Source organism: Chelativorans alearensis (genome assembly GCF_010993735.1).
GTDB classification, from domain to species: domain Bacteria; phylum Pseudomonadota; class Alphaproteobacteria; order Rhizobiales; family Rhizobiaceae; genus Chelativorans; species Chelativorans alearense.
In genome coordinates, this window is the sequence record NZ_WQNI01000002.1 from 1 (window position 1) to 55323 (window position 55323).

Consider the following 55323-nt stretch of genomic DNA (forward strand, 5'->3'; position numbering starts at 1 on the left):
CAAAGGCATCAGCGTCTCGGCGACAAAGCGGCCGCCGAAGATCCCGAACATCCCACCTTCGTCTGGACCCGTCCGGAACGAGTTGGGTTCAACCGGCTTGTTCATGCCGTCTCCTCTGGTCGCGCTTCCCCTGCCGCTTGCACGGCGTGGAAGAAGGCGCGTATCAAATCCGGGTCTTTCTCGCCCGGCGCACGCTCAACGCCGGAAGAAATATCGATGCCGCGCGGTCGGCAGAGCCCGAGGGCCGCGCCGATATTGGCAGCGTTCAGGCCTCCGGAAAGCATGTAATCCACATCGCCGTCAAGAAAAGTCAGAAGACGCCAGTCGAACGGCATGCCGTTGCCGCCGGGAAGCTCCGCGCCCGGTGGAGGCTTGGCGTCGAGCAGGAAGCGGTCGGAGATGCCACGATAGGCGTTGAGACCTTCCAGATCCGCCGCCTCGCGCACGGACACAGCCTTCATGACCGGAAGGCCATAGCGCGCCTTGAGCGCGGCCACGCGTTCCGGGCTTTCCTTGCCATGAAGCTGCAGCATGTCCGGCTCCATGCCCTCGACAACCCGCGCCAGTGTCTCGTCGTCGGTATCCACCGAGACAGCCACAGCCTTCGCCCGGCCGCGCGCCGCCTGCCGCAGGCGTGCGGCCGTCTCCACCGCCACGTTGCGCGGGCTCTTTTCGAAGAAGATGAACCCCAGATGGCTCGCCCCGCCGTCGAGCGCGGCAGCCACCGCTTCCTCCGTCTTCAGGCCGCAGATCTTGATGTCGAGTTCCATAGGGGTGGGAGTGGCATGAAATGGTGGCGGAGTCGAGGGAAGAGCGAATAGGGAGTAGTGAGTGGTCAGTAGTGGTTTTATGGGATGCCGCCCCCTCGGCTATCTCCCGCTACTCTCTACTCACTACTTCACTACTCGCTAAACTGTATCGCCTGCAGCGCTGTCCCGTTCCTTTTCAGCCATGCCTTGCAGCGCTCCGTATCCGGGCAAAGCTCCTCGCACAGCTTCCAGAAGCGGGGGCCGTGGTTCATCTCTTTCAGATGCGCCACCTCGTGCGCCACCAGGTAGTCGATGACCGATGGCGGGGCCATCATGATGCGCCAGGAGAAGGAAAGCGTGCCGTCCGACGTGCACGAGCCCCAGCGGCTTGTCGTGTCGCGGTAGCGGATGGCCTTGGCGCGTCGGCCGACCGTTTCGGTGTGCCTGACTACCAGCATCCCGATGTCGCGCCGCGCCTCCCGTTTAAGGAAGTCGGCCAGCCGGCGCGGCAAGTGCCTGCGGTCGCCCGTCACCACCAGCGCCGGCTGGCCGTCGTGCATGGTCGTCTCAACCGTTCCACGCCGGCTTGGCTCGTGCATGATGAGATGCGGCACACCGCGCAGCGGGATTTTGATGCCCGGCCGCACCAGGGGCTGGTGGGGCAGCTTCTTCAGCCGCTCCTCCAGCCAGCCCTGGTGGCGCGCCAGGAAGCGCTCTACTTCACGAAGCGAAAGACCCGGCGGGATGGTGACACGCAGGCCCGTGCCGCCCGGCGCGATGCGCAGGGTCAGGCGCCGCGCGCGGGCGTTCTCGACGATCCTCAAAGGTACTTCCCGGCCAGCCACCCGGTGGGACCGTTCCACGGGCTGGGTCGAGACCTTCAGAGGAGCTCTCTTGAAAGGGCGGGGCAGCATTCGGGCAGGATAGATGATTCGGGCCGGCAGAAGAGCCGCAAAATCGACGGCTATTCAGGGAACAGAAAACGGCGCCCGGAGGGCGCCGCCTATGGGGCAGGGAAGGTATTTCGAAGGCTGGTCAGCCTTTGCCCTTGGTCTTCCGGTCCTTGGTCTCGGGCTGGCTCGAATCGCGGCTTGCCTTGCGCTCGTTCATGAAACGGTCGAACTCTTCCTGGTCCTTGGCGCGACGCAGCTCGCGCACATATTCGTCGAACTCCTCGCGCATGGCATCGAGCTTGCGGCGTTCTTCGGCCAAACGCTCCAGTTCCTTCTCGCGCCAATCGTCGAAGGCGATGTTGCCCGTGCGGGCGTGGGCGCGGGAGGCGCGGCGGCAGTTGGCGAACATGCCATCGGTAGCGCGATTCACGTCGCGCTTAAACTCGCCCAGCCTGTCGCCCCACAAAATGTAGGCGAGCATGGCGAGACCGAGCGGCCAGAACACCATGAAACCGATCACCATCAGGGCGATCGTCGCCGGCGTCCAGGCCGGGCGTATCAGTGCAGAGTTGGTCATGTCAGCGGTTCCTCATCGGTTGCGAACAAGGGCTGCGGCCGCATGAATCGAGATGGGAAGCGCTTTTCGTCGATTCAAGACATGAAATACCGAAAGGGCCTGCCTATATGAAAAGGCTTGCTATCCGGCCCGCTCCACCAGCGACGCCGCGACGCGCAGCATCAGGCCGATATCCTGCGGCCGGGACAGGCGGTGGTCGCCGTCGCGAACGAGCGACAGGGTTACGTCGTCGGCCGGCAGGTGCTCGACCAGCCGCATGGCGTGGCCGTAGGGCACGTCGGGGTCGGCCATGCCCTGCAGGATGTGCACCGGGCAGTGGGTATTGATGATGCCTTCGAGTACCCGGTTCCTGCGCCCGTCCTCGAACAGCGCCTTGGTGTAGATGTTGGGCTCCGGCGAATACTCCGAAGGCTCCTCGATATAGCCCTGGGTCTCAAGTGCCTGCCGCTGCCGGGCGTTCAGCACCGGCTCCATCAGCTCGATCGTGAAGTCCGGCGCCGGCGCCAGGAGCAGGAGCCCGCCGATGCGCCGGCCTTCGCCGGCCTTCTGCATCTCCTGCACCATCCTGAGCGCGATCCAGGCGCCCATGGAGGAGCCAACGAGGATTTGCGGACCTTCCGTGAACCGGCGGAAGACGGCGAGGCTCTCGGCAAGCCAGCGGGAGATGGTACCATCGGTAAAAGCGCCGCCTGATTCGCCGTGGCCGGAATAATCGTGCCTAGTGGCGGCAAGGCTGTTTTCGCCCGCCCAGGCGTCCAGGGCTTCGGCCTTGGTGCCCATCATGTCGGAGCGGTAGCCGCCGAGCCAGACGAGGCCGGGCGCGCGGCCTTGCCGGTGGCGCACGGCGATCTCGGTACCGTCGACTTCGATGTGGGTCGGTTCGCTCTGGTTCATCCGTGTCCTCCTGTGCAAGGTGTTCTGGCGCGGGCACCGGTTCGGCAAGAGAGAGCATAGAGCAATCAGCCTTCCCGTCGCGCGCTTCCGCGTGATTCTTTTGCTTGGTTATGCTATTGACACACGGCTCGCCAAGCGCACATAGCCATCGGCTCGACGCTACGGGCCGGACCGTTCCGTCAACGACTTGAGGAGAAGAAGACCATTCGCAGACCGTTCAAAGCGCCGCCTACGGTGAAGGAGGGGCCCCGCGCCAATCGTGAAATCCGGGCTCCCCGGGTTCAGCTTATCGATGACGAAGGCAACAACCGGGGCATTATCGCGACCGAGGAAGCCTTGCTGGCGGCCGAAGAGGCCGGGCTCGACCTTGTCGAGGTATCGCCCAATGCCGATCCGCCCGTGTGCAAGATCACCGATCTCGGCAAGCTGAAATACCAGAGCCAGAAAAAGGCCGCGGAAGCCCGCAAGAAACAGAAGACCATCGAGATCAAAGAGATCAAGATGCGGCCCAACATCGACACTCATGATTATGAGACGAAGATGAAGGCCGTGCGCCGGTTCTTCGAGGAGGGCGACAAGGTGAAGCTGACCTTGCGCTTTCGCGGACGTGAGATGGCTCACTTGGAGCTTGGCATGAAGCTCTTGAATCGCGTGCGCGACGAGGTGGAGCCGATCGCCAAGGTTGAGGCCGAGCCGAAGCTCGAAGGCCGTCAGATGATGATGGTGCTCGCCCCGAAATAGCCTAGATGCCGAGTATGCCTTGCGCGGGTTGAAGCATGTTGCTGCCGCGCAAGGCGAAGGGGCGAACCTCAGAATGAGTGGTGAACCGGCAAAGGCGATCGCCGCCTATCAGGCCATGCGGCGCTACGTTCTGGCGTTCCTCATCGGTGTGGTCTGTTTCCTGCTCGTGTTCAGCAGCTCGCTGCAAAGCGAGATGTCGCACGAGCTTCTGGAAGCGTATGGCCTTGCCCTGATACTGGTCGGCATCGGCGGCCGGTTGTGGTCCATCCTCTATATCGGCGGGCGCAAATCCGCGGAGGTCGTCTCCACCGGCCCGTACTCGGTTACGCGCAATCCGCTCTACTTCTTCTCGACGCTTGCTGCGGCCGGGGTTGGGGCGCAGACCGGCAGTTTTGTCGTGACGGCGCTTGCGGCCGGCTTCTGCATGATGGCCTTCCACATCGTCGCCCTGCGTGAGGAGCGTCACTTGAAGGCCGTGCTCGGCGAGCCCTATCGAGCCTATCTGGAAAGCGTGCCCCGCTTCCTTCCCGCCCCCAGGCTTTTCAGGGACCGGGAAGAGGTGACTTTTCGGCCGCGCATCCTCAATCGAACGCTGGTCGACGGCCTTGCCTTTTTTGCCGCGCTTCCCTTCTTCGAGCTGATCGAGCGTGGGCAGGAAATGGGGCTGATCCCGATTCTTTTCCGGCTGTATTGACGGAATCCTTGCGGCTATTGCGTGGGCAGAAACTTGCTGATATGAGGCACGCCTCGTACGAGCCGGCCGGCAGGGCATGCCGTGGCGGCTTTTAATGCTTCCGGACCTTTTGGCCCGGTCAGAACTAGAATGGCGCGTCTGCGCCGATAATCGGAGAAGCAAAATGCCCAAGATGAAGACCAAGTCTTCTGCCAAGAAGCGGTTCAAGGTGACCGCCACCGGCAAGGTGAAGGTGCAGGCCGCGGGCAAGCGCCACGGCATGATCAAGCGTTCCAACAAGTTCATCCGCGATGCGCGGGGCACGATGGTTCTTTCCGATCCCGATACGAAGATCGTGAAGAAGTTCATGCCCTACAGCTTCTGAGTGAACCGGTTTTAAGGAGATCATGTCATGGCCCGCGTGAAGAGGGGCGTTACCGCCCACGCCAAGCACAAGAAGGTCCTGAAGTCCGCCAAGGGCTTCTACGGCCGCCGCAAGAACACCATCCGCACCGCCAAGCAGGCGGTCGAGAAGTCGCTGCAGTACGCCTATCGCGACCGCAAGAACCGCAAGCGCAATTTCCGCGCCTTGTGGGTTCAGCGCATCAACGCCGCCGCCCGCGAGCACGGCCTGACCTACGGCCGCTTCATCGACGGCCTCAACAAGGCTGGCATTGAGATCGACCGCAAGGTGCTGGCCGACATGGCCGTGCACGAGCCGCAGGCCTTCGCCGCGCTCGTTGCCAAGGCCAAGACGGCGCTTGAGTATCTCAAGAACACCACGCCCAATGCTTTTGAAAGCGCTGTCGCCTAAGGTCAGCGCTTCCCGAAGCAGGAACGGAATTTTCGGGAAACCCGCGCTGGCAGTGCTGGCGCGGGTTTTTTCATGATGGCAACGACGAACGAAGATAGTGTCATGGACAATCGCAATCCGCTTCCTACGCCCGGCAAGGGCACGGCCGTCCGGGACGGCGCGCCGGCAACGGCCAAGGCAGGAGTTGAAGGAAGGACGATGAACGATCTGGACCAGCTGGAAAGGACGATTCTCGACGAGATCGCCGGCGCCGGCGACGAGCAGGCGGTGGAGGCCGTGCGTGTCGCGGCCCTCGGCAAGAAAGGGTCGATCTCGGAGAAACTGAAGACGCTGGGCGCCATGCCGCCGGAAGAACGCCAGGTAATGGGCCCGGCCATCAACGGGTTGAAGAACCGCGTCACCGAGGCATTGACCGCCCGCCGCACCGAGTTGCGAGAGGCGGCGATCGCAGAGCGGCTGGAACGTGAGACGGTGGACGTGACGCTGCCCCTCGCCCGCCCGCCGGCAGAGCGCGGCCGCATCCACCCCATCACCCAGGTGGTCGACGAGATCACCGCCATCTTCGGCGATCTCGGCTTCGCCATCGCCGAGGGACCGGACATCGAGACCGACTACTATAACTTCACCGCGCTCAATTTCCCGGAAGGCCATCCGGCGCGCGAGATGCACGACACCTTCTTCCTCGAACCGGACGAGAACGGCGAGCGCAAGCTCCTGCGCACGCACACCTCGCCCGTGCAGATCCGCACTATGGAGGCGCAGAAGCCGCCGATCCGAATCGTCATACCCGGCAAGACCTACCGGGCGGATTCCGATGCCACGCATACGCCGATGTTCCACCAGCTCGAAGGGCTGGTGATCGACAAGACGGCGAACGTCGCCAACATGAAATGGGTGCTGACGGAGTTCTGCAAGGCGTATTTCGAGGTGCCGCAGCTCAACATGCGCTTCCGGCCGAGCTTCTTCCCCTTCACGGAGCCGAGCCTGGAGGTGGATATCCAGTGCGACCGCTCGAAGCCCGGCGAGATACGCTTCGGCGAGGGCAGCGACTGGCTGGAGATCCTCGGCTGCGGCATGGTGCACCCCAACGTGCTGCGCTACGGCGGCCTCGACCCTGACGAATACCAGGGCTTCGCCTGGGGCATGGGCATCGACCGTATCGCCATGCTGAAATACGGCATGCCGGACCTGCGCGCCTTCTTTGACGCCGACGTGCGCTGGCTTCAGCACTACGGCTTCCGCCCGCTCGACCTGCCGACGCTCTTCGGCGGCTTGAGCTCTTGATTTCCAACCAGGCAGGCTGAACGAAGATGAAATTCACACTCTCCTGGCTCAAGGATCACCTCGAGACCGAGGCCACCCTCGACGAGATTGTCGAGACGCTCACCATGATCGGCCTTGAGGTCGAAGAGGTCGATGACAAATCCGCGCTCAAGCCCTTCCTCATCGCCAGGGTGCTGACGGCCGAGAAGCATCCCGATGCGGACAAGCTCAAGGTGCTGACGGTCGATGCCGGCGACGGCAAGCCCGTGCAGGTCGTGTGCGGTGCGCCCAACGCGCGGGCGGGCCTCATCGGTGCCTTCGCCGCGCCCGGCACCTATATCCCGGGCATCGACGTCACCCTTTCGGTAGGGAAGATCCGCGGCGTGGAAAGCCATGGCATGATGTGCTCGGAGCGCGAGCTGCAGCTTTCTGACGAGCACACCGGCATCATCGATCTGCCGGAGGATGCGCCGGTGGGCAAGGCCTTCGCCACGTGGGCGAAGCTCGACGACCCGGTTATCGAGATCGGGCTGACACCGAACCGGCCGGACTGCACCGGCGTTTACGGCATCGCCCGCGATCTGGCCGCCGCGGGCCTCGGGCGCCTGAGGGAGGGCGCGGTCGAGCCCGTTTCAGGCAAGGGCGCCTGCCCGGTGGATGTAAAGATCGAGGCGCCGGATCTCTGCCACGGCTTCGCACTGCGCGCCGTGCGCGGGGTTGCGAACGGCCCCTCGCCCAAATGGATGCAGCAACGGCTGATAGCCGTCGGCCTGCGCCCCATCAACGCGCTGGTCGACATCACAAACTACGTCACCTTCGACCGCGGCCGCCCGCTGCATGTCTTCGACGCCGCCAAGGTGATAGGGGACCTGACCATCCGCCGCGCCAGGGAAGGCGAGACGGTGCTGGCGCTCGACGAGCGCGAATACCGGCTTTCGCCGGAAGTCTGCGTTATCGCCGACGAGAACGGCGTGGAGTCGATCGCCGGCATCATGGGTGGCGAGCATTCGGGCTGTGACGAAAACACGAAGAACGTGCTGATCGAATCGGCCCTGTGGGAGCCGGCGAACATCGCCCGTACCGGCCGGAACTTAAACATCATCACCGATGCACGCTACCGTTTCGAGCGCGGCGTCGATCCCGAGTTCATGGTCGGCGGCATGGAGCTGGCGACGCGGCTGGTGCTCGAAATCTGTGGCGGCGAGGCGTCAGAGGCGCGCGTCGTCGGCTATCAGGGGCATACGCCGAAGACGGTCTCCTTCCCGACCTCCGAGGTGAAGCGGCTTACCGGGCTCGACGTGCCGCGCGCGGAGAGCCTCGCCATCCTTACGCGCCTCGGCTTCACGCCTGAGGGCGATGGCGAAGTCGCGGATGTAACCGTTCCCTCCTGGCGCCCCGACATCGACGGCAAGGCCGACCTCGTGGAAGAGGTCATGCGCATTCACGGCGTCAACGAGATCGCGCCCGAGCCGATGGTCGCGCACGACGCCGTCAGCGGCCGCATCCTCACCACGCTTCAGGTGCGCACGCGCCAGGCCAAGCGGGCGCTCGCCGTGCGCGGCATGATGGAGGCCGTCACCTGGTCGTTCATCCCGGAAGATCACGCCAAGCTCTTCGGCGGCGGGCAAAAGGCGCTCACGCTCGCCAACCCTATCGCCGCCGACATGTCGACCATGCGCCCGTCGCTCCTGCCCAGCCTGGTCGCGGCCGCGCAGCGTAACGCCGACCGCGGCTTTGCCGACGTGGCGCTGTTTGAGGTCTCCGGCGCCTATGAGGGCGACCGTCCGGAAGACCAGCGCCGCGTGGCGGCCGGCATCCGCCGCGGCACCGCGCGGCTCTCGGCCCAAGGCCGCCACTGGGCCGGCAATGCCGCGCCCGTCGGCGTGTTCGAAGCCAAGGCCGACGCGCTTGCCGTGCTCGAAGCCTGCGGCGCCCCGGTGGACAAGCTGCAGATCGAGGCTGGCGGGCCGGAATGGTACCACCCCGGCCGCTCGGGCACGATCAAGCTGGGCCCGAAGATGGTGCTCGGCACCTTCGGCGAGTTCCACCCGAAGACACTGGAGGCGCTCGACGTTTCCGGGCCGCTGTGCGGCTTCGAGGTCTTCGTCGACGTCATCCCCGAGCCGAAGGCGCGGGCAACGCGCACCAAGCCCCGCCTCGACCTTTCCCCCTTCCAGGCGGTCAAGCGCGACTTCGCCTTTGTGGTCGACAGGGCGGTGGAGGCCGGCGCGCTCACCCGCGCCGCGGCCGCTGCCGACAAGAAGCTGATCGCCGACGTCAACGTCTTCGACGTGTTCGAGGGTGAGGCCCTCGGCGCGGACAAGAAGTCCATCGCCATCGAGGTCACCATCCAGCCGGTGGAAAGGACCCTGACGGACGAAGATTTCGAGGCGCTGGCCGGGCGAATCGTGGAGAATGTTGGGAAGCAGACGGGCGGTGTGCTGAGAAGCTGAACATGACGACCGCCACCCGCCGGGGTAGTCTACCGGCGTGAGCAGCGCCATGATCCGCAACACAAAAGACGGCTACGGCCTCCTTGCGATCGCCTTTCATTGGGCGATCGCGGTTCTGATCCTCGGCCAGATCGGTCTCGGTCTCACAATGGTCCGGGTGGCCGATCAGCGCCTCGCCTTCAATCTGATCCAGTGGCACAAGTCGCTCGGTCTCCTGATCCTCGCCCTGATCGTGCTCAGGCTTCTCTGGCGTCTGGCGAACCCGCGGCCCCTGCCGCTCGCCTCGCTGCGGCGCTGGGAGAAGGCGGCGTCGACCGCGGTTCATCGCCTGCTCTATGCCGTCTTCCTCATCCTGCCGCTTTCCGGCTGGGCGCTGGTTTCGGCCTCGGTGCTCGGCATACCGACGCTCGTCTTCGGCCTCCTTGTGTTACCGCATCTGCCGGTCGGTGTCTCGGAAGCGGGAGAAACGTTCTGGCGGCTGCTGCATCGCTCGCTGGCGTACACCGCGATCGCCTTGGTTGCCGTCCATATGCTGGCCGCGCTGCGCCATCACTTCATCCTCAAGGACGGCGTGCTCAGGCGGATGCTCCGGCCGGGGCGGCGCACGGAACCGTGAGTGGACCTTGTTCGCGGCGCATCCGATAGTGCCCGTGAATGGGAATCTTCGGGCATGGGAATATGGAGATGGCGGCGCGCCTTGCCATTGTCGCGGTCCTGCTCGTTCTCGCCGCCCCTCTGCGGGCGGCGGTCCCGTCCCTGTCGGAGGCGGCGGGCCGCTATGCCGTCGTGGCGTCTGGATCGCGTCTCGCGTTCACGGTGGCGGCGGTGGGAGGCCCGGGGATCAGGGGCCGGTTCGCCAGGTTCGACGGAACGATCGACATCCCTGCCGACAGTGTCGATCGCGCGCGTGTGACGATCACCATCTATCCCGACAGCGTGACGACGGGCCAGAAACGCATCGACGATTTCCTCAAATCAGATGCCGTCTTCGACACGGCGAACGAGCAGGCGATTGTCTTCCGTTCGACGCGCGTCCGCCGCACCGGCGATGACACGGCCACCATCGAAGGCAATCTCACCGCCCGCGGCCGCACTTTCGAGGAGACGTTTCACGTCAGGCTTGCCGAGGCGCAACGTGGGAACCTCCGCTTTCACGTTCAGGGCAAGGTCTTCCGTTCCCGCTACGGCATGGATGTCGGAACGCCGATCTATTCCAATGTCGTCGATTTCGATATGGACCTCGCCTCGCAGCGCCGATAGTCTCGCGGCGATTTTTTCGGGAGGCGACATGTTCCGCTGGGGTATTCTGTCGACGGCCAAGATCGGCCGTGAATTCGTCATTCCGCAGCTTCTGGACGCGGAGAACGGCGTGGTCACCGCCATCGCCAGCCGCGACGAGGCGCGGGCCAAGGCCGTTGCCGCGCGCTTCGGCATCCCGCATGCCTTTTCTTCCTATGAGGCGCTGCTCGCCTCGCCGGAGGTCGACGGCGTCTACATTCCGCTGCCTACATCGCAACATGTGGAATGGGCGGTGAAGGCGGCGGACGCCGGCAAGCATGTGCTGGTCGAAAAGCCGCTGGCGCTCAACGCCAACGATATCCGTCAGGTGATCGAGGCGCGCGACCGCAACCGTGTGCTCGTCTGCGAGGCCTTCATGGTTACCTACCATCCGCAGTGGCACAAGGCGCGGGAGCTCGTCGCCGAGGGCGCCATCGGCCGCCTGCGCCACGTGCAGGGCGCCTTCACTTATCACAACGTCGATCCCGACAACATGCGCAACCGGCCGGAGTTGGGCGGCGGCGGCCTGCCCGACATCGGCGTCTATCCGACCGTTGCCACACGCTTCGTCACCGGCTGCGAGCCGCAGCGCATTCAGGCGGTTGTCGAGCGCGACGCGAAATTTGGCACGGATATCTATGCCAGCGTCAAGGCCGACTGCGGCGGCTTCGAGGTGAGCTTCTATGTGTCCACCCAGATGGCGGCGCGACAGGTGATGGTGTTCCACGGCGACAAAGGCTTCATCGAAGTGGAAACCCCGTTCAACTCGCGCGTCTACGGCGATGACCGCGTCATCCTCAACAGCGCCGATCACGGGACCTCGACCGTCTACCGCTACGGTGACATCCGCCAGTACCGCCGCCAGGCGGAGGCCTTCGCCCGCGCGGTCAGCGGAGAGGATGTACCGGTCTTCACGCTGGAGGAGTCGGTGAAGAATCAGAAGGTGATCGACGCCATCTACCGCGCGGCCGCCCATGATGGCTGGGAACGGGTCTAAGGGTCAGGTAGGGGATTCCGCGTGTCCGAACGCGGCAGCGCGTCCATGCGCGCCAGCGTCCGCTCGCACGCGAGGAACAGGTGCCGGCCGATGCGCCCGACGCGGCGCAGACGTTTCGCCCAACTGGGCGCTACCTGGACGGCGTGATAGTGCGTCGCCTCCAGCATGTCGCGGTTGACCTGCGCGGCCTGCTTCCCTCCGCAGTCTTCGCGGCACAAGACGGCCGCGGCGACCTTTTGCATTTTTTCCCACGCCGTCCTATCGAACGGATAGTCGGAGCGTCCGTCGCAGGCGAAGGAGAACTGGCAGCGGTTGCGCCGGTGCGCGTTCTGGTAGACCACGGCGCAGATGCTGCGCGGGTAGACGCGCGAGCGCACCCGGTTGAGGATCACTTGGGCGACGGCGAATTGACCGCTCGTCCGTTCACCCCGCGCCTCGTGATAGATGGCCAACGCCAGGCAGTCACGTGCCAAGCGGTCGCCGAGACGCTGCAGCGTCTCGTGCGGGCGCATCGTTTCCGGGAAGCGCTGCAGGCTCTCTGCTCCGTGCGATACGGTGATAGCGGTTTGGTGGACGATGCCCAAGGCGGGCATCGTCAGGGCAACTGGCGTCGCCATGACGTCTTTCGTCGTCAGTAAAAGCAGGACGCCCCCCAGGAAGCATCCAGTTTTACGCAAAATTGTACATCCTACATATTATTCAACCTATGAGAGCATATGCCGTGACAAGCGTCAACAAATTCTCAACAAGACAACCTTCTGGTGCTGGCTACCCCCGCTCCGCCTCCCAAACGGGACAAACCGCACGCGCTCAAGCGCGTGGAACAGGCACATGCCGCCTTGCGTGACAAAAATGCTGTTCTTATATACGCGGCAACGTCGCGGCTTGCGTGTTTCACCGACCGAAGTATCGCGGCATTTCGTATGAACAGGGGCTGTCGCCTGGAACGCCTGAATGGGTCCTGGCAGTCTGCTTAGCGGAGAGAATAGATGGCAAAAGTAATCGGTATCGATCTCGGAACAACCAATTCCTGCGTCGCCGTGATGGACGGCAAGGACGCCAAGGTTATTGAGAATGCGGAAGGCGCGCGCACCACGCCGTCGATCGTCGCCTTTACCGATTCGGACGAGCGTCTGGTCGGCCAGCCGGCCAAGCGCCAGGCGGTCACCAACCCGGAAAACACCTTCTACGCCATCAAGCGCCTCATTGGCCGCCGCTTCGAGGACCCGACGGTCGAGAAGGACAAGAAGCTGGTCTCCTACAAGATCGTCAAGGCCGACAACGGCGATGCCTGGGTCGAGTCCCAGGGCAAGCAGTATTCCCCCTCGCAGATCTCCGCCATGATCCTTCAGAAGATGAAGGAGACCGCCGAGTCCTATCTCGGCGAGAAGGTGGAGAAAGCGGTTATCACCGTTCCCGCCTACTTCAACGATGCTCAGCGCCAAGCCACCAAGGATGCCGGTAAGATCGCCGGCCTCGACGTGCTCAGGATCATCAACGAGCCGACGGCGGCAGCGCTCGCCTACGGCCTCGACAAGAAGGAAGGCAAGACCATCGCCGTCTACGACCTCGGCGGCGGCACCTTTGACATCTCAATTCTCGAGATCGGCGACGGCGTCTTTGAGGTGAAGTCGACCAACGGCGATACTTTCCTCGGCGGCGAGGACTTCGACATGCGCCTGGTCGGCTACCTCGCCGACGAGTTCAAGAAGGAGCAGGGCATCGACCTGAAGAACGACAAGCTCGCCCTCCAGCGCCTGAAAGAGGCTGCGGAGAAAGCCAAGATCGAGCTGTCGTCCGCTTCGCAGACCGAGATCAACCTGCCATTCATCACCGCCGACCAGACCGGCCCGAAGCACCTGGCGATCAAGCTGACGCGTGCCAAGTTCGAGAGCCTGGTCGAAGACCTGATCAAGCGCACCGTCGATCCCTGCAAGGCCGCGCTCAAGGATGCCGGCCTCAATGCCGGCGAGATCGACGAGGTGGTGCTCGTCGGCGGCATGACACGCATGCCCAAGGTGCAGGAGACGGTGAAGGCCTTCTTCGGCAAGGAGCCGCACAAGGGCGTCAATCCGGACGAGGTGGTCGCCATGGGCGCCGCCATCCAGGCCGGCGTGCTGCAGGGCGACGTCAAGGACGTGCTGCTGCTCGACGTCACCCCGCTGTCGCTCGGCATCGAGACGCTGGGCGGCGTGTTCACGCGCCTCATCGACCGCAACACGACCATCCCCACCAAGAAGAGCCAGGTCTTCTCGACCGCCGAGGACAACCAGTCGGCGGTGACGATCCGCGTCTTCCAGGGCGAGCGCGAGATGGCGGCCGACAACAAGCTGCTCGGCCAGTTCGATCTCGTTGGCATTCCGCCCGCCCCGCGCGGCGTGCCGCAGGTGGAGGTGACCTTCGACATCGACGCCAACGGCATTGTCAATGTGCATGCCAAGGACAAGGGCACCGGCAAGGAGCAGCAGATCCGCATCCAGGCTTCCGGCGGCCTCTCCGACGACGAGATCGAGAAGATGGTCAAGGACGCCGAGGCCAATGCCGAGGCCGACAAGAAGCGCCGCGAGACGGTCGAGGTGAAGAACCAGGCCGAAGCCCTCATCCATTCTTCGGAGAAGTCGCTCAAGGAGTATGGCGACAAGGTTTCCGAGGAAGAGCGCAAGGCCATCGAGAACGCCATCGCCGAGTTGAAGACGGCCACCGAAGGCGACGACGTGGAGGCGATCAAGGCCAAGACCACCGCGCTCGCCGAGGCTTCCATGAAGCTCGGCCAGGCTATGTACGAGGCAAGCCAGGCCGAGGGTTCAGAGGAAGCCTCCGCTGAGGGCGAGGCCAAGTCCAGTGACGATGTCGTCGACGCCGACTTCGAGGAAATAGACGAGGACGACAAGAAGTCGGCCTGACCGGCGTTTATGGAACGACAGGAAGGCCCGGGCGTCGTTGCCCGGGCCCTTTTCTTTTCCGGACTGTCGGCGGCTGACGGCTTCCAAAATCCCGCAGACTATGGCATTCGCACTGCGGAACACCTAAATAGCGGACACCGGCCGGGGACAGTGGTGCCGGACCCAGAAGAACATGCGGGATCTTTAATTCATGAAGGCAGATTTTTACGAGACGCTTAGCGTGTCGAGAAACGCCGACGAAAAGGAACTAAAGAGCGCATTCCGCAAGCTCGCCATGAAGTACCACCCGGACCGTAATCCGGGCGATGCCGAGGCGGAGCATAAGTTCAAGGAAATCAACCTCGCCTACGAGACGCTGCGCGACCCGCAGAAGCGCGCGGCCTACGACCGCTTCGGCCACGCCGCCTTCGAGAACGGTGGTATGGGCGGGCATGGCGGCGGCTTTGGCGGCGGTGGCTTCGCCGATATTTTCGAGGACATTTTCGGAGACATCATGGGTGGCGGGCGCCGCCGCTCCGGCGGCCGCGACCGGGGCGCGGATCTGCGCTACAATATGGAGATCACGCTGGAGGAAGCCTACACCGGCAAGACGGCGCAGATCCACGTGCCAACATCGGTGAGCTGCGATGAATGTTCCGGTTCGGGCGCCAAGCCCGGTTCCTCCCCGGCACAGTGCTCCATGTGCCACGGCGCCGGCCGCGTGCGCGCCGCGCAGGGCTTCTTCTCCATCGAGCGCACCTGTCCGCAGTGCCAGGGCCGCGGCGAGATCATCAAGGACCCCTGCACGAAATGCTCCGGGCAAGGACGCGTCGTCGAGGAGCGCTCGCTTTCCGTCAACATCCCCGCCGGTATCGAGGACGGCACGCGCATCCGCCTCGCCGGCGAGGGCGAGGCGGGATTGCGCGGCGGCCCCACGGGCGATCTCTACATCTTCCTGTCGGTCAAGCCGCACGAATTCTTCCAGCGCGACGGCGCCGACCTCTACTGCAAGGTGCCCATCTCCATGACCACGGCCGCCCTCGGCGGCTCCTTCGAGGTCGCCACCCTCGACGGCACCCAGACCCGCGTGAAAGTGCCCGAGGGCACGCAGAACGGCCGCCAGTTCCGCATGCGGGGCAAGGGCATGCCTGTGCTCAGGCAGCCGCAGGTGGGTGATCTCTATATACAGGTGGCGGTGGAGACACCGCAGAACCTGACGCGCAAACAGCGTGAACTGTTGGAAGAGTTCGAGAAAATCTCCTCCGGCGAGAATAGTCCGCAGTCGACGGGCTTCTTCGCTCGCATGAAGGATTTCCTCGAATCCTTTGGCGAGTGACGGAGCGTCGCCGACGAGACGCCGTGGGGAGTGGGGACGGAGGAAGCTGGAAATGAGCAAAGGCTCGGACGTCCGTAAGGCGATCGCAGATCGATTTGAAGATGAACTGCGATTTTTTCGCGGCTGGATCGATCGGCCGAAAGCCGTCGGTTCCATCGTTCCCACGAGCGGTGTTACGGCGCGGCGGATGGCCTCCGTCATCGACACGGCGTCCGGCCTTCCGGTGCTCGAGGTGGGGCCTGGCACCGGCGTGATCACCCGGGCTATCCTGGCGCGTGGCGTGAAGCCGGAAGATCTCTACGCGGTCGAATATTCACCCGATTTCGTCAAGCATCTGCGCGCCTGCTATCCTCGCGTTCATGTCATCGAGGGTGACGCCTTCAATCTCGACCACACGCTCGGCGCAGACGCCCCGCAGACCTTCGACAGCGTCATCTCGGGCGTGCCGCTGCTCAACTTCCCCATCGAGGCGCGCATCGGCTATCTGGAAGGCCTATTGCGCCGCGTTCCGGCAGGGCGCCCCGTGATTCAGCTCACCTATGGTCCAAGGTCGCCGATTCCGCCCGGCCATGGCGATTATACGGTCGAGCATTTCGACTTCGTCATCCGCAATATCCCGCCGACCCAGCTTTGGGTGTATCGTCGGGCGAAGCATTGACCGGACATCCCCTTTTCGGCTGGCCGAAGTCATAATCTGCCAGACTCATGCGCGAGAGACTTCTTTGTAGGCGTTTCGCCGAGCGTACCTCGCCGCGCTTGAAATACCCCACCGATCGCCTATACCCGAGGCGGTAAAATTGAAACGGTGGGAGCCGTGAATCCAAAAATTCTTGTCTTCGCCGGCTCGATCCGCAGCGGCGCCCTTAGCGGCAAAACCGCCGATGCGGCCGTGAAGGAGCTGGCGCTGCAGGGCGCCGAAGTCACGCGCATCTCGCTTGCCGACTACCCCCTGCCGATCCTCAATCAGGATCTGGAACGGGAAAAGGGCGTACCGGAAAACGCCGTGAAACTGGCCCACATGCTCGCCGCCCATGATGGGCTCTTGATAGCCACTCCCGAATACAACTCCTCGCTGCCGCCTCTGTTGAAGAACACCATCGACTGGATCAGCCGCGTCAAGGCCGATGCGCAAGGCCGCTCCCTCCGCGCCTTCCGCGGCAAACCTGTGGCGCTTTGCTCCTCCTCCGACGGCGGCTATGCCGGCGCGCGCGCGATTATCCACCTGCGCGGTGTGCTCGTGCACTGCCAGGCGGAAGTGATCACACCGCAATGCTCCGTGTCGCGCGCCCAGGAAGCCTTCGACGAGAACGGCGATTTTCTGGAGGAACGGCTGCAGAAGGCGATGGCCAAGGTCTGCCGCACGCTGATCGAGCGGGCACGCATGCTGTCGACGCGGGTGGAGGTGTGACAGCCTTCTATCTCACGCATCCCCAAGTCGAGATAGAACCGGAGCGTCCGGTGCCCGAATGGCGCCTTTCCGGTCGGGGGAGGCAACGGGTCGAAGCCATGCTTGGGAAGACATGGCTGCGCCCGATCAGGCGCATCGTCTCCAGCGCGGAGTTGAAGGCCGTCGAGACGGCTGCGCTGATAGCGGCGCGTCTGGGTGTCGCGATCGAGGTCGACCCGGAGATGGGAGAAAACGATCGCTCGGCGACGGGTTTTCTGCAACCGGATGAATTCGAAGCCGCGGCCGACAGGTTCTTTGGCGAGCCGCAAAAGAGCTGGCGGGGCTGGGAAAGGGCGGTCGACGCTGCCGATCGCATCGAGGCGGCGGTGCGCCGTGCGCTGAACCGCTCAGAGCTTGTGCCCACGCTCCTGGTCGGGCACGGCGCTGTCGGCACGTTGCTCAAATGCCGGATCGGCAGCCGTCGGATCTCCAGACGGGAAGATCAGCCCGCGGGCGGTGGCAGCCTGTTCGCCTTCGGGATTGCCAGCCGCGAATTGTTGTGCGACTGGACGCCGATGGAAACATTCGAGGGGGTGGACCGTGCCGGCTGACAAGATGCGCGACCGTCTGATCGTCGGGCTCGACGTGCCCACACTCGCCGAGGCCGAAAAGGCGGTGGCCGAACTGGGCGACACCGTGGTCTTCTACAAGATCGGCTATCAGCTCGCCTTCGCCGGCGGTTTAGGCTTCGCGCAGGAGCTGGTGCAGTCGGGCAGGCAAGTCTTCCTCGACATGAAGCTCCTCGACATCGACAACACCGTCGCCAAAGGCGTCGAGAATATCGCCCGCATGGGCGTCACCATGCTGACGCTGCACGCCTATCCAAAAGCCATGCGTGCGGCCGTTGCCGCTGCGGAAGGCTCCGGCCTTTGCCTGCTCGGCGTCACGGTGCTCACCTCCATGGACGAACAAGACCTGATCGACGCCGGCTATGAATACGACCCGCACACGCTGGTGCTGCGTCGCGCCGAACAGGTGCGTAACGCTGGCATGGGAGGTGTCGTCTGCTCGGCGGCCGAGGCGCAAGCCGTGCGCGCCATTGTCGGGCCGGAACTGGCGGTCGTCACGCCGGGCATCCGCCCCGCAGGTGCCGCCCATGGCGACCAGAAGCGCGTCATGATGCCGGCCGACGCCATCCGCGCCGGTGCCAGCCATCTCGTCGTCGCCCGCCCGGTTGTTGCCGCCGCCGACCGCAAGGCCGCCGCCGAAGCCATCCTGGCGGAAATGCTCACAGCCGCCTGAAGACCGCGAACCGAGGGGAGAGGAAAATGCCCAAGGCCTACTGGATTGCCCACGTGGATGTGCGCGACCCGGAGCGCTACAAGGACTATGTGGCGACCGCAAAACCCGCCTTCGAGCGCTTCGGCGCCCGGTTTCTGGCGCGCGGCGGAGCCTATGAGGCCATGGAAGGCAAGGGGCGCGGGCGCAACGTGGTGATCGAGTTTCCGTCGATGCAAGCGGCCACGGATTGCTACAATTCCCCCGACTACCAGGCCGCCAAGGCCATCCGCCAGGAGGTGGCGGACGCCGAGATGATCATCGTCGAAGGCTATGAGGGCTGAACCGCGCGCGCGATGAAGGAATACGGATTGCCGGCGGGCTACGCCATCCGCGCCTACCGGCCAGACGATGCGGCCGCGCTGGCGGCGGTGGATGCGCGCGCCTCCATCCTCTTTGCCGAATACGGCTACCCCTCGCTGGCCGAGGGCACATTGACGACGGCGCAGTTCCACGCGCTCGCCGGGGTTTGCGAGACCCTCGTGGCGGCGCATTGCGAAGATGGCCCGGTAGGCTATGCCATCCTCCATCCTGTGGGCGGGTTCCTGCATTTGCGGGAGCTTGCGGTGGATCCCGCCCATGGGCGCCGCGGCATCGGCACGGCGCTGCTTGCCGCAGCAATCGGCAGAAGCCGCGAGGAGGGCCACGAGGGCGTCTCGCTGACGACCTTTCGCGACCTTCCCTTCAATGAGCGTTTCTATGCCGGGCAGGGCTTCGTGGAATGCGCCCTCGATGCCGCTCCCGCCCCCCTTGCCAGGCAATTTCTGGCTGAGTTGCCGCCGGGAATCGCGGCCGAAAGGCGGCTTTTGATGCTGCGCCGCAACATCCCCTAGCTTGAAAGCAGCCTTGAGAGAACATAAGTTTCAGTAACTTAACTGAGGAAACCGTCACCTCTATTGCAATGCATCAAACCTGCGTTAGTTTGAACCATCGTCCATAGCCGCAGCACAAGCCGCCTCGCCGGACAAGCATCGGCGGTAAAGGCCCCGTGTCGGAAAGGTCTGCCTTGTATTACCAGCTTTACGAATTCAACCACGCGGCCCTGCAACCAGCACGGGCCTATGCCCAAGCAGTCCGGCTTCTCTACGCCAATCCGTTCAATCCAGCCTCCAGCACGCCCTGGGGCCGCACGATCGCCGCGGCCGCGGAGGTGTTCGAGCGCACCACCCGCCGCTACGGCAAGCCGGAATTCGGCATCGAGACGACGGTGGTGGACGGCAAGGCGGTTGCCGTTACCGAAGAGGTGGTGTGGTCGCGGCCCTTTTGCCGGCTGATCCGCTTCGTGCGCGACCTGCCGGCCGGCCGCAAGCCGGATGCAAGGCTCCTGATGGTGGCGCCCATGTCCGGCCACTACGCAACGCTGCTGCGCGGCACGGTGGAGGCGATGCTGCCGCATGCCGACGTCTATATCACCGACTGGACCGACGCGCGCATGGTGCCACTCTCGGACGGCCGCTTCGACCTTGACGACTACATCGACTATCTCATCGAGATGTTCCGCGTGCTTGGTCCCGGCGCCCATGTCATGGGCGTGTGCCAGCCTTCCGTGCCGGTGCTTGCGGCAGTGGCGCTGATGGAGGCGCGCGGCGACGGGAATCTGCCGGCAACCATGACGCTGATGGGCGGCCCCATCGACACGCGGAAGAACCCCACCGCCGTCAACCGGCTAGCCGAGGAACACGGCATCGACTGGTTCCGCGAGAACGTCATAATGCAGGTTCCGTGGCCGAACCCCGGTTTCCTGCGCCAGGTTTATCCGGGCTTCCTGCAGCTCTCCGGCTTCATGAGCATGAATCTCGACCGGCACATCACCGCCCATAAGGAGTTCTTCATGCACCTTGTGGAGGGCGACGGCGAACCGGCGGAGAAGCACCGCGACTTCTACGACGAATATCTGGCGGTGATGGATCTGACGGCGGAGTTCTATCTGCAGACCGTCGACACGGTCTTCGTCCGCCATTCACTGCCCAAGGGCGAGATGACGCATCGCGGCGAGCCGGTGGACCCCGCCGCCATACGCTCGGTCGCGCTTTTGACGGTCGAGGGCGAGAACGACGATATCTCCGGCGTCGGACAGACCAAGGCTGCGCAAGACCTCTGCGTCAACATTCCCGACGCCATGCGCAGCCACTATCTGCAACCGGTGGTCGGCCATTATGGCGTCTTCAACGGGTCGCGCTTCAGGGCCGAGATCGCCCCACGCATCGTCGATTTCATCGCCGCCCACGCCACCCCCGCCGCTAAGCAGAAACGGGCGAAAGGCGCGCGCTGAGAGGCTAAGTCCTTCCCGAAGATTCCCGGCGCAGGCGGCTGGGAGATATAAACCATAAGGCACGCTTGACCGATTTTATAATTGACAGCACCCGCCCCGAACCTCTTAACTCTTCATTAAGAAATAACGGGGAGCTCCAAAAAATGGCAGCGAGGCGGGCGGGTGTCAGCACCGCAATGGGAATTTGCATGGTTTTGAGCGGGCTTGGCACCGGCGCAGCGGCTGCCTCCGGCTCGATGGCGACGGGTGGGGCGACATCTCAACCCGTCGGGCATTACGAATTCTGCAAGAAGAGGCCGGGCGAATGTGCTATCCGGCTGCGTGACAACGGCCCGGTCCGCATGACCAGCGCGCTGCGACGAAAGATCGCAAGCGTCAACCTCGCGGTCAACAGATCCGTAAAGGCAATGAACGACCGCGACATCTACGGAAGGGAAGAGGTCTGGACCTATCCGAGCAAAGGCGTCGGCGACTGCGAAGACTACGTGCTGGAGAAGCGCCGGCAGCTACAGCGAGCGGGCATCCCCCTCTCCGACCTGCTGATCACCGTCGTGCGCAAGCGTGACGGCGAGGGCCACGCGGTGCTGACCGTGCGGACGGACCAGGGCGACTTCATTCTCGACAACCTCAAGGACGATGTGAAGTTGTGGAGCCATACCGGTTACCGGTATCTCAAGCGTCAGGCAAGTGACCACACCGGCCGCTGGGTGAGCCTGCGCTCGGGGAACAACCTGCTCGTCGGCGCCGTCCGCAAATAGCTCCACGCGTCTTTTCGCAGAGCCCATTCTCCATTCGCACTCATGCGGCGTGGCGTTTTCCCGCCCGCCGTTCGGGTGACATAGACCAGTTGATCGAATCGATGAGCTGGCCTAACTCATTATTTTATCGCGATTCAATTCTGCGCGGGAAACCGGTTCCCACTTTTCCTGGAATCGCTCCAACCTGCCACTGAAGCGAATTATCGTGCCACCCTCACGCCGCCTGCGCCAGGCGCTCGCCGGCAACGCGGTAGGAGATGGCCTCGGCAAGGTGGATACGGCCGACCGTCGGTTGCCCGTCGAGATCGGCAAGCGTGCGTGCGACCTTGAGCACCCGGTGATAGGCGCGGGCCGACAGCCCCATCTTCTCGCTCGCATCCTGGAGCAGCGAGAGGCCTGCTGCATCGGGCGCTGCGATATCTTCGACAAGGGCGGGTGAGCAGCGCGCGTTTGTCGTCCATCCGGGCAGGCCGAGATTGGCGAAGCGCTCCCGCTGGATATCGCGGGCGCGGGCGACGCGTGCGGCGACGGTGGCGCTGTCCTCTGCCTTGCCAGGCTGGATGAGGTCGCCCGCCGAGACTGCCGGCACGTCGATGCGTAGGTCGATGCGGTCGAGCAGTGGGCCGGATATGCGCGCCTGATATTCGACCTGGCAGCGCGGCCCGCGCGCGCACCGGTGCCCCGGTTCGCCCGCCATGCCGCAGCGGCAAGGGTTCATTGCCGCAACGAGCTGGATCTGTGCCGGATAGCTCACCCGGTGGTTGGCCCGCGCGATGACGCATTCGCCGCTTTCCAGCGGCTGGCGCAGCGAGTTGAGCACCTGCGCCGTGAACTCTGGCAATTCATCGAGAAAGAGCACGCCGTGATGGGCCAGCGACACCTCGCCCGGCCGGGCACGCAGACCGCCGCCGACCATCGCCGCCATGGATGCCGAATGGTGCGGCGCGCGAAAGGGACGCCGGTCGGACAGGCGCCCGTCGGCGAGCTCGCCGGCGATCGAGGCGACCATGGAGACCTCCAGAAGCTCCTTCGGCGACAGCGGCGGCAGGATGGCGGGCAAACGCTGCGCCAGCATGGATTTTCCGGCACCAGGCGGGCCGACCATCAGGAGATTGTGGCCGCCGGCCGCCGCCACCTCCAGCGCCCGCTTGGCGCTCTCCTGGCCCTTGATGTCGGACAGGTCGGGCAACAAGCCGGGCGGCGGCCCCAGGGCCGGCTCCGGCCGGCTCATCACCTGCGTGCCGCGGAAATGGTTGGCCAGTGCGATCAGGCTGCGCGGCGCCAGAATGTCAACATCCGTGCCGGCCCACGCGGCCTCCGGCCCGCAGTCATGCGGGCAGATAAGGCCCTTGCCCATGGCGTTGGCACCGATCGCCGCTGGCAGCACGCCGGCCACCCGCGCCACCGTGCCGTCGAGCGCCAGTTCGCCGAGCACTACATAGTCGCTCAAAGCGTCCGCCGGCACGGCGCCGAGCGCGGCCATCAGGCCGAGGGCGATCGGCAAGTCGTAGTGGCTGCCTTCCTTGGGAAGATCGGCGGGCGCGAGATTGATCGTCACCCGCTTGGGCGGCATGGAGAGGCCCGAAGCATGGAGTGCGGCCTGCACCCGCTCGCGGCTCTCCGCCACGGCCTTGTCGCCCAGCCCGACGATCTGCATGCCCATCTTGCCGGGCGCGACCATCACCTGCACATCGACGGGAACAGCGTCGATCCCCTCGAACGCAATCGTACGCACACGCGAAACCATGCAACCTCCCCCGCCCTCTGGCGCCCCTGTGCCCGGTGGAATGATCAGTTGCGTCACTCAAGCATGGATTGCATGCCGGATCAAGAACATTACGCGAACAAATAGACCGCCCTGGTTGCAAGGCAGGCGGCAGACGGTTGCAGCAGAGGAACGCCGGACCTAGCGCCGTGCCTCTACCGCGTCCCAGAAAAGGGCTGCGATGTCGGCGCCGCCGAACTTCTTCACCTCGCGCACCCCGGTCGGCGAAGTGACGTTGATCTCGGTCAGGAGCCCGCCGATCACGTCGATACCCACCAGCACGAAGCCGCGCTCGCGCAGGGCGGGCCCGATGCGCGCGCAGATCTCACGCTCGCGCTCGGTGATCTCCGTTGGTTCGGCACGGCCGCCGACATGCATGTTGGAGCGCGAATCGTGCTCGGCCGGCACCCGGTTGATGGCGCCTACCGGCTCACCCTCGATCAGGATGATGCGCTTGTCGCCGCCGCGCACCTCCTTCAGATAGCGTTGCACGATGAACGGCTCGCGGAAGGTCTGGGTGAACAGCTCGAGTAGCGAAGCCAGATTGCGGTCGGCCTCCAGCAGATGGAAGATGCCGGCGCCGCCATTGCCGTAGAGCGGCTTGACGATGATGTCGCCGTGCTCGGCGCGGAAGGCGTCCACCTCCGCCGGATCACGGGTGATCAGTGTGTCCGGCATCAGGTCGGCGAATTCGGTGACGAAAATCTTCTCCGGGCTGTTGCGCACCCAGGCGGGATCGTTGACGACCAGTGTCTTCGGATGGATGCGCTCGAGGATATGCGTGGTAGTGATGTAGTGCATGTCGAAGGGCGGGTCCTGGCGCAGAAGCACCACATCCATCTCGGCAAGGTCCGTCCGCAGCGGCTCGCCCAGGCTGAAATGGCTTCCCACCTCTTCGCGCACCATCATCGCTTCCATCGTGGCAAACACCCTGTCGCCGAGCTGCGAAAGCTGGTCGGGCGTGTAATGCCAAAGCTTATGCCCGCGCCGCTGCGCCTCCAGCGCCAGGGCGAAGGTGGTGTCGCCGGCGATCGAGACGGTGGAGATGTGATCCATCTGGAAGGCGACGCTGAGCGGCATGGGCGGAATCTCCGTTTGGGGCTGCTGTGGCGGCAGATGACGGCGCGGGCAGCGCCCTGTCAAGCACTGCCTGCCGGCGTCGGCGGGTAGAGTCGGAAAGCCGAATTCCAAATTGTTATAGCATGATACGTTTCTTAAAGAATTTCACATGCATGTTCCGTCAAAAGGCTCCGGAATAGGAAAAAAGCATGCCGTCCGCCCTGTCTATCGGACAAGCAACCAGGGGACACGGAGAGGATCTCGTCCTCACCGATCCGCTGACCGGGCTCGGCAACACGCACCGTTTCTACGACAAGGTGAATAGGCTCATTGCCGAGCGCGCAGATGATCCGGCGCCGTTTGCCGTCGGCGTGCTCGATCTCGACGGTTTCAAGCCGATCAACGATCTGTTCAGCCGCGCCGCCGGCGATGAGATCCTGCATCAGGTGGCCATGCGCCTGCGCGCGGCGATGGACGAGCATTCCACCGTCACCCGCATCGGCGCCGACGAGTTCGCCTTCCTCTGCCCGATGGTCTTCAGCGAGGACGCGATTGCCGAGAAGGCGAGGATGCTGATCGAGATACTGTCGGCGCCCTACGATGTCGGCCATCGTACAGCGCGCCTTTCGGCATCGGCAGGCTGTTCGCTCTTCTATTCGGAGGAGGACACGACCGACCTTCTCCTTAGCAAGGCGGAGACGGCTCTTTACCAGGCGAAGCGCTCCGGCCGCGGCATCGTGGTGGTCTACACGCGCGAGATGGAAGAGGCGGCCAAGCGTCTCACGCGTATCGAGCAGGCCTTGCGGCGCGCGGTGGCGGCGGGAGAGGTGGAGCCGCACTTCCAGCCCATCATCGATCTCACCACCCGGCGGACCATCGGTTTCGAGACGCTGGCGCGCTGGACCGACCGGGATCTCGGCGTCGTCTCGCCGGCAACGTTTATCCCCATCGCCGAGGAGCGCGGCATCATCGGCCAGCTTTCGCAATTGGTGTTGCGCAAGGCGGTGGAGGCGGCGCGCGACTGGCCGGAAGACCTGTTCCTGTCCTTCAACCTATCGCCGTCGCAACTGGTCGATCACAACACCGGCCTGCATATCCTGGCGATCCTGGAGCGCACGGGCTTCAACCCCCGTCGCCTGGAGGTGGAGATCACCGAAACCGGCCTGATGAGCGATCCGGCGTCGGCCGAGAAGATCGTCAACGACTTGAGGCGCATGGGCATCCGCGTCTCGCTCGACGATTTCGGCACCGGCCAGTCAAGCCTCGGGCGGTTGCGCGACTTCCACTTCGACAAGCTGAAGATCGACCGCGCTTTCGTCTCTTCGATTCTTACCGACCGCCCGTCGGAGCACATCATCCGCGCCATCCTGGCCATGTGCGAGGGGCTCGGCATGGACGTGGTGGCGGAAGGCATCGAGGAGGAAGCGCAGGCGGAACGGCTGGTGGAATTCGGCTGCGCCGGCGGCCAGGGCTATCTCTTCGGCAAGCCCCGCGACGCGGACGAGACGCGGGCCCTCCTGCGCGGCACCGGCGAAAACCAACGCCGGGTCGCACGCTAAAGCAATTCCAGGAAAGTGGGAACCGGTTTTCCGTCCGGAATTGCGACAAAACAACGAGCCAGATCACTTCATCGATTCCACGAAACGATGAAGTGATCTGAAAATCCGCCGGCAGGCCTATTCGGCCGCCTGCCGGGCGAGCGGTGAGGCATTCAGCACATCCGCATCGACATGGGATTCGAATTTCTCGAAATTGTCGATGAACATGCCGACCAGGCGCTCTGCCTGCAAGTCGTAGGCGGCCTTGTCGCTCCAGGTGGAGCGCGGGTCCAGGATGGCGCTGTCGACGCCGGGCACGGCCACCGGCACGGCGAAGCCGAAATTCGGATCAGTGCGGAATTCGGCCTTGCCGAGCGAGCCATCGAGTGCCGCGGCAAGCAGCGTCCGTGTGACCTGGATGGGCATGCGCTTGCCCGTGCCGTAGGCACCGCCCGTCCAGCCGGTATTCACCAGCCAGCAGTCGACGCCGTGGCCGGCGATCAGGTCGCGCAAGAGGTTGCCGTAGGCAGAAGGATGGCGCGGCATGAAAGGAGCGCCGAAGCAGGTGGAGAACGTAGCCTCCGGCTCCTTCACGCCTTTTTCCGTGCCCGCCACCTTGGCCGTGTAGCCGGACAGGAAGTGATACATGGCCTGCGCCGGCGTCAGCCGCGCGATCGGCGGCATGATGCCAAAGGCATCTGCCGTCAGCATGATGACGTTCTTCGGCTGTCCGGCGCGCCCCGTGCCGCTCGCGTTGGGGATGAAGTGCAGTGGATAGGCGGCCCGCGCGTTCTCCGTCAGGCTGCCGTCGTCGAAATCCGGCACGCCGGCCTCGTCGAGCACGACGTTCTCAAGCACCGTACCGAAGCGCCTCGTGGTGGAAAAGATTTCCGGCTCGGCCTCCGCCGACAGACGGATGGTCTTGGCGTAGCACCCGCCTTCGAAGTTGAAGATGCCCTCCTGGCCCCAACCGTGCTCGTCGTCGCCGATCAAGGTGCGCGCCGAATCGGCCGAAAGCGTCGTCTTGCCCGTGCCGGACAGGCCGAAGAACACGGCGACGTCGCCTTCCGGCCCCGTATTGGCCGAGCAATGCATTGGCATGACGCCGCGCGGCGGCAGGATGTGGTTGAGTGCGGTGAAGACCGACTTTTTCATCTCTCCGGCATACGAAGTACCGCCGATGAGCACGATCATGCGGCTCAGGTCCATGGCGATGACGGTCTCGCCACGGCAGCCGTGCCGGGCGGGATCGGCGCGGAAGGACGGAAGGTCGATCACCGTCATCCTCGGCACGAAGCGTGAGAGCGCATCGCGCGCAGGGCGGATGAGCAGGTTGCGGATGAACAGCGAATGCCAGGCATATTCGGTGACGACACGTGTCGGCAGCGCGTTCTCCGGATCCGCGCCGCCCACCAGGTCCTGCACGAAAAGGTCGCGGCCGTCCGCGTGGCGCCGGAAATCCTCGTAAAGCGTTTCGAACTGCTCACGCGAGATGGCGCCGTTGTTGTCCCACCACACGGCATCTTCCGTATCGGCGTCGCGGACTATGAACTTGTCCTTCGGCGAGCGGCCCGTGTGCTGGCCGGTCTCGGCCACGAGCGCGCCATGGGCTGAAAGTCTGGCTTCGCCGCGGCGGATCGCTTCCTCGCAGAGGCGTGCCTCGGTGAGGTTGTAGTAGACGGTGCCTGTCGTCTTCAGGCCGCTGGTTTCGATCCCGCTCAGGGGACCACGGTGACCGGTCTCGTGCATGTTTCGCTACCAAATCTGTTTTGATCGAAGGGCCGGCCAGCAAACCCGGGCGGAGAACCCTTGTCAGCAGCCATCGCACGTCAGAAACAGAAAAATACAGTAATTTCAAATCATTAATCGATTTAAGGATTTTTAGAACGAGTTAAATCGGTTATATGTTCCCCAAACTTCGGGAGAGCGCTCCTGGCTTTTGCCGAAGCCATGTGGCGGCGCCGCATGAAACCGTCGCATGCAGGCGCGTAAAGTGACTCCGCCCGGAGAATGTGCCACATTTTGTACCCAATTTGTCCTGCAACTGCGCGCGGATGCAGCACGAAGGGACATTGCATGATGAGGGAGCCACTGGATATGGCAACAATCGCGCTCGTTGATGACGACCGCAATATTCTCACGTCCGTTTCGATTGCACTGGAATCGGAGGGTTATCGCGTCGAGACCTATACGGACGGTGCCTCGGCACTTGAAGGCCTGAGTGCGCGTCCGCCGTCGCTCGCCATCCTCGACATCAAGATGCCGCGCATGGACGGCATGGAGCTTCTGCGCCGCCTGCGCCAGAAGAGCGATGTGCCGGTAATCTTCCTGACCTCGAAGGACGATGAGATCGACGAGCTGTTCGGCCTCAAGATGGGTGCCGACGATTTCGTGCGCAAACCGTTTTCGCAGCGGCTCCTGGTCGAGCGGGTGCGGGCGGTGCTGCGCCGGGCGAGCGCCCGCGAGGCCGCCGCCAAGGCGCCCGACAAGCAGAGCCGCTCGCTGGAGCGCGGCCATCTCATCATGGACCAGGAGCGCCACACCTGCACCTGGAAAGGCGAGCCGGTGACGCTGACGGTGACCGAGTTCCTCATCCTGCATTCGCTGGCGCAGCGCCCGGGTGTGGTGAAAAGTCGTGACGCGCTGATGGATTCGGCCTATGACGAGCAGGTCTATGTGGACGACCGCACCATCGACAGCCACATCAAGCGGCTGCGCAAGAAGTTCAAGTCGGTCGACGGCGAGTTTGACATGATCGAGACGCTCTACGGCGTCGGCTACCGCTTCCGCGAGGCGTGACGGGCGACGATTACTGAATGGCCATTGAGGTAGGAAACAGGAGAACCAGCGCGACTCAGGGCAGGGTGGAGCGGGCAACGCCCTGGCTGTTGGGCCGGCTCGCAGTGCCGATCCGCCGCATGCTGGGCCACTACATGTTTTCCAGCCTCACGCGCCGTATCCTCATCCTCAATTTCGGTGCCATGACGGTGCTCGTCATCGGCATCCTGTACATCAACCAGTTCCGCGACGCGCTCATCGATGCTCAGATCGAGAGCCTCAGGACCCAGGGCGGCATCATCGCCGGCGCTATCGCCGCATCCGCTACGGTGGAGACGGATTCGATCCTGATCGATCCGGAGAAGCTTCTGGAGCTTCAGGCGGGCGAAAGCATGTCGCCGCGGCCAGACCGCTTCGAGAGCCTGGATTTCCCGATCAACCCGGAACTCGTCGCGCCGCTTCTGCCGCGGCTGATTTCGCCCGAAAAGACCCGCGCCCGCATCTACGATCGCGACGCCAACCTGCTACTCGATTCGCGCCATCTTTATTCACGGGGCCAAATCCTGCGCTACGATCTGCCGGCGATGGATGAGGAGGAGGAAGGTTTCCTCGAATGGCTGCAGAAGCGTCTTACTGCGATCTTCCAGGGCGGCGACCTTCCGCTCGACCGGGAGCAGCCGGGCGGCAGCGGCGTCGCCTACGAGGAGGTGATGGCTGCTTTGACGGGCGGAGAGCCGAAAGCGTTCGTGCGCCGTAGCGAGACGGGCGAGCGCGTCATTTCGGTTGCGGTGCCCATTCAGCGCTTCCGCGCCGTCGTCGGCGTCCTTCAGCTTTCGACCCAGGGCGATGTCGATCGTATCATCGCCGAGGAGCGGCTGTCGATCCTGCGGGTCTTCGGCGTCGCCGCCCTCGTGACGGCGGTGCTATCGCTGCTGTTGGCTTCCACCATCGCCAACCCGCTGCGCCGCCTTTCCGCCGCCGCCATCCGCGTGCGCCGGGGTGTCCGGAACCGCGAGGAGATACCGGATTTCTCGCACCGCCAGGACGAGATCGGCAATCTTTCGGTGGCGCTGCGCGACATGACCAAGGCGCTCTACGCCCGCCTCGACGCCATCGAGAGCTTCGCCGCCGATGTGGCGCACGAACTCAAGAACCCCCTCACCTCGCTCGGCAGCGCCGTCGAGACGCTGCCGCTCGCCAAGGACCAGAACTCGCGCGACCGGCTGATGGAAATCATTCAGCACGACGTGCGCCGGCTCGACCGGCTGATCACCGATATCTCCGACGCCTCGCGGCTGGACGCGGAGATGGTGCGTGAAGACGCCGAGCCGGTCGATCTCGAGCGCTTCGTCGGTGACCTCGTCGCCGGCATCCGCGATGCCGGTAGCCGGCGGAAGCCTGTTGATCTTCAGTTCAAGGTCGAAGGTAAACCGGGGCAGGGCTTCGTCGTGCCGGGCCATGACCTGCGCCTCGGCCAGGTCATCACCAACCTGATCGAGAACGCGCGCTCATTCGTGCCCGAGGATGAGGGGCGCATCACGCTTTCGCTGTCGCGCACCGCCCGGCGCATTGTGCTGACCGTGGATGACAACGGCCCTGGCATCCGTGCCGACGACATCGAGCGCATCTTCGACCGCTTCTATACGGACCGGCCCTCGGGCGAGGCCTTCGGACAGAACTCCGGTCTCGGCCTGTCCATCAGCCGCCAGATCGTCGAAGCGCACGGCGGCACGCTGACCGCCGAGAACATCCCCGGCACCAAGCCCGGCGAGATACGCGGCGCGCGCTTCGTCATCACGCTACCCGCCGAGAGCTGAACGGTGGCCCCGGCCAACCGCCACGGCAGCCTGATTATCGCCGGCGAAAGCGGCGTCCTCGTCACCGGCCGGTCCGGTTCCGGGAAGACCCGGCTGGCGCTGGCGCTCATGGCCTATTGCGCTGCTCGCGGGCGCTTCGCAAGGCTCGTCGCGGATGACCAGGTGTTTCTCTCCGCCACGGCAGGGCGGGTGATCGGCCGTGCGCCGGAGACGATCGGCGGCCTGGTGGAGGCGCGCGGCTTCGGTCCCGCCCGCACGGTGCATGAGCCACGTGCGGTGGTCGATCTGGTGGTGCATCTGGTGGCTACCGAGGCTGCACCGCGCGTTCATGGGGACGAGCAGATGTCGCTGCAAGGCGTCGCGCTGCCATGCCTGGAGCTTGCCGAGCACGATGCCGAAGGCGCGGTTTTCGCCATCGCGGCACGTCTTTCCCTGCCGCCATTCGGCTGAGAAGGGACTTCTAACGTCAAAAAATCCGTCAAAACGTGGCAGTTTTGGGCTTGTCAACGCTTTGTGCGTTGACAAGATAGCGCTCGTATCGTGAGGCAGTCGGGCAACGGTGAACCCGATCGCTGGATAACCGCTGGATGATAGCGGACATTGCGCATCGGGTAAGCCATTTGGACGGAGTGACAGAGTGACAGCCTCGAAGCGCGCAGACAGGGGGCGGACCGCCCGGCGCAATGACCCGGCGCGGTGCCGACGCAAGGCGGGGGCCCGATGATCGGCATCGTCCTTGTCACGCACGGCCGGCTGGCGGAAGAGTTCCGCCATGCGGTTGAGCATGTGGTCGGCCCCCAGGAAAACCTCGAAACGGTCTCTATCGGCGCCGAGGACGACATGGAGCAGCGCCGCCGCGATATTGTCGACGCCGTCAGCCGCGCCGACACGGGCGCCGGCGTCATCATCCTCACCGACATGTTCGGCGGCACGCCGTCGAACCTTGCCATATCGGTCATGGATGCCGGTCGTGTCGAGGTTGTCGCTGGCATGAACCTGCCGATGCTCATCAAGTTGTCCAGCGTGCGCGCTGGTAACGATATGGTGCTGGCACTGGAAGAAGCGCAGACCGCCGGCCGAAAGTATATCAACGTGGCGAGCCAGGTGCTCAACGGCAAATGAGCATCGCACCGACCAAACCCGCCAAGGACGATGTCCTCACGCATGAGTTTGCCATCGTCAACCAGCGCGGCCTGCACGCCCGCGCCTCTGCCAAGTTCGTCCAGCTCGTCGGCAGTTATGATGCCGAGGTGACCGTGGAAAAAGACGGCATCGCCGTCGGCGGCACCTCGATCATGGGTTTGATGATGCTGGCTGCCACGCCCGGCTGCTACATCAGGATAAGCGCGCACGGCCCCGAGGCGGCCGCCGTCATGCATGCCCTGGGAGAGCTGATTGCCAGCCGCTTCGGCGAGGAAAGTTAGAGTACTGTGCGTCCGCACGACATGCACGCATAAAGATTTCTTTATATTTCATTGTCGCCTGCCGCCTGATCTGCTAGTCAGGCCCGAAACCTGCGCCCGTCGTTTTCCGCGGCGTGAAGATCGTTTCGAGCTGGAGCTGAAGCAGATGACAGCCACCGATTATATCGTTGCCGATATTTCCCTTGCCCCGTGGGGCCGCAAGGAGATCGAGATCGCCGAGACAGAAATGCCCGGCCTGATGGCCTGTCGCGAAGAATTCGGCGACAAGCAGCCGTTGAAGGGTGCCCGCATCACCGGCTCGCTCCACATGACCATTCAGACGGCGGTCCTCATCGAGACGCTGAAGGCGCTGGGGGCCGAGGTGCGCTGGGCCTCCTGCAACATCTTCTCCACCCAGGACCATGCGGCTGCCGCCATCGCCGAGACGGGAACGCCGGTCTTTGCGGTCAAGGGCGAGACGCTGGAGGACTACTGGACCTATACGGACCGCATCTTCCAGTGGCCGGACGGCGAGCCCTCCAACATGATCCTCGACGATGGCGGCGACGCCACGATGTACATCCTTCTCGGCGCCCGCGCCGAGGCCGGAGAGGACGTCCTGTCCAATCCCGGCAACGAGGAAGAGGAGATCCTCTTCGCGCAGATCAAGAAGCGCCTGGCCGAGACGCCTGGATTCTTCACCCGCCAGCGGGACGCTATCCGCGGCGTGACGGAGGAGACGACCACAGGCGTCAACCGCCTCTACCAGCTCCAGAAGAAGGGCCTCCTGCCCTTCCCCGCGATCAACGTGAACGATTCCGTCACCAAATCGAAATTCGACAACAAGTATGGCTGCAAGGAGTCGCTGGTCGACGGAATCCGCCGCGCCACAGACGTGATGATGGCCGGCAAGGTGGCTGTCGTCTGCGGTTATGGCGACGTCGGCAAGGGTTGCGCCCAGTCGCTGATTGGCGCTGGCGCCCGCGTCAAGGTCACCGAGGCCGACCCCATCTGCGCCCTGCAGGCGGCGATGGACGGCTTCGAGGTGGTGACGCTGGAGGAAGCTATCCCCACCGCCGACATTATCATCACCGCCACCGGCAACAAGGATGTCATCTCGCTCGACCAGATGCGCCAGATGAAGGACATGACCATCCTTGGCAACATCGGCCATTTCGACAACGAGATTCAGGTCTCTGCCCTGCGCAATTTCAAATGGAACAACATCAAGCCACAGGTCGACATGATCGAATTTCCCGACGGCAAGAGGATCATCCTCCTGTCGGAGGGCCGCCTGCTCAACCTTGGTAATGCCACCGGCCATCCCAGCTTCGTCATGTCCGCCTCCTTCACCAACCAGGTGCTGGCGCAGATCGAGCTATGGGCGCGGCCCGGCCAGTACGAGAACCAGGTCTATGTGCTGCCCAAGCATTTGGATGAGAAGGTGGCGCGCCTGCATCTCGGCAAGCTGGGCGCCAAGCTGACCGAGCTTTCGCCCGAGCAGGCCGCCTATATCGGCGTCAGCCCGCAAGGTCCTTTCAAGCCGGACCACTACAGATACTGATCTATTAAAAGAACAACACAATATATTGGGTGCCGGGCTCTATCTCAGAGCTCGGCATTATTTTTGTCACGCTTCCTTCTTCACCCGGATTCGCTCACCGGGTACAGTGCACTGATTCGAGGGGCGCCGATGTGCCTGCGTTCGGCGCGGATCGGACGGTCTTGGAGATCATGCGGCGGAGAGGAACAAGGCATGCCGGGGCTGGACCCGCTTTGCGGCGGGGCTTCTGGGCATCTGGCCCGTAGGAAAGGATGTGGCTGCGGGATGGGGCGGTTTGCACGCGTGTCGCTGCCGGTTCTTGCCTATACGGCGATGACGGGGAGTGGCGCGGCGGCACAGCAGACGATCAATCTGCCGCTGAGCAGCATTTCGGTCGATACGCTCCAGGTCATCCAGCTTTCCATCTTTGCCGGCGTTATGGGGGCGGCACTTTTGTCGGCCATCTGGCTCATTCGCCAGCGCGCCCGCATCTCCACCGAAAATGCCGAGCTCAGGACGCGGGTCGGTGAGCTTTCCGGCGCCCTGTCGCGCTCCGAAGCCCTTCTCAATCTGAAGGATCAGCGGGTCGTCGTCTGGCCAGGTGACGGCGGTCGCCCTTCCATCGCCGGGGAGCTGCCGGCCGAAACCGGCGCCCCGCGCGAGCGCAGCACATTCCTTGCCTTCGGCCGCTGGCTGATGCCAAAATCCGCCTCCGCGCTCGACCGCGCGGTGGAGGCCTTGCGCGACAAGGGGGCCAGCTTCGACCTCGTGGCAGAGACGAGCGCCGGCGTCCTCATCGAGGTGCAGGGGCGCAAGTCCGCCCTTCATGCGGTCATTCGCTTTTCCTCGCTCTCCGCCGCCCAGGCCGAGCACGCCAGGCTAAAGCTCGCGCACGAGCGCTTGCATGCCGACCACGAAAACATTCTCGGTCTCGTCAACGCACTCGATATGCCTTTCTGGCTGCGTGACGAGGCGGGAAAATTGAAGTGGGTCAACGCCGCCTATGCGCGTTCGGTCGAGGCCAAGGGAGCGGACGCGGCGGTGCGCGACGGACACGAGTTCCTGCCGACATCTGCCCGCGCGGCTCTCGATCAGCACCACCTGCAAGAGGCGGTGTTCAGCGAGGAGCTCTCCACCGTGGTCGGTGGCGACCGGCGCCTGTTCATGGTCACGGACTTCGCCGGCCGCAACGGCAGCGCCGGCCTTGCCCTGGACACCAGCGAGCTTGACGCGCTGCGGCGCGAATATGCGAGCACCGTGCAGAGCCACGCAGACACGCTGGACCAGCTCAACACGGCGGTCGCCATCTTCGATGCCGAGCAGAAGCTGAAGTTCCACAACCAGGCCTTCCAGAAATTGTGGGGCCTCGATGTCGCCTTCCTGGCCGGCGGGCCGGAGAATGCGCTGCTGCTCGACCGCCTGCGCAGCGAAGGCAAGCTGGCGGAGCAGCCCGAATGGCGGCGCTGGAAGGAACAGCTTCTTTCCGCTTATCGGGCGGTGGAACCGCAGGAGTACTGGTGGCACCTGCCCGACGGCCGTACGATCCGCGTCATCGCCAATCCGCAGCCCAAGGGCGGCGTCACCTGGGTGTTCGAGAACCTGACGGAAAAGATCGACCTGGAAAGCCGCTACAACGCTGCCATCCAGGTGCAGAGCGAGACGCTGGACAATCTGGCCGAAGGGGTCGCGGTCTTCGGGCCGGACGGCCGTCTGCGCCTGTCGAATCCCGCCTTCCGCACCCTTTGGGGCATCCCTGAGGAGTTGATGGAGGGCGACACCCATATCTCGGCTCTCAAGGCGGTCTGCGATGCGGTGGCCAAGCCCAGCCCGTGGGATACTTTCGTCGCCGCGGTGACCGGCTTCGACGACGAGCGGCGTGATAGCAACGGCCGTATCGAGCTGACCACCGGCACCATTCTCCACTACGCCATCGTCCATCTGCCCAACGGTCAGGTGATGATGACCTTCGTCGACGTGACCGACAGCGTGAACGTCGAACGCGCTCTGAAGGAGAAGAACGAGGCGCTGGAAAAGGCCGACAAGCTGAAGAACGACTTCGTGCAGCACGTTTCCTACGAACTGCGTTCGCCGCTCACCAACATCATCGGCTTCACCGAGCTCCTGGCGCTGGAGACGACAGGCCCCCTCAGCCAGCGCCAGCGCGAATATGTCGACCATATCGGCTCGTCGTCCTCGCTGCTTCTCACCGTCGTCAACGACATCCTCGATCTCGCCACGGTCGACGCCGGCATCATGGAGCTGGAGATCGGCGAGGTGGAGATTCGCCCGACAGTGAAGGCGGCGGCGGACCTCGTGAGCGAGCGCCTGCGCGAGCACAATATCACTCTGGATATCGAGCTGGACGAAGCGCCCATCGCCTTCCACGCCGATGAGAACCGCGTCCGCCAGATTCTCTACAACCTGTTGAGCAACGCCGCGAACTACGCACCCGAGAAGGGCAATATCACACTGACCGCTCGCCAGAACGGCAAAGGCGTGGAATTCCGCGTCCACGACGACGGCCCAGGCATGTCGCCGGAGGTGTTCGCCGCCATCTTCAGGCGCTTCGAGCCGAGCGGCAAGGGCGGCCGGCGCCGCGGCGCCGGCCTGGGGCTCTCCATCGTCAAGAGCTTCGTAGAGCTACATGGCGGCGAGGTGGAGATCGATACCGGCAAGGGCCGCGGCACGGCTGTCACCTGCCGGTTCCCCCTGGCGCCCACGGGCGTGCGCGCCGCGGCGGAATAAACGGCCTTTATGACCGCGCTCAAGCCCCTCGCGCGCATTCTGCCGGATGAGCAGGCGACCAACCGGCTGGGCGAGGATCTGGCGATCGCTCTCAGGCCCGGCGATGTGGCGGCCCTTCACGGCGACCTCGGCATGGGCAAGACAACGCTTGCCCGCGCTATCATCCGCGCACTTGCCGACGATCCTGCCCTCGACGTGCCGAGCCCCACCTTCACCTTGGCGCAAAGCTACGCTCTGCGTATCCCTGCCCATCATTTCGACTTCTATCGCCTCTCCGCTGCGGAGGAGCTGGAAGAGCTGGGGCTGGCCGAAGCGGTTGCAGAAGGCATAGCGCTGGTGGAGTGGCCCGAGCGTGCGCCCGGTGCCTTCAAGACCTCCATCCGCATCACGCTGCGCGAACGCGGGGAAGGGCGCGAGGTCGAGATCGCCGCACCGGACGAAGCCCGCGCACGCATCGCCCGCTCCCTCGCCATCAGGGAGTTCCTCGACGCTTCGCGCTACGCCGACTCCCGGCGGGCCTTCCTTCTGGGCGACGCCTCCGTTCGCGCCTACGAGACGATCACCACCGCGCGCGGAGAGAGGCTCATCCTCATGGACGCGCCGGAGCGACACGACGAGCCGGTCGTCCGCGATGGTCTGCCCTACAGCCGCATCGCCCGTCTCGCGCAGTCGATAACGGCCTTCGTTGGCGTGGCGAGGGGCCTGCGCGCGGCCGGCTTCTTCACACCGCGCATCCATGCCCAGGACCTCGACCAGGGTCTGCTCCTGATCGAGCATCTGGGCGATGAGCATTTCGTTGCCACCGGCGGCGCCCCCATCCCCGAGCGCTATCTGGCCGCCGCTCGTCTGCTCGCAGCTCTGCACGAGCACGCATGGCCCGAGCGCTTCCCCGTCGCCGAGGGCGTCGACTACGCCCCACCACCCTACGACCGAGCAGCACTCGGCATCGAGACGGAACTCCTGCTCGACTGGTATCTGCCCCATGTGAAGGGCCGCGCGGCGAACCAGGCGGAGAGGCAGGCGTTCGGGCGTCTCTGGTCGGCGCTGTTCACCCGTCTCGAGACAAGCGAGCAGAGCCTGGTGCTGCGCGATTTCCACTCGCCCAACATCATCTGGCGCGAGGGGAAGAAGGGCTTGGCGCGTCTTGGTCTCGTCGACGTCCAGGATGCCGTTTTCGGCCCCGGTGCCTACGACGTCGCCTCGCTCGCGCTCGACGCGCGGGCGGACATTCCCGAGGCGCTGGAGCGCGCGGTGGTGGATGCCTACTGCGACGCCCGCCGTGCCCCTGGCTTCGACCGCGCCGCCTTCGAGGAGGCCTATGCCATCACCGCCGCCCAGCGCAACACCAAGCTGCTCGGCATCTTCGTGCGGCTCGCCCACCGCGACGGTAAGCCTGGCTATCTGCACCACCTGCCGCGCATTCGCACATATCTAAGAAGGGTGCTTGCCCATCCCGCGCTGGAAGAGCTGCGGGCTTTCTATGAGGAGCACGGTTTTCTGGAGGACGAGGCGGAATGAGCGCACGGGTCTTCATCTTCGGCGCCGGCTACTCGGCACAGGCCTTCGCACGGGAGATCACCGGCGAGGCGGAGTTCGTCGGCGGGACCACGCGCAGCGCGAAGAATGCGGCCATCCTCGCAGGAAAGGGCATCGATCCCTTTGTCTATACCGGCGAAGCTCTCGGCAACGGTATCCTTGAAGCTCTGCACACGACGACCCACCTCCTCGTCTCGATCGCGCCGGACGAAAACGGCGACCCGGTTCTCACCGGCCTGCGAGCGGCCGGCGCCGGCGCCATGCCGGCGCTCGAGTGGGTGGGTTATCTCTCCACCGTCGGCGTCTACGGCGACCATGGCGGGGCTTGGGTGGATGAGGAAAGCGAATGCCGGCCAACCTCGCGGCGCTCCAGGTGGCGTCTCGATGCGGAGAAGGCGTGGATGGCGTTTTCCCGGGAGGCGGGGATACCGGTCGCCATCCTGCGGCTTTCGGGCATCTACGGTCCCGGCCGCAACGCCTTCGTCAACCTCGCCGCCGGCACCGCCAGGCGCATCGTCAAGCCCGGCCAGGTCTTCAACCGCATCCACGTGGCCGACATCGCTGGCGCCATGCGCCACCTGATGCAGGCGCCCGCCGGGGGCGTCTACAACGTCACCGACGATGAGCCGGCGCCGCCACAAGACGTCGTCGCCTATGCAGCGCGACTGATGGGCGTCGAGCCGCCGCCGGAAATCGCCTTCGAGGATGCGGATATGAGCCCCATGGCCCGCTCCTTCTATGCCGAGTGCAAGCGCGCTTCGAACCGGAAACTGAAGGAATCCGGCTACCGCCTGCGCTACCCGGATTTCCGCAAGGCGCTGGAGGCGATGTGGGAGGCGGACGCCTGGAAGGGCGAATCTGCCGCAAATATGTTATGATTCGCGGCAAACCTGATTTCATCAGGAGGGGATTAATGCGGCGATCTCGTCTTATCCAGTTCGCCGGCGTTTGTCTGGCGCTGGCGATGACAGCAGCGGTTCCAGCCAAGGCCGAACCGCTTGCGAAGGAACTTTTCGGCGCCAAGACGCTGCCGGCGGTCGCCGCGCCGGCTGCTTACGGCTTCTACTCCAAGGGCTGCTTTGCCGGCGGCATTGCGATTGCCCCCGATGGCCCGCGCTGGCAGGCCATGCGCCTGTCCCGCAACCGGCGCTGGGGCCATCCCGACCTCATCCGCCTGATCGAGCGCCTATCGCGCGAGGCAGCGCAGGATGGCTGGCCGGGGCTCCTGGTGGGCGACATATCGCAGCCGCGCGGCGGCCCGATGCTTTCCGGCCACGCCTCGCACCAGATCGGCCTCGACGCCGATATCTGGTTCACACCCATGCCCAACAAGCGCATGAGCGTTGCCGAGCGCGAGCGCGTGAGCGCGGTCTCCATGCTCAAGGGCGATACGCTCTATGTCGACGACCGCAAGTGGACGCGGGCGCACGAGGCGGTGCTGAGGAGGGCGGCGAGTTATCCGGAGGTCGAGCGGATCCTTGTCCATCCGGGCATCAAGAAGAAGCTGTGCGACACGGTCCAAGGCGATCGTTCTTGGCTGCACAAGATCCGCCCCTTCTGGGGCCATCACTATCACTTCCACGTGCGCATCGGTTGCCCCAAGGGTTCGACGGGCTGCAAGCCGCAGGCCGCCACACCTAGGAGCGAGGGCTGTGACGACAGCCTCGCCTGGTGGTTCACCGAGGAGCCGTGGCGGCCCGCCGAAGGACCGCAGAAGCCGAAAGCACGTGACGTCATGACTATGGCCGCCCTGCCCAATGCCTGCCGTGCGGTGCTCGAAGCGCCGGCGCCGCCGTCCGAGGCGGTGGTGACGCTGGCCGGACCGGAGGGACTGCCGGCGCAAGTCACGCAGAGCGCTCCGGCCCTTGCCGGCGCCGCCAACCCGGCCTCGTTGCTCCTGTCGCTGCAGCCGGCCGACATCCCCCTGCCTTCGCCGCGGCCCTATCGCTAATCCCCCTAAATACCGGCGGGCGGCTTTTCATGGCCGCTCCGCTCGCTTATAGAGCTTCAACCGATTAGATTCCCGGCTTGGTGAGAGACTTGAACCGGCGACGCGTCGCGCTCATCGCGCACGACCAGAAGAAGGACGACATGGTGGCCTTCGCCCGCGATCACCGGGCGTACCTAGCCGCTTGCGAGTTGGTCGCCACGGGCACCACCGGTGGGCGTGTCTCCAAGGCGTGCCCCGATCTGAAGATCAGGTGTCTGAAGAGCGGGCCGCTGGGCGGCGACCAGCAGATAGGTGCAATGATCGCCGAGCGCGGTGTCGACCTGGTGATCTTCTTCGTCGACCCGCTGACGCCGATGCCGCACGATGTCGATGTCAAGGCGCTCATGCGGCTGGCGATCGTGTATGATATTCCCATGGCGCTCAATCGCGCCACCGCGGAAGCCATTTTGGAACAGGAAGGCGCGAGCACGCCCGCGCCAGGAAGATAGTCAGTAGGAACGATGCCTTATCCAAGCGATTCCGACAGGGTGCTCGACTTCCCAATTCTCATCGGCGATATCGGCGGAACCAACGCCCGCTTCGCCATCGTCGTCGATTCCTATGCCGAGCCGAAGGAATTCCCGGTCGTGCAGACGGCCGACTATGCGACATTGGACGAGGCGATCCAGAGCGCCATTCTCGACCAGACCCACCTCCTGCCGCGCTCGGCCGTGCTGGCCGTGGCGGGCCCGGTGGACGGCGACGAGATCGACCTCACCAATTGCGATTGGGTGGTACGGCCACGCCAGATGATGGAGACCATGGGCTTCGGCGATGTCGTCGTGCTCAACGATTTCGAGGCGCAAGCGCTCGCCGTCGTGGCGCTCGGCGAAGAACATCTGGAAAAGATCGGCGGCGGCGAGGCCGAGACCGTCGGCAGCCGTGTCGTGCTGGGGCCGGGCACAGGTCTCGGCGTGGCGGGGCTTGTGCACGGGCACCGCACTTGGATACCCGTGCCCGGCGAGGGTGGGCATGTCGATCTCGGCCCGCGCACGGCCCGCGATAACGAAATCTTCCCACATCTGGAGGCCATCGAGGGGCGCATTTCGGCGGAGCAGATCCTGTGCGGGCGCGGGCTGGTCAATCTCTACCGCGCGATCGCCGGCGCCGACAGCAAGGAGGCCCGGTTTTCAACCCCGGCCGAGATCACCAGCGCCGCGCTCGACCACAGCGACACCATGGCGGTCGAGGCGCTCGATCTTTTCGTCACCTATCTGGGCCGGCTCGCCGGCGACCTCGGGCTCATATTCATGAGCCGCGGCGGCGTTTTCCTGACCGGCGGCATCGCCCAGAAGATCGTGCCGGCGTTGAAGAATGGCAAGTTCCGCGCCGCCTTCGAGGACAAGGCGCCGCACAGCCAGCTCCTGGCCTCCATGCCGGTCTATGTCATCACCCATCCCATGGCCGCGCTCACCGGCCTTGCGGCCTACGCGCGCACACCGGCACGCTTCGGCGTTGAGACGGCGGGCCGTCGCTGGAGGGCGTGACGGCCTGTGCACACGGCTTCCGGCCGGTATTGATGATTGCATGCGCGCGGTCGATGGGGCATAGGCTGCCAGAACCCGAGTGAACCCGGCCCATGGCCGCCGCAGCGACAACGGATGCTCATTGTCCGGCAAGAAAAGCAAGACCGCGCCCGAACCCGGTGAAGTGATCGCCGTCATCCGTCGCGTGCTGGCGGAAAACGGTCGCGACTTCATCCCCCAATACAGTATTGCCGCGCTATGCATGCTGGCGATCGCCGCCACCACCGCCTTCAGCGCCTGGATCATGCGCGACATCATCGATGAAGTCTTCTACCAGCAGCGCTGGGGGCTCGTTTACTGGATCGCGCTGGCGATCATCGTTGCCTTCACGATCCGCGGCTTCGCCACCTATGGGCAGTCGGTGCTCCTGGCACAAGTGGGCAACAACATCGTCGCCCGCTATCAGCGCCGTATGTTCGAACACCTGATGCGGCTCGACATCGGCTTCTTCACCGCCACACGCTCCGGTCAGCTTGCCGCACAGATCAGCCAGAACATCACCGGCATCCGCGATCTCCTCAACCTGACCCTTGCGGCGTTCGCGCGCGATCTGGTCTCCCTCGCCGGCCTGGTGACCGTGATGGTGGTCATGGACCCGCTCTTGTCTCTCGTCGCCTTTGTCGTCGGGCCGCCGCTGGTCTACGCGGTCAACTACCTGATGCGGCGGCTAAGGCGTGTTACGCGGGAGGCCGTGGAGATCAACTCTCGGCTCCTGGGCGCCATGCAGGAATCGGTCCAGGGCATTGCCATCATCAAGGCCTTCACCATGGAGGATGTGCTGGCCGGCAAGCTGGCCGGGTTGATTCGGAACGCGGAAGCGCGCTCCAACAAGATCGCCCGCGTTTCCGAGCGGCTAGCACCCATCACTGAAATTCTGGCAGGCTTCGCCATCGCCGCCGTCCTCGCCTATGCGGGCTGGCGCGCGGCGGCGCATGCGGAGCCGCCCGGCTCCATCTTCGCCTTCATCACCGCATTGCTTCTGGCCTATGACCCAGCGCGCAAGCTGGCGCGCGTGCAAGTGAGCATCGAGCGGGCGTTGGTCAATGCGCGCATGATCTACGAGATTCTCGATCTCGAACCGCAGCAGGGAGACGCGCCCGGCGCCAAGCCGCTCAAGATCGCCGAAGGCAACGTCTCCTTCGACGGTGTACGGTTTTCCTACGCCGAGCACATGCCGGTGCTCCACGGCGTGACCTTCGAAGCGAAGGCCGGCAAGACGACAGCCATCGTCGGCCCCTCTGGTGCAGGCAAGTCGACGCTCTTTGCCCTACTGCAGCGTTTCCACGACCTCGACGGCGGAAAGATCGCCATCGACGGGCAAGACGTTTCGCTGGTCACGAAGCACTCGCTGCGCTCTGCCATCGCCTACGTTTCGCAGCACCCCTATCTCTTCGAGGGGACGATCCGCGACAACATCCGCTACGGCCGGCCCGACGCCACCGACGCCGAGATCGATGAAGCGGCAAAGCTCGCCAACGCGGAAGAATTCATCCTGCGGCAGCCCCAGGGCTACGACACGCTGGTGGGGGAGAGCGGCGCCACCCTTTCGGGCGGCCAGCGGCAGCGCCTGTCGATCGCCCGCGCCATCGTGCGAAATGCGCCTATCCTGCTCCTCGACGAGGCCACCTCTGCGCTCGATAATGAATCGGAGGCCAAGGTGCAGCAGGCGCTCGACCGGGTGATGAAGACGCGCACTACCCTAGTGATCGCGCACCGGCTCTCCACGGTCATCAACGCCGACCAGATCATTGTTTTGGAAGAGGGGAGGCTGGTCGAGCAGGGTACGCACCGCACCCTGGTCCGAAAGCCGCACGGCATTTATGCCCGCTTCTATCGAATGCAGACGGACAAGGCGGATGACCTTCTGGAAGCGGTGCCTGTTGACAGTGGCGGGGCGAAGAGGGCACCTCGAACGAAGGAGATGGAGGAGCGACGCTGATGGGTGACATGGGTCTGGTGGTGGTGGGCGCAGGCGGCCGCATGGGCCAGACGCTGATCCGCGCCGTCCACACGATGGAGGGCGCCTGCCTCGCCGGCGCAATAGAACGCCCCGGATCGCCGCATCTCGGCAAGGACGCGGGCGAGCTTGCCGGCATCGGCATCGTCAATGTCGAGATCAGTGACGATCCGCTGGCTGCCTTCGCCAAGGCCGACGGCGTGCTAGACTTCACGGCGCCGCGGGCGACGGTGGAGTTTGCCGGCTATGCGGCGCAAGCGCGCATCGCTCACATCATCGGCACCACCGGGCTTTCGGGCGAGGATGAAGCGGCGGTCGCGGCGGCGGCCCGCCACGCCACCATCGTCAAGTCGGGCAATATGAGCCTGGGCGTCAACCTGCTCTCGGTACTGGTGCGCCAGGCGGCAAAGGCGCTGGACGCCGCCGATTTCGACATCGAGATTCTGGAGATGCACCACCGCCACAAAGTGGACGCGCCATCGGGCACGGCGCTGCTTTTGGGAGCGGCGGCGGCCGAAGGCCGCGGTGTGGACCTCGCCGACAAGAGCGTGCGCGTGCGCGACGGCCACACGGGCGCGCGCGAGGCCGGCACGATCGGCTTCGCCACTTTGCGCGGCGGCTCGGTGGTGGGTGAGCATTCCGTCATCCTCGCCGGCACGGGCGAACGCATCGTCCTCTCCCATAACGCCGAGGACCGCACTATCTTCGCACGTGGCGCCGTGAAGGCGGCGCTGTGGGCGCGGGAGAAGAAACCGGGGCTCTATTCCATGCTTGACGTCCTCGGCCTCGCCTGATCCTTCACGCCTAGATCTTCATACATTGCAAGGGAGCTACCATGTCCGGAACCCTCGTCCTCGTCCGCCACGGCCAGAGCGAATGGAACCTGAAGAATCTGTTCACCGGCTGGCGCGATCCCGGCCTTTCCGAGAAAGGCCATGAGGAGGCGAAGGACGCCGGCCGCAGGATCAAGGCGCACGGGCTGAAGCCCGACATCGCCTTCACCTCGGTGCTGTCGCGTGCGCAGGTGACCAACGACCATATCCTCGCCGAGCTCGGCCAGGAGGGCCTTGAGACCATCTGCGATCAGGCGCTGAACGAGCGCGACTACGGCGACCTCTCCGGCCTCAACAAGGACGACGCGCGCAAGAAATGGGGCGAGGAGCAGGTGCATATCTGGCGCCGCTCCTATGACGTGCAGCCGCCCGGCGGCGAAAGCCTGCGGGACACCGGTGCCCGCGTGTGGCCCTATTACCTGCACGACATCCAGCCCCATGTGCTGCGCGGCGAGACAGTGCTGGTGAGTGCCCACGGCAACTCGCTGCGCGCGCTCGTCATGGCCCTGGACGGGCTGAGCGGCGAGGAGGTCGTCGCAATGGAGATCGCCACCGGCGTCCCCATCGTCTACCGCCTCAACGCCGATTCCACCGTCGCCTCCAAGGAAATCCTGGAGGATTGAGCGCAGGCGGCGGAGCCGCCGGAGAAAATCGCAGAATCCGCGTTGACACATAAAGCGCCGCCGCTTACATCGGCAGCGCACCTAGCCCAGGTGGCGGAATTGGTAGACGCGCACGGTTCAGGTCCGTGTGCCGCGAGGCGTGGAGGTTCGAGTCCTCTCCTGGGCACCACGCTTCACCCTTACGGGCTACGCGTGGCGCAGCCGCGCGTTGGCCGTTAGAGCGAAGCAGTGTCCGGCGTAGCTGGAGCGAAGCGGAGCGAAGACGGGCCGGACACGCACATGTGGTACGTCCACATCCTCCGCAGCCTACCTTTCCCAGAACAAGAATACACCGGCGCAACTGCAAATCTGAAGCAGCGCATTGCCAATCACAACACAGGCAGGTCCCAGCACACCGCCAAATATGCTCCTTGGCAGCTCATGTGGTATTGTGCCTTCTCCAACAAAATCACTGCACTCGAATTTGAAAATATCTCAAGTCGCATTCAGGCCGAGCATTCGCCAAAAAGAGGCTGATAAAAGAAAATATCTGACGGGTATTTATAGTAATCCGCCCCGACCAAATTCCTCCCTCCCCGTCCTCTCTCTGCCTCATTTGGTCCCTAAGCGCGGCTGAAGATTTAAAGGATTTGGGGGACTACCGAAGCCATGAGAGATTTTCTCGGCCGGCGCGCCGTGCCCGCCCTTGCAGCCACGGCCTGCATCGCCTTCCTTCCAGCCGCGGCCCATGCCCAGTGCGGTAGCGCATCCTGGTATGCGCTGACCTCCAAGACCGCCTCTGGCGAGCGCATGAACCCGGCCGCCATGACGGCCGCCCATCGCAGCCTGCCTTTCGGCACGAACGTCAAGGTGGTGAACCGGAAGAACGGTCGGGCCGTCACCGTGCGCATCAACGACAGAGGCCCGTTCGTGCGCGGGCGTATTCTCGACCTGTCGAAGGCCGCTGCCTCCAAGCTCGGCTTCCTCGGCGCCGGGCACACGCAGGTCTGCCTTGAGGCGGCGAAGTAAGGCTTACAAAAGCACCGGCGGGTCGAACCGACCTTTGACGGGAAGGTCGAGCACGAAGGTCTTGCCGGCGTCCGGATCGGCCTCGCGCGCCGCCTCATCCATTCCCTGGAAGGCCGAGGTGACCGCGAGGCGGTCGGCATTGGGGCCGATGAAGACCGGGCAGGTGGCCTGCCGCGCGGGCAGCGGGATCGATCGGATAAGCTCGCCGCGTGCCGTCCAGGCGTCGAGCCGCCCACCGCCCCAGCGCGCGTTCCACAACGAGCCTTCGGCGTCTATCACTGAGCCGTCGATGCCTCCCGGCATCTCGTTGCCTTCCACGGTCAGCACCGGGTCGTCCACGGGTAGGCCGGTCTCCGGATCGCAGGCAACGCGGTAGAGGCGGTTCTCACGGGTATCGGCGAAATAGCCGATGGCGCCGTCGGGGGAGAAGCAGATCGAGTTGGGGATGGTGATGTGCGAGAAAAGCCGCCGCACCTCACCCTTGAAAAACCAATAGATGGCGCCGGCCTGTTCCTGCGAGGTCTTGCCCATGGTGCCGAACCAGAGCGCGCCGGCGGGGTGCGGGCGGGCGTCGTTGGAACGCATGTCCGGGCGGTCCGCCTCCACCTCGGCCAGCATTTCCAGCGCGCCGGACGCCCTGTCGCGAAGCTGCAGGCCCGTCTCCGTCACCAGGAGCTGGCGTGTCTCGTCCACGCGTGCCAGCGCGCTCGCCATCACCGGCAAGTCGTGCACCTGCGCTTTCCCGCCCGACAGCGGCAGTTCGAGAAGCTTGCGTTCGAGGATATCGAACCAGAAGAGCGTATCGGTATGGGCGTCATAGGCCGGCCCCTCTCCCAGACGACAGGCAGTATCCGAAAGAACCGAAACCGCGACATCGCTCATAGCACTCCTCCATCGACGATAAGTGTCTGCGCGGTGACGGCGCGCGAAAGTCCGGAGGAGAGGAAGAGGCATGGCCCCACCATGTCCTCCGGCTGCAGTGTATCCTTGAGGCATTGCCGCGCGATGTGGTGCTGAAGCCCTTCCTCCGTCACCCACAGCCTCTTCTGCCGTTCCGTGATCACCCAGCCGGGCGCAATCGCGTTGACGCGGATGCCGTGGGGACCAAGCGCGCCGGCAAGCCCCTTGGTCAGGCCCACAATGCCGCCCTTGGCGGCCGAGTAGGCCGGCATCTCACCCTGGTTGATCATATAGGAGATGGAGGTGAAGTTGACGATGGCGCCGCCGCCGGCCGCCTTCATGCCCGGCACCACCGCCTGCACGGCGAAGAACTGCGGGCGCAGGTTGATCGCCTGGTTATTGTCCCAGTAGTCGGGCGTGACGTCCTCAACGCTGTGGCGGTCGTCCCACGCGGCATTGTTGACGAGAACCGAGACCGGCCCATGCGCCTTGGCCGCCTCGGAAACCGCCTTGCGCAGCGCCTCGATGTCGCGCAGGTCGGCATGGAGGAAAAGCGGTCTGCGACCGAGGTCCCCCTCCAGCCGGTCGCAAAGCGCCTGGCTTTCCTCATCGGCGATGTCGATGAAGGCCACCCGCGCACCCTGGCGCAGGAAACCTTCCGTGAGCGCGGCACCGATGCCCGAACCGCCGCCGGTGATCAGCACCGACGCCTCTTCGAGATCGGGAAATCGTTCTGTCGGCATCATGGATGAAGCGGCCCCTTCCGTTGGCGCAAACTTAGACCCGTTCATCGTTTTACGGAATCGATGAACTAGTCTAATTCTTTCGCAATTCCGGACGGAAAAACGGTTTCCACTTTGCCTGGAATTGCTCTAGCCGCACACTACGTCCCGGCTAACGGCAACGGCCAATCCCGGCTCGATTGGCTTCCGCCTCAGGATGCGGAATCCTGCGGGCCAGTGCCGGCCTCGCTGCCTTCCTTCGCGTCTGCGGTCGCCTCGCCGCCCTTCGGCCCTCCCTTGGCAACACCGACCATGGCCGGCCGCAGCACGCGCTCGCCGATCACATAGCCTGTCTGCACCACCTGGACGACCGTGTTGGCCGGCACCTCCGCATTCTGCACCTCGAACATGGCCTGGTGGAAATGCGGGTCGAATTTCTCGCCGTTGGGCTCGATGCGCTTGACCCCGTGGCGCTCCAGCGCCGAGAGCATGGCGCGCTCGGTCATCTCGACGCCTTCGACCAGCGCCTTGAGGCCAGGCTCGGCTGCCTCGCGCGCCTCCGCCGGTACGGCTTCTAGCGCGCGTTGAAGATTGTCCGAGACGTTGAGCATGTCACGCGCGAAGTTGGCGATGCCGAAGCTGCGAGCCTCGGCCACGTCGCGCTGGGTGCGCTTGCGCAGATTGTCCATCTCGGCGGCGAGCCGCAGCGCACGTTCCTTCAATTCCTCGTTCTCCTCGGCCAGGCGCACCAGCACATCCGCCTCGGACACTCCTGCATCGTTGCTCTCGCCTCCGGCGGGCGCCTCATGGGCTGTTTCGGCTGCGCTCGCCTGGTCCCTGGGCTCTGCGTTTTCCGGTGCGTTGTCGTCCTTTGGATGCGTATTCATTGCCTGTCCGTCTTTTTCTCGGAAATCGGGCCGGATATCGAGGTTTGGAGCCGCAAAATCAAGGGGGGAACGGTTCCGTTCAGCCGGGAAGGCCGGCACCGCCGACGGGAAGCGTGCGGACATGCGAATCGAAACCGGCGATCAGCGGACGTGCCTTGCCGATCGCTTCCTGCACTTCGGGCAGTGAGAGCGATGCCTTGTGGCTTTCTTCGTCATCCCACACTTCCGTGATCCAGATCGCATCTTCGTCCGTCTCGTCCCTGGCGACCACATAGCTGAGACAACCGGGCATTTCCGCCGTTGAGGCCAGGAGGATATCGATGAGCGCGTCCCGCTTTTCCGGCTGCGCGCGCATCTTGCCGATCAGACCGAACATTGTCCCTCCCGTGTCATCTCTACCGCAGCATCCGTCCGACGAGCTGCGCCGTATAGTCCACCATCGGCACGATGCGCGCGTAGTTGAGCCGGGTCGGCCCGATGATGCCGAGAGCCCCGATAATGCGCGAGTCCTGGTCGTGATAGGGGGCCACCACCAGCGAGGAGCCGGAGAGCGAGAAGAGCTTGTTCTCCGAGCCGATGAAGATGCGAACGCCGGGCCCTTCCTCGGCCAGCTCCAGAAGCTGGATCAGCCCTTCCTTGGTCTCCAGGTCCTGGAAGAGGTGGCGCAGAAGCTCGATGTCGGCCTGTGCCGTCACGTTCTCCAATAGGTTCGCCCGGCCGCGCACGATCAGCCTGGCCGGAACGTCGCTGTCCTGCCCTGCCCACACCGCAAGCCCCTGTTCGACCAGCGATTGGGATAGCGTGTCGAGCGCGGCGCGTGTCTCCTCCTTCAACCGCTCCATCTCGGCCCGCGCCTCGGCCAGCGTGCGGCCGCGGATGTGGGCGTTCAGGAAATTAGAGGCTTCGGTGAGCTGCGAGGCGGTCACGCCCGGCGGCAGGTCGATGACGCGGTTTTCCACGTCGCCGTTCTGCGAGACGAGCACGGCGAGCGCCTTTCGCGGCTCGAGCTGGATGAACTCGATATGCTTCAGCGGCGTCTCGGCCTTGGCGGCGAGCACGAGGCCGGCACCGCGCGACAGGCCCGAGAGCATCTGGCTTGCCTCGGTCAGCATATGCTCCAGCGACTGGCTCTTGCCCGCTGTCGTCACCTGCGCCTCGATGACCTGGCGTTCCTCTTCCGAAAGGTCGCCGATCTCCATGAAGGCGTCGACGAAGAAGCGCAGGCCCTGCTGGGTGGGCAGCCGCCCGGCGGAGACGTGCGGTGCGTAGATGAGGCCCAGATGCTCCAGGTCGCTCATCACGTTGCGCACGGTGGCCGGTGAGAGCTGTGTCGGCAGGAGGCGCGAAAGATTGCGCGAACCCAGGGGATCGCCCTCGCGCAGATAGGATTCGACGATAAGGCGGAAGATGTCGCGCGAGCGAGCATCGAGCGTCTGCAGTGTTTGGTCCGCGACAGGCTTGGTCATGCGTCGTCTGCCTCCTTGCCGGAATATAAGGGGACGAGAGGGGAACACAACTCCTCTTGACGAGGCATCGGCACGGTTTTCCTTTGCGTCCGCCGGCCTCAAAAGCTACAAGCCGCGCACGATCTGAACCCACCCAACAGCCAGAGGCGCGACACCATGCGACCATCGAAACGGCAATCGGACGAAATGCGCGCCATCAGCTTCGAGCGCGGCATCTCCAAGCACGCCGAAGGCTCGTGCCTCGTCAAGTTTGGCGACACGCAAGTTCTGTGCACGGCAAGCCTGGAGGAGAAGGTGCCGTCCTGGCTGCGCAACTCCGGCAAGGGCTGGGTGACGGCCGAATACGGCATGCTGCCACGCTCGACGGGTGACCGCATGCGTCGCGAGGCGTCCTCCGGCAAGCAGGGCGGACGCACCCTGGAGATCCAGCGCCTCATCGGCCGCAGCCTGCGCTCGGTGGTCGACCTGAAGGCACTGGGCGAGATGCAGATCACGGTGGACTGCGACGTGCTGCAGGCCGATGGCGGCACGCGCACGGCGGCGATCACCGGCGGCTTCGTGGCGCTGCACGACTGCCTGTCCTGGATGCAGGCGCGGCACATGATCTCCGTCGAGCGGGTGCTGAAGGACCACGTGGCCGCCATCTCCTGCGGCATCTACGAAGACACGCCGGTGCTCGACCTCGACTACGCCGAAGATTCGGCGGCGGCGACGGATGCCAATTTCGTCATGACTGGCAAGGGCGGCATCGTTGAGATCCAGGGCACGGCGGAGGGCGAGCCCTTTTCCGAAGAGCAGTTCCAGGCGCTGCTGGCGCTCGCCAAGACGGGTATCTCGCGGCTGGTGGAACTGCAGAAGATGGCGGTTTCCTGAGGGCATTTGGCATGCAACCGGCGGCCATACTCGAAGCGGCGCTCTATGTGAGCGATCTCAGGGAGGCCGAGCGCTTCTACGGCGAAGTGCTGGGCCTGGAGCGCATCGCCAAGGCGGAAGGCCGCCACGTCTTCTTCCGTTGCGGCAACGCCGTGGTGCTTCTGTTCAATCCCGACGCGACCGAGGTGCCGCCGGCGCCTGGCGCACGGCTGCCCGTGCCGCCGCACGGCGCGCGCGGCGAAGGGCATCTCTGCTTCGCCGCCGGCGCCGAGGAGATCGAGGCGTGGAGGGAGCGCCTCGAGGCGGCGGGCATCGCCGTCGAGGCGGATTTCGAGTGGCCGAACGGAGGACGGTCGATCTATTTTCGTGATCCGTTCGGCAATTCGCTCGAATTCGCCGAACCGCGCATCTGGGGGCTTTCTTGAGAGACATCGAAGACAGGCAGTTCGTCCTCGCCAGCCACAACAAGGGAAAGCTGAACGAGTTCGCCGGCCTCCTGGAGCCGTTCGGCTACCATGTGCGCTCGGCTGCCGAGCTCGGCCTGCCGGAACCCGAGGAGACAGGCACGGCCTTCGAGGAGAACGCCTATATCAAGGCCCATGCGGCCGCCAGGGCCACCGGCCTACCCGCCCTTTCCGACGATTCGGGCATGTGCGCCGACGCACTCGGCGGGGCGCCCGGCGTCTACACCGCCGACTGGGCAACCCTGCCGGACGGCGGCCGCGACTTCCGCGTCGCCATGGACAAGGTGGAGAAGCTCCTGCGCGAGAAGGGCGCCATGACGCCCCAGGAGCGCCGCGCGCGCTTCGTCGCCGTGCTGTGCCTGTGTTTCCCCGACGGCGAAGCGGAATACTATCGCGGCGAGGTGGAAGGCCATCTGGTGTGGCCGCCGCGTGGTGACCTTGGCTTCGGCTACGACCCCGTTTTCCAGCCGGACGGCTTCGCCACCACCTTCGGCGAGATGACGGCGCAGGAGAAGCACGGCTGGAAGCCCGGCAAAGCGCACGCGCTGTCGCACCGGGCGCGCGCCTTCCAGAAGTTCGCGCAAGCGCGTCTAGGTGTCTCATGAACGAAGGTCCGAGCTTCGGGGTCTATGTGCATTGGCCCTTCTGCGCGGCCAAGTGCCCCTATTGCGACTTCAACAGCCATGTGCGGCACCGGCCGGTGGACCAGGAGCGCTTCGCCGCCGCGTTTGCGCGCGAGCTTGCGACGATGCGCCAGCGCACCGGCCCCCGCACGGTCTCCAGCATCTTCCTGGGCGGCGGCACCCCCTCGCTGATGGAGCCGAAGACGGTGGGCGCCATCCTCGACAGGATCGCGGCGGAATGGACCGTGCCGCCCGATGTCGAGATCACGCTTGAGGCCAACCCCTCCTCCGTGGAAGCGGAGCGCTTCCGCGGCTACCGCGCGGCGGGCGTCAACCGCGTCTCCCTCGGCGTGCAGGCGCTGAACGACAAGGACCTGCGCTTCCTCGGACGCCTGCACACGGTGGATGACGCGCTCCGGGCCATCCGGCTCGCGCGCGAGACATTCCCGCGCCTTTCCTTCGACCTGATCTACGCCCGGCCGGGGCAGACGGTGGAAGCGTGGACGGCGGAGCTCGAACAGGCCATCGGCCACGCTGCCGACCACCTGTCGCTCTACCAGCTCACCATCGAGGAAGGCACGCCGTTCTTCGCCCTGCACAAGGCAGGCAAGCTTCCCGTGCCCGATGCGGATCTGGCAGCCGACCTATACGAGGCGACGCAGGAGGTGACGGTGGCGCGGGGCCTGCCGGCCTATGAGATATCCAACCACGCCAAGCCGGGCGCTGAAAGCCGTCACAACCTCATCTACTGGCGCTACGGCGAATATGTCGGCGCGGGGCCGGGCGCCCACGGACGCTTCATCGAGGAGGGGCGGCGTGTCGTCACCTTCACAGAGAAGGTGCCGGAGACCTGGCTTGATCTCGTGGAGGCGAAGGGGACGGGTGTCTGCGGCGGCGAAATGCTGACGCGTGAGGAAGAAGCGGACGAGTTCCTGCTGATGGGGCTGCGGCTCGCGGAGGGCATCGATCTTCTGCGCTACGAACAGCTTTCAGGCCATGCATTGGCGCCGGAGAGGGTGACGATCCTGCGCGAGGAAGGCTTGGTGACGCCTCTCGGCAATTCCCGCCTGCGCGCCACGCCGGCCGGCATGGTGGTGCTCGACGCGCTGGTGGCCGATCTGGCCCGTTAAGGGCGCACGGCGCCGTAGTCTCTCAAGCCGCGTTGGAAGCCGGTGCCTCGGCGAGAAACGTGTGGATGGCGGCGGCGTCCTTTGTGCCACGGATTTTTGCGGTTATTTCAGCGTCGCGCAGGACGCGCGCAATCCGCGACAGCGCCTTCAGGTGGTCGGCGCCGGCCCCTTCCGGCGCCAGAAGCAGGAACACCAGGTCCACCGGCATGTCGTCCAGCGCGTCGAAATCCACCGGCGTTTCCAGCCTGGCGAACACGCCGGTGATTTCCTTGATGCCCGGCAGCTTGCCGTGCGGGATGGCGATACCGTTGCCCACGCCGGTGGAGCCCAGCCGCTCGCGCTGCAGGATCGTGTCGAAGATCTCGCGCTCCGAAAGACCGGTCACCGCGGCCGCCTTTTCGGCCAGGAGCTGCAAGACCTGCTTCTTGGAGTTCGCCTTCAAGGCCGGCATGACCGCCGAAACCTCGATCAGATCGCTGAGATCCATTTTTCGCATCCTCTGCTTGGCTCGCGCGCCTCGGCCGATGGCCGTCGGAATGGCTAAGCGCTCGAGACCGCCGAAGGGTCGATCCAGCCGATATTGCCGTCCGCCCGGCGATAGACGATGTTCACCTCGTTGCTTCCCGCATTGCGGAAAACGAAGACCGGGCTGTCCTTCATATCGAGCTCGATGACGGCCGAAGCGACGGTCATGGATTTAAGCGGCAGCCGAGATTCGGCAACCACCGTGGGCGCATAGTCCTCGGGCAGTTCGTCCTCGTCCTCGCCGACCGCTGCCACCACTCGGTAGGTCATGTCGGCCATGCCATCGCCGCTCTGGGCGGCACTGTAGGACTTTAGCTTGCGCTTATAGCGGCGCAGCCGTTTTTCGATGCGCTCGGCCGCGCCGTCGAACGCCAGTTGCGGATCCTTCGCCTCGCCCGTGGCTTGCAGCACAGTGCCGGTGTCGAGGTGGACGGTGCAGTCGGCCGAGAAGCCGGCACCCGATTTCTCGATGGTCACGCGGCCCGAGAAACCGCCGTCGAAATATTTGTCCACCGCCTCGCCAATCCGCTCTTCAATGCGGCTGTGAAAGGCGTCGCCAATGTCCATGTTTTTGCCGGAAATGCGGAGGCTCATGTGAGAAGGGACCTTCCCCTGGTCAGAATTCCAACGATCGAGAGTTTATACCTGTGGACCGCGCATACAAGGTTTCGCGACCGTAAAGTGTAATCCACCCGGTCGCGCCCGTCTTTTCAGCCGCCCGAGGGGAGGAACTCGCATCCACCGCCCCGCCATCTCATGCGGGCGGGCTTCTAGTGGCTTAGCCGGACCTTGTCAATCGACGGGCGCGCCGGTGCGTCTCAGGCACTGAGCGGCCAGGACAGCCTGCCGTCGGCTTCCGCGATCTCCGCGACCACCCGCGCGACACTCGGTCGCTGATAAACGCGCCGGTACCAGGCCGCAAGCGGGGGAAAATCGTCGAGGCGCGGCCCGTCCATCCGCACCGCGTAATGCACTGTCGTGAACATGCCGATATCCGCCGCGGTAAAGGCGCCGCAGAAATAATCCTTCCCGCAAAGCTGCTCCGCCAGCCGCTCGTAGTGGCCGAGGATACCCTTCTCGCCCCGCTGCCCCTCCTCCTGCCGCGCCTTCTGGCGCTCCTCGTCTGCCAGCGGCGGTTCCGTCCGGTAGAGCAGCCGCCGCACGTCGACAAACAGGATCTCGTCGGCGTCCAGCTCGACCAGCCGGCAGCGCGCCTTTCCCTTCGGCTCAGCGGGATAAAGCGGCGGCTCGGGATAGGCCTCCTCGAGATATTCGAGAATGACGGTCGAATCGAAGATCGTCAGATCCCCATCGACAAGCACCGGCACCTGCCCCTTGGGATTGGCGGCGACGACGTCGGGATGCTTCGGCCGATAACCTTCCGTCTGCGTGAACGCCACCTCGACCCGCTCGAAATCGATAGCCTTCTCATAAAGCGCGATCTCGACCTTGCGCGCAAAGAGGCTGAGGGGCCCCGAATAAAGCCGCATACGTTCCTCCCAAGACAACTGCCACGACAGGAACATTATAAGAACATTCGACACGGGGCAACGCGTATTTGGCCAAGCCCCAACGTCTGCTACTGTGAAACAGTGCTCACCTGGCCGCGCTCAACGGGAGGAAGGGTAGTGAAACGCAAATGGCGTCGGCTGGATGAGCCCGGCTTGGAAGCTTTTCATATCGCGCCCGACGCGGACGGCTTTCGCGCCGTCTCGACAGTTGTGCACGCAGGCGGCGCGGCATTCGGTTTGTCTTACGTCTGGCTGCTCGATGCGAGCTGGCGCACACGCCGGCTCGATCTGCGCCTTTCCAGCCCGACGCCGCGGGAGATGACGATCCGGCGTTCTCCCGGTGGCTGGTCGGTCAACGGGCAGGCCCGGCCCGATCTGGCGGCCTGCGATGAGATCGACCTGTCGGCGACGCCATTCTGCAATACGCTGGCAATGCGTTTGCTTCAGGGCCCGGGGGAGTTGACCGCATTATACGTCGATCTCCCTTCGCTGCAGTTGTCACCCTCCCGTCAGCGTTACGCAACGCTCGGCGGGAACCGGTGGCGATATATCGACCTTGGAGTCGCCAAAGGGTTCGAGGCCGATATGAGGGTCGATGAAGATGGCCTCATCGTCGACTATGAGGGCCTGTTCGAGACAATCGACTAGAACCTGGGAAGCGAGCAAGGAAGAGGTGCAGCGATCCACCTCCGCAAGACGGCGGAAACGGCCGCAATAAGGCTCACATCACTCTCAGATCCTCGTAAGACACCATCACATGCTCCCTGAACGCGTGCGATTCCCGTCTGGCAAGGTT

General features: G+C 64.6%; 57 protein-coding genes, 1 tRNA gene and 1 pseudogene. 43 read left to right on the forward strand and 16 right to left on the reverse strand.

The window, feature by feature from the left end:
- Nucleotides 1-101 precede the first annotated feature (101 nt).
- The 4 genes from GPJ75_RS02760 to GPJ75_RS02775 form a co-directional block, all read right to left on the reverse strand.
- Nucleotides 102-770, reverse strand: coding sequence for a phosphoribosylanthranilate isomerase (locus tag GPJ75_RS02760; protein ID WP_163264926.1), 669 nt, complete (start codon nt 768-770; stop codon nt 102-104).
- Nucleotides 771-901: 131 nt separating this feature from the next.
- Nucleotides 902-1663 (reverse strand): M48 family metallopeptidase, encoded by a 762-nt coding sequence (locus GPJ75_RS02765; RefSeq protein ID WP_163264928.1) that lies wholly within the window; start codon nt 1661-1663, stop codon nt 902-904.
- A 121-nt stretch (nt 1664-1784) separates the two neighbouring features.
- Nucleotides 1785-2219, reverse strand: a complete 435-nt coding sequence (locus GPJ75_RS02770) for a DUF2852 domain-containing protein (RefSeq protein WP_163264930.1) — start codon at nt 2217-2219, stop codon at nt 1785-1787.
- A 120-nt stretch (nt 2220-2339) separates the two neighbouring features.
- Entirely contained in the window at nt 2340-3113 is a 774-nt protein-coding gene (locus GPJ75_RS02775) for an alpha/beta hydrolase (RefSeq protein WP_163264932.1), read from the reverse strand.
- A gap of 204 nt (nt 3114-3317) precedes the next feature.
- Between GPJ75_RS02775 and infC the strand changes: the two genes are divergently transcribed.
- From infC to GPJ75_RS02820, 9 genes are all read left to right on the forward strand, one after another.
- The gene (gene infC / locus GPJ75_RS02780) at nt 3318-3854 is read left to right on the forward strand and encodes a translation initiation factor IF-3 (RefSeq protein ID WP_159586885.1); all 537 of its coding nucleotides are present in this window, start codon (nt 3318-3320) and stop codon (nt 3852-3854) included.
- A 73-nt stretch (nt 3855-3927) separates the two neighbouring features.
- Entirely contained in the window at nt 3928-4548 is a 621-nt protein-coding gene (locus tag GPJ75_RS02785; protein ID WP_163264934.1) for a methyltransferase family protein, read from the forward strand.
- A gap of 163 nt (nt 4549-4711) precedes the next feature.
- A complete protein-coding gene (rpmI, locus tag GPJ75_RS02790; protein WP_163264936.1) occupies nt 4712-4912 on the forward strand; it encodes a 50S ribosomal protein L35 in 201 nt (66 codons plus the stop codon).
- Between the two features lie 27 nt (nt 4913-4939).
- Entirely contained in the window at nt 4940-5341 is a 402-nt protein-coding gene (gene rplT / locus GPJ75_RS02795) for a 50S ribosomal protein L20 (RefSeq protein WP_163264938.1), read from the forward strand.
- A 198-nt stretch (nt 5342-5539) separates the two neighbouring features.
- Nucleotides 5540-6625, forward strand: coding sequence for a phenylalanine--tRNA ligase subunit alpha (gene pheS / locus GPJ75_RS02800; RefSeq protein WP_163264940.1), 1086 nt, complete (start codon nt 5540-5542; stop codon nt 6623-6625).
- Nucleotides 6626-6651: 26 nt separating this feature from the next.
- The gene (gene pheT / locus GPJ75_RS02805; protein ID WP_163264942.1) at nt 6652-9057 is read left to right on the forward strand and encodes a phenylalanine--tRNA ligase subunit beta; all 2406 of its coding nucleotides are present in this window, start codon (nt 6652-6654) and stop codon (nt 9055-9057) included.
- 49 nt (nt 9058-9106) lie between these two features.
- Nucleotides 9107-9673, forward strand: a complete 567-nt coding sequence (locus GPJ75_RS02810) for a cytochrome b (RefSeq protein WP_163264944.1) — start codon at nt 9107-9109, stop codon at nt 9671-9673.
- 68 nt (nt 9674-9741) lie between these two features.
- Entirely contained in the window at nt 9742-10317 is a 576-nt protein-coding gene (locus tag GPJ75_RS02815; RefSeq protein WP_163264946.1) for a YceI family protein, read from the forward strand.
- A 28-nt stretch (nt 10318-10345) separates the two neighbouring features.
- Nucleotides 10346-11332 (forward strand): Gfo/Idh/MocA family protein, encoded by a 987-nt coding sequence (locus GPJ75_RS02820; RefSeq protein ID WP_163264948.1) that lies wholly within the window; start codon nt 10346-10348, stop codon nt 11330-11332.
- On the opposite strand, the gene GPJ75_RS02825 is transcribed toward GPJ75_RS02820, so the two are convergent.
- Complete coding sequence (locus GPJ75_RS02825; RefSeq protein ID WP_163264949.1) at nt 11329-11949, reverse strand: cell wall hydrolase; 621 nt, start codon at nt 11947-11949, stop codon at nt 11329-11331. The genes GPJ75_RS02820 and GPJ75_RS02825 overlap by 4 nt on opposite strands.
- A gap of 372 nt (nt 11950-12321) precedes the next feature.
- Here GPJ75_RS02825 and dnaK point away from each other — a divergent pair, with 372 nt between their 5' ends.
- The 10 genes from dnaK (at nt 12322) to GPJ75_RS02875 (ending at nt 21305) form a co-directional block, all read left to right on the forward strand.
- Nucleotides 12322-14235, forward strand: a complete 1914-nt coding sequence (gene dnaK / locus GPJ75_RS02830; RefSeq protein WP_163264951.1) for a molecular chaperone DnaK — start codon at nt 12322-12324, stop codon at nt 14233-14235.
- 190 nt (nt 14236-14425) lie between these two features.
- Nucleotides 14426-15550, forward strand: coding sequence for a molecular chaperone DnaJ (dnaJ, locus tag GPJ75_RS02835; protein ID WP_163264953.1), 1125 nt, complete (start codon nt 14426-14428; stop codon nt 15548-15550).
- A gap of 52 nt (nt 15551-15602) precedes the next feature.
- Entirely contained in the window at nt 15603-16208 is a 606-nt protein-coding gene (pmtA, locus tag GPJ75_RS02840) for a phospholipid N-methyltransferase PmtA (protein WP_163264956.1), read from the forward strand.
- 156 nt (nt 16209-16364) lie between these two features.
- The gene (locus GPJ75_RS02845) at nt 16365-16958 is read left to right on the forward strand and encodes an NADPH-dependent FMN reductase (RefSeq protein ID WP_163264958.1); all 594 of its coding nucleotides are present in this window, start codon (nt 16365-16367) and stop codon (nt 16956-16958) included.
- Nucleotides 16955-17548: a histidine phosphatase family protein gene (locus GPJ75_RS02850; RefSeq protein WP_163264960.1), complete on the forward strand. Its 594-nt coding sequence runs from the start codon at nt 16955-16957 to the stop codon at nt 17546-17548. Before GPJ75_RS02845 ends, GPJ75_RS02850 begins: the two co-directional genes overlap by 4 nt.
- A 4-nt stretch (nt 17549-17552) precedes the next feature.
- Entirely contained in the window at nt 17553-18239 is a 687-nt protein-coding gene (pyrF, locus tag GPJ75_RS02855) for an orotidine-5'-phosphate decarboxylase (RefSeq protein ID WP_163265821.1), read from the forward strand.
- Nucleotides 18240-18265: 26 nt separating this feature from the next.
- Nucleotides 18266-18559: a DUF1330 domain-containing protein gene (locus GPJ75_RS02860; protein ID WP_163264962.1), complete on the forward strand. Its 294-nt coding sequence runs from the start codon at nt 18266-18268 to the stop codon at nt 18557-18559.
- 27 nt (nt 18560-18586) lie between these two features.
- Nucleotides 18587-19108: a GNAT family N-acetyltransferase gene (locus GPJ75_RS02865; RefSeq protein ID WP_246248888.1), complete on the forward strand. Its 522-nt coding sequence runs from the start codon at nt 18587-18589 to the stop codon at nt 19106-19108.
- A gap of 173 nt (nt 19109-19281) precedes the next feature.
- Nucleotides 19282-20547: a polyhydroxyalkanoate depolymerase gene (locus GPJ75_RS02870; protein WP_163264966.1), complete on the forward strand. Its 1266-nt coding sequence runs from the start codon at nt 19282-19284 to the stop codon at nt 20545-20547.
- Nucleotides 20548-20690: 143 nt separating this feature from the next.
- On the forward strand, nt 20691-21305 hold the full coding sequence (locus GPJ75_RS02875) for a transglutaminase-like cysteine peptidase (protein ID WP_163264968.1): 615 nt from the start codon (nt 20691-20693) through the stop codon (nt 21303-21305).
- Between the two features lie 214 nt (nt 21306-21519).
- Here GPJ75_RS02875 and GPJ75_RS02880 read toward each other — a convergent pair whose 3' ends face one another.
- Both GPJ75_RS02880 and gshB read right to left on the reverse strand, forming a co-directional pair.
- Nucleotides 21520-23052: a YifB family Mg chelatase-like AAA ATPase gene (locus GPJ75_RS02880; RefSeq protein WP_163264970.1), complete on the reverse strand. Its 1533-nt coding sequence runs from the start codon at nt 23050-23052 to the stop codon at nt 21520-21522.
- Between the two features lie 159 nt (nt 23053-23211).
- Nucleotides 23212-24150: a glutathione synthase gene (gshB, locus tag GPJ75_RS02885; RefSeq protein WP_163264972.1), complete on the reverse strand. Its 939-nt coding sequence runs from the start codon at nt 24148-24150 to the stop codon at nt 23212-23214.
- Between the two features lie 188 nt (nt 24151-24338).
- Here gshB and GPJ75_RS02890 point away from each other — a divergent pair, with 188 nt between their 5' ends.
- Nucleotides 24339-25688: a putative bifunctional diguanylate cyclase/phosphodiesterase gene (locus tag GPJ75_RS02890; protein WP_163264974.1), complete on the forward strand. Its 1350-nt coding sequence runs from the start codon at nt 24339-24341 to the stop codon at nt 25686-25688.
- Between the two features lie 117 nt (nt 25689-25805).
- On the opposite strand, the gene GPJ75_RS02895 is transcribed toward GPJ75_RS02890, so the two are convergent.
- On the reverse strand, nt 25806-27416 hold the full coding sequence (locus tag GPJ75_RS02895; RefSeq protein ID WP_163264977.1) for a phosphoenolpyruvate carboxykinase: 1611 nt from the start codon (nt 27414-27416) through the stop codon (nt 25806-25808).
- A 348-nt stretch (nt 27417-27764) separates the two neighbouring features.
- Between GPJ75_RS02895 and GPJ75_RS02900 the strand changes: the two genes are divergently transcribed.
- The 18 genes and pseudogenes from GPJ75_RS02900 (at nt 27765) to GPJ75_RS02985 (ending at nt 45426) form a co-directional block, all read left to right on the forward strand.
- A complete protein-coding gene (locus tag GPJ75_RS02900) occupies nt 27765-28466 on the forward strand; it encodes a response regulator transcription factor (RefSeq protein ID WP_163264979.1) in 702 nt (233 codons plus the stop codon).
- 17 nt (nt 28467-28483) lie between these two features.
- The gene (locus tag GPJ75_RS02905; RefSeq protein WP_163264981.1) at nt 28484-30262 is read left to right on the forward strand and encodes a stimulus-sensing domain-containing protein; all 1779 of its coding nucleotides are present in this window, start codon (nt 28484-28486) and stop codon (nt 30260-30262) included.
- Nucleotides 30263-30265: 3 nt separating this feature from the next.
- Nucleotides 30266-30712: an HPr kinase/phosphorylase gene (locus tag GPJ75_RS02910; protein ID WP_163264983.1), complete on the forward strand. Its 447-nt coding sequence runs from the start codon at nt 30266-30268 to the stop codon at nt 30710-30712.
- A 270-nt stretch (nt 30713-30982) separates the two neighbouring features.
- Entirely contained in the window at nt 30983-31384 is a 402-nt protein-coding gene (locus GPJ75_RS02915) for a PTS sugar transporter subunit IIA (protein ID WP_159586776.1), read from the forward strand.
- Nucleotides 31381-31686 (forward strand): HPr family phosphocarrier protein, encoded by a 306-nt coding sequence (locus tag GPJ75_RS02920; protein ID WP_163264985.1) that lies wholly within the window; start codon nt 31381-31383, stop codon nt 31684-31686. The genes GPJ75_RS02915 and GPJ75_RS02920 overlap by 4 nt, the downstream gene beginning before the upstream one ends.
- A 145-nt stretch (nt 31687-31831) precedes the next feature.
- Nucleotides 31832-33229 carry an adenosylhomocysteinase gene (ahcY, locus tag GPJ75_RS02925; RefSeq protein WP_163264987.1) on the forward strand — a complete coding sequence of 466 codons (1398 nt, stop codon included), beginning with the start codon at nt 31832-31834 and terminating at the stop codon, nt 33227-33229.
- A gap of 264 nt (nt 33230-33493) precedes the next feature.
- Nucleotides 33494-35953 (forward strand): sensor histidine kinase, encoded by a 2460-nt coding sequence (locus tag GPJ75_RS02930; protein WP_246248889.1) that lies wholly within the window; start codon nt 33494-33496, stop codon nt 35951-35953.
- 9 nt (nt 35954-35962) lie between these two features.
- A complete protein-coding gene (gene tsaE / locus GPJ75_RS02935) occupies nt 35963-37471 on the forward strand; it encodes a tRNA (adenosine(37)-N6)-threonylcarbamoyltransferase complex ATPase subunit type 1 TsaE (RefSeq protein WP_163264991.1) in 1509 nt (502 codons plus the stop codon).
- Nucleotides 37468-38367, forward strand: a complete 900-nt coding sequence (locus tag GPJ75_RS02940; protein WP_163264994.1) for an SDR family oxidoreductase — start codon at nt 37468-37470, stop codon at nt 38365-38367. The genes tsaE and GPJ75_RS02940 overlap by 4 nt, the downstream gene beginning before the upstream one ends.
- 35 nt (nt 38368-38402) lie before the next feature.
- A complete protein-coding gene (gene mepA / locus GPJ75_RS02945; protein WP_163264996.1) occupies nt 38403-39440 on the forward strand; it encodes a penicillin-insensitive murein endopeptidase in 1038 nt (345 codons plus the stop codon).
- A gap of 89 nt (nt 39441-39529) precedes the next feature.
- Nucleotides 39530-39928: a methylglyoxal synthase gene (locus GPJ75_RS02950; RefSeq protein WP_163264998.1), complete on the forward strand. Its 399-nt coding sequence runs from the start codon at nt 39530-39532 to the stop codon at nt 39926-39928.
- Between the two features lie 12 nt (nt 39929-39940).
- The gene (locus tag GPJ75_RS02955) at nt 39941-40966 is read left to right on the forward strand and encodes a glucokinase (protein WP_163265000.1); all 1026 of its coding nucleotides are present in this window, start codon (nt 39941-39943) and stop codon (nt 40964-40966) included.
- Between the two features lie 121 nt (nt 40967-41087).
- Nucleotides 41088-42944 carry an ABC transporter ATP-binding protein gene (locus GPJ75_RS02960; protein ID WP_246248890.1) on the forward strand — a complete coding sequence of 619 codons (1857 nt, stop codon included), beginning with the start codon at nt 41088-41090 and terminating at the stop codon, nt 42942-42944.
- Complete coding sequence (gene dapB / locus GPJ75_RS02965; RefSeq protein WP_163265002.1) at nt 42944-43756, forward strand: 4-hydroxy-tetrahydrodipicolinate reductase; 813 nt, start codon at nt 42944-42946, stop codon at nt 43754-43756. Before GPJ75_RS02960 ends, dapB begins: the two co-directional genes overlap by 1 nt.
- Nucleotides 43757-43797: 41 nt before the next feature.
- Nucleotides 43798-44418 carry a 2,3-bisphosphoglycerate-dependent phosphoglycerate mutase gene (locus tag GPJ75_RS02970; RefSeq protein WP_163265004.1) on the forward strand — a complete coding sequence of 207 codons (621 nt, stop codon included), beginning with the start codon at nt 43798-43800 and terminating at the stop codon, nt 44416-44418.
- Nucleotides 44419-44502: 84 nt separating this feature from the next.
- Nucleotides 44503-44587: transfer RNA gene (locus GPJ75_RS02975), tRNA-Leu, on the forward strand.
- 110 nt (nt 44588-44697) lie between these two features.
- Nucleotides 44698-44951: pseudogene (locus GPJ75_RS02980) on the forward strand (GIY-YIG nuclease family protein).
- 115 nt (nt 44952-45066) lie between these two features.
- Nucleotides 45067-45426: a septal ring lytic transglycosylase RlpA family protein gene (locus tag GPJ75_RS02985; protein ID WP_163265006.1), complete on the forward strand. Its 360-nt coding sequence runs from the start codon at nt 45067-45069 to the stop codon at nt 45424-45426.
- Between the two features lie 3 nt (nt 45427-45429).
- On the opposite strand, the gene GPJ75_RS02990 is transcribed toward GPJ75_RS02985, so the two are convergent.
- The 5 genes from GPJ75_RS02990 to hrcA all read right to left on the reverse strand — a co-directional run bounded on the left by GPJ75_RS02990 (nt 45430) and on the right by hrcA (nt 49401).
- Nucleotides 45430-46308 (reverse strand): SMP-30/gluconolactonase/LRE family protein, encoded by an 879-nt coding sequence (locus tag GPJ75_RS02990; protein WP_163265008.1) that lies wholly within the window; start codon nt 46306-46308, stop codon nt 45430-45432.
- Nucleotides 46305-47072, reverse strand: coding sequence for an SDR family NAD(P)-dependent oxidoreductase (locus GPJ75_RS02995; RefSeq protein WP_163265010.1), 768 nt, complete (start codon nt 47070-47072; stop codon nt 46305-46307). Before GPJ75_RS02995 ends, GPJ75_RS02990 begins: the two co-directional genes overlap by 4 nt.
- Before the next feature lie 188 nt (nt 47073-47260).
- Nucleotides 47261-47935 (reverse strand): nucleotide exchange factor GrpE, encoded by a 675-nt coding sequence (gene grpE / locus GPJ75_RS03000; protein WP_163265012.1) that lies wholly within the window; start codon nt 47933-47935, stop codon nt 47261-47263.
- 79 nt (nt 47936-48014) lie between these two features.
- Nucleotides 48015-48311, reverse strand: coding sequence for a putative quinol monooxygenase (locus GPJ75_RS03005; protein ID WP_159593837.1), 297 nt, complete (start codon nt 48309-48311; stop codon nt 48015-48017).
- 19 nt (nt 48312-48330) lie between these two features.
- Nucleotides 48331-49401 (reverse strand): heat-inducible transcriptional repressor HrcA, encoded by a 1071-nt coding sequence (gene hrcA, locus GPJ75_RS03010; protein ID WP_163265014.1) that lies wholly within the window; start codon nt 49399-49401, stop codon nt 48331-48333.
- A 156-nt stretch (nt 49402-49557) separates the two neighbouring features.
- On the opposite strand from hrcA, the gene rph reads away from it, so the two are divergent.
- From rph to hemW, 4 genes are read left to right on the forward strand one after another with little or no spacing between them, the layout of a single operon-like run.
- Entirely contained in the window at nt 49558-50274 is a 717-nt protein-coding gene (gene rph, locus GPJ75_RS03015; RefSeq protein WP_163265016.1) for a ribonuclease PH, read from the forward strand.
- 11 nt (nt 50275-50285) lie between these two features.
- Nucleotides 50286-50699 carry a VOC family protein gene (locus tag GPJ75_RS03020; protein WP_163265018.1) on the forward strand — a complete coding sequence of 138 codons (414 nt, stop codon included), beginning with the start codon at nt 50286-50288 and terminating at the stop codon, nt 50697-50699.
- A complete protein-coding gene (gene rdgB, locus GPJ75_RS03025) occupies nt 50696-51343 on the forward strand; it encodes an RdgB/HAM1 family non-canonical purine NTP pyrophosphatase (RefSeq protein WP_163265020.1) in 648 nt (215 codons plus the stop codon). Before GPJ75_RS03020 ends, rdgB begins: the two co-directional genes overlap by 4 nt.
- Nucleotides 51340-52491: a radical SAM family heme chaperone HemW gene (gene hemW, locus GPJ75_RS03030; protein WP_163265022.1), complete on the forward strand. Its 1152-nt coding sequence runs from the start codon at nt 51340-51342 to the stop codon at nt 52489-52491. The genes rdgB and hemW overlap by 4 nt, the downstream gene beginning before the upstream one ends.
- Nucleotides 52492-52513: 22 nt before the next feature.
- Here hemW and ptsN read toward each other — a convergent pair whose 3' ends face one another.
- The 3 genes from ptsN to GPJ75_RS03045 form a co-directional block, all read right to left on the reverse strand.
- Nucleotides 52514-52978, reverse strand: a complete 465-nt coding sequence (ptsN, locus tag GPJ75_RS03035; protein ID WP_163265024.1) for a PTS IIA-like nitrogen regulatory protein PtsN — start codon at nt 52976-52978, stop codon at nt 52514-52516.
- Nucleotides 52979-53031: 53 nt separating this feature from the next.
- Nucleotides 53032-53610, reverse strand: coding sequence for a ribosome hibernation-promoting factor, HPF/YfiA family (hpf, locus tag GPJ75_RS03040; protein ID WP_163265026.1), 579 nt, complete (start codon nt 53608-53610; stop codon nt 53032-53034).
- A gap of 224 nt (nt 53611-53834) precedes the next feature.
- Complete coding sequence (locus GPJ75_RS03045; RefSeq protein ID WP_163265028.1) at nt 53835-54506, reverse strand: glutathione S-transferase family protein; 672 nt, start codon at nt 54504-54506, stop codon at nt 53835-53837.
- Between the two features lie 138 nt (nt 54507-54644).
- Here GPJ75_RS03045 and GPJ75_RS03050 point away from each other — a divergent pair, with 138 nt between their 5' ends.
- On the forward strand, nt 54645-55175 hold the full coding sequence (locus GPJ75_RS03050) for a putative glycolipid-binding domain-containing protein (protein WP_163265030.1): 531 nt from the start codon (nt 54645-54647) through the stop codon (nt 55173-55175).
- Nucleotides 55176-55323: the final 148 nt, after the last annotated feature.

Bases quoted from the DNA above. Each gene is read 5' to 3' on its own strand.
- GPJ75_RS02760 (WP_163264926.1), bottom strand. From the start codon at position 770: ATGGAACTCGACATCAAGATCTGCGGCCTGAAGACGGAGGAAGCGGTG.
- GPJ75_RS02765 (WP_163264928.1), bottom strand. From the start codon at position 1,663: ATGCTGCCCCGCCCTTTCAAGAGAGCTCCTCTGAAGGTCTCGACCCAG.
- GPJ75_RS02770 (WP_163264930.1), bottom strand. From the start codon at position 2,219: ATGACCAACTCTGCACTGATACGCCCGGCCTGGACGCCGGCGACGATC.
- GPJ75_RS02775 (WP_163264932.1), bottom strand. From the start codon at position 3,113: ATGAACCAGAGCGAACCGACCCACATCGAAGTCGACGGTACCGAGATC.
- GPJ75_RS02785 (WP_163264934.1), top strand. From the start codon at position 3,928: ATGAGTGGTGAACCGGCAAAGGCGATCGCCGCCTATCAGGCCATGCGG.
- rpmI (WP_163264936.1), top strand. From the start codon at position 4,712: ATGCCCAAGATGAAGACCAAGTCTTCTGCCAAGAAGCGGTTCAAGGTG.
- rplT (WP_163264938.1), top strand. From the start codon at position 4,940: ATGGCCCGCGTGAAGAGGGGCGTTACCGCCCACGCCAAGCACAAGAAG.
- pheS (WP_163264940.1), top strand. From the start codon at position 5,540: ATGAACGATCTGGACCAGCTGGAAAGGACGATTCTCGACGAGATCGCC.
- pheT (WP_163264942.1), top strand. From the start codon at position 6,652: ATGAAATTCACACTCTCCTGGCTCAAGGATCACCTCGAGACCGAGGCC.
- GPJ75_RS02810 (WP_163264944.1), top strand. From the start codon at position 9,107: ATGATCCGCAACACAAAAGACGGCTACGGCCTCCTTGCGATCGCCTTT.
- GPJ75_RS02815 (WP_163264946.1), top strand. From the start codon at position 9,742: ATGGCGGCGCGCCTTGCCATTGTCGCGGTCCTGCTCGTTCTCGCCGCC.
- GPJ75_RS02820 (WP_163264948.1), top strand. From the start codon at position 10,346: ATGTTCCGCTGGGGTATTCTGTCGACGGCCAAGATCGGCCGTGAATTC.
- GPJ75_RS02825 (WP_163264949.1), bottom strand. From the start codon at position 11,949: ATGGCGACGCCAGTTGCCCTGACGATGCCCGCCTTGGGCATCGTCCAC.
- dnaK (WP_163264951.1), top strand. From the start codon at position 12,322: ATGGCAAAAGTAATCGGTATCGATCTCGGAACAACCAATTCCTGCGTC.
- dnaJ (WP_163264953.1), top strand. From the start codon at position 14,426: ATGAAGGCAGATTTTTACGAGACGCTTAGCGTGTCGAGAAACGCCGAC.
- pmtA (WP_163264956.1), top strand. From the start codon at position 15,603: ATGAGCAAAGGCTCGGACGTCCGTAAGGCGATCGCAGATCGATTTGAA.
- pyrF (WP_163265821.1), top strand. From the start codon at position 17,553: ATGCGCGACCGTCTGATCGTCGGGCTCGACGTGCCCACACTCGCCGAG.
- GPJ75_RS02860 (WP_163264962.1), top strand. From the start codon at position 18,266: ATGCCCAAGGCCTACTGGATTGCCCACGTGGATGTGCGCGACCCGGAG.
- GPJ75_RS02875 (WP_163264968.1), top strand. From the start codon at position 20,691: ATGGCAGCGAGGCGGGCGGGTGTCAGCACCGCAATGGGAATTTGCATG.
- GPJ75_RS02880 (WP_163264970.1), bottom strand. From the start codon at position 23,052: ATGGTTTCGCGTGTGCGTACGATTGCGTTCGAGGGGATCGACGCTGTT.
- gshB (WP_163264972.1), bottom strand. From the start codon at position 24,150: ATGCCGCTCAGCGTCGCCTTCCAGATGGATCACATCTCCACCGTCTCG.
- GPJ75_RS02890 (WP_163264974.1), top strand. From the start codon at position 24,339: ATGCCGTCCGCCCTGTCTATCGGACAAGCAACCAGGGGACACGGAGAG.
- GPJ75_RS02895 (WP_163264977.1), bottom strand. From the start codon at position 27,416: ATGCACGAGACCGGTCACCGTGGTCCCCTGAGCGGGATCGAAACCAGC.
- GPJ75_RS02900 (WP_163264979.1), top strand. From the start codon at position 27,765: ATGGCAACAATCGCGCTCGTTGATGACGACCGCAATATTCTCACGTCC.
- GPJ75_RS02905 (WP_163264981.1), top strand. From the start codon at position 28,484: ATGGCCATTGAGGTAGGAAACAGGAGAACCAGCGCGACTCAGGGCAGG.
- GPJ75_RS02915 (WP_159586776.1), top strand. From the start codon at position 30,983: ATGATCGGCATCGTCCTTGTCACGCACGGCCGGCTGGCGGAAGAGTTC.
- GPJ75_RS02920 (WP_163264985.1), top strand. From the start codon at position 31,381: ATGAGCATCGCACCGACCAAACCCGCCAAGGACGATGTCCTCACGCAT.
- ahcY (WP_163264987.1), top strand. From the start codon at position 31,832: ATGACAGCCACCGATTATATCGTTGCCGATATTTCCCTTGCCCCGTGG.
- GPJ75_RS02930 (WP_246248889.1), top strand. From the start codon at position 33,494: ATGGGGCGGTTTGCACGCGTGTCGCTGCCGGTTCTTGCCTATACGGCG.
- tsaE (WP_163264991.1), top strand. From the start codon at position 35,963: ATGACCGCGCTCAAGCCCCTCGCGCGCATTCTGCCGGATGAGCAGGCG.
- GPJ75_RS02940 (WP_163264994.1), top strand. From the start codon at position 37,468: ATGAGCGCACGGGTCTTCATCTTCGGCGCCGGCTACTCGGCACAGGCC.
- mepA (WP_163264996.1), top strand. From the start codon at position 38,403: ATGCGGCGATCTCGTCTTATCCAGTTCGCCGGCGTTTGTCTGGCGCTG.
- GPJ75_RS02955 (WP_163265000.1), top strand. From the start codon at position 39,941: ATGCCTTATCCAAGCGATTCCGACAGGGTGCTCGACTTCCCAATTCTC.
- dapB (WP_163265002.1), top strand. From the start codon at position 42,944: ATGGGTGACATGGGTCTGGTGGTGGTGGGCGCAGGCGGCCGCATGGGC.
- GPJ75_RS02970 (WP_163265004.1), top strand. From the start codon at position 43,798: ATGTCCGGAACCCTCGTCCTCGTCCGCCACGGCCAGAGCGAATGGAAC.
- GPJ75_RS02985 (WP_163265006.1), top strand. From the start codon at position 45,067: ATGAGAGATTTTCTCGGCCGGCGCGCCGTGCCCGCCCTTGCAGCCACG.
- GPJ75_RS02990 (WP_163265008.1), bottom strand. From the start codon at position 46,308: ATGAGCGATGTCGCGGTTTCGGTTCTTTCGGATACTGCCTGTCGTCTG.
- GPJ75_RS02995 (WP_163265010.1), bottom strand. From the start codon at position 47,072: ATGATGCCGACAGAACGATTTCCCGATCTCGAAGAGGCGTCGGTGCTG.
- grpE (WP_163265012.1), bottom strand. From the start codon at position 47,935: ATGAATACGCATCCAAAGGACGACAACGCACCGGAAAACGCAGAGCCC.
- GPJ75_RS03005 (WP_159593837.1), bottom strand. From the start codon at position 48,311: ATGTTCGGTCTGATCGGCAAGATGCGCGCGCAGCCGGAAAAGCGGGAC.
- hrcA (WP_163265014.1), bottom strand. From the start codon at position 49,401: ATGACCAAGCCTGTCGCGGACCAAACACTGCAGACGCTCGATGCTCGC.
- rph (WP_163265016.1), top strand. From the start codon at position 49,558: ATGCGACCATCGAAACGGCAATCGGACGAAATGCGCGCCATCAGCTTC.
- GPJ75_RS03020 (WP_163265018.1), top strand. From the start codon at position 50,286: ATGCAACCGGCGGCCATACTCGAAGCGGCGCTCTATGTGAGCGATCTC.
- hemW (WP_163265022.1), top strand. From the start codon at position 51,340: ATGAACGAAGGTCCGAGCTTCGGGGTCTATGTGCATTGGCCCTTCTGC.
- ptsN (WP_163265024.1), bottom strand. From the start codon at position 52,978: ATGGATCTCAGCGATCTGATCGAGGTTTCGGCGGTCATGCCGGCCTTG.
- hpf (WP_163265026.1), bottom strand. From the start codon at position 53,610: ATGAGCCTCCGCATTTCCGGCAAAAACATGGACATTGGCGACGCCTTT.
- GPJ75_RS03045 (WP_163265028.1), bottom strand. From the start codon at position 54,506: ATGCGGCTTTATTCGGGGCCCCTCAGCCTCTTTGCGCGCAAGGTCGAG.